The following is a 45,000-nucleotide window of genomic DNA, read 5'->3' on the forward strand; positions in this document are numbered from 1 at the left end:
CAGGGACAAGGTCCCAACTACCATTGGCGCTAGAGAGCTTAACTTCCGTGTTCGGTATGGGAACGGGTGTGACCTCTCTGCCATCATTACCAGACTATATTCGATTGAGACAAACATTATTATACTTGATTCACTTAGAAAGTCAATAAGTTTTTTATATTCTCTCAAAACTAGATAACGTTGCTTCATATTATATGGTTAAGTCCTCGATCTATTAGTATTCGTCAGCTCCACATGTCACCATGCTTCCACCTCGAACCTATCAACCTGATCATCTTTCAGGGATCTTACTAGCTTACGCTATGGGAAATCTCATCTTGAGGGGGGCTTCATGCTTAGATGCTTTCAGCACTTATCCCTTCCGCACATAGCTACCCAGCTATGCCCTTGGCAGAACAACTGGTACACCAGCGGTGCGTCCATCCCGGTCCTCTCGTACTAAGGACAGCTCCTCTCAAATTTCCTGCGCCCACGACGGATAGGGACCGAACTGTCTCACGACGTTCTGAACCCAGCTCGCGTACCGCTTTAATGGGCGAACAGCCCAACCCTTGGGACCGACTACAGCCCCAGGATGCGATGAGCCGACATCGAGGTGCCAAACCTCCCCGTCGATGTGGACTCTTGGGGGAGATAAGCCTGTTATCCCCGGGGTAGCTTTTATCCGTTGAGCGATGGCCCTTCCATGCGGAACCACCGGATCACTAAGCCCGACTTTCGTCCCTGCTCGACTTGTAGGTCTCGCAGTCAAGCTCCCTTATGCCTTTGCACTCTACGAATGATTTCCAACCATTCTGAGGGAACCTTTGGGCGCCTCCGTTACACTTTAGGAGGCGACCGCCCCAGTCAAACTGCCCACCTGACACTGTCTCCCGGGTCGATAAGACCCGTAGGTTAGAATTTCAATACAGTCAGGGCGGTATCCCACCAGCGCCTCCACCGAAGCTAGCGCTCCGGTTTCAATGGCTCCCGCCTATCCTGTACAAACTGTACCAAAATTCAATATCAGGCTACAGTAAAGCTCCACGGGGTCTTTCCGTCCTGTCGCGGGTAACCTGCATCTTCACAGGTACTATAATTTCACCGAGTCTCTGGTTGAGACAGTGCCCAAATCGTTACACCTTTCGTGCGGGTCGGAACTTACCCGACAAGGAATTTCGCTACCTTAGGACCGTTATAGTTACGGCCGCCGTTTACTGGGGCTTCAGTTCAGAGCTTCGCTTACGCTAACCCCTCTCCTTAACCTTCCAGCACCGGGCAGGTGTCAGCCCCTATACTTCGCCTTACGGCTTCGCAGAGACCTGTGTTTTTGCTAAACAGTCGCTTGGGCCTATTCACTGCGGCTTTCCGTTAAGAAAGCACCCCTTCTCCCGAAGTTACGGGGTCATTTTGCCGAGTTCCTTAACCAGAGTTCTCTCGCACACCTTAGGATTCTCTCCTCGCCTACCTGTGTCGGTTTGCGGTACAGGCACCTTTTATCTCGCTAGAAGCTTTTCTTGGCAGCGGGGAATCAAAGACTTCGCTCCATAAGGAGCTTCCCCATCACAGCTCAGCCTTCACGATAAGCGGATTTGCCTACTTATCAGCCTAACTGCTTGGACGTGCACAACCAATCGCACGCTTCTTCTATCCTTCTGCGTCCCTCCATTGCTCAAACGATAAAGAGGTGGTACAGGAATATCAACCTGTTGTCCATCGCCTACGCCTGTCGGCCTCGGCTTAGGTCCTGACTAACCCTGAGCGGACGAGCCTTCCTCAGGAAACCTTAGGCATTCGGTGGACGGGATTCTCACCCGTCTTTCGCTACTCATACCGGCATTCTCACTTCTAAGCGCTCCACCAGTCCTTCCGGTCTGACTTCACTGCACTTAGAACGCTCCCCTACCACTGATACCATTGGTATCAATTCGCAGCTTCGGTGGTGTATTTAGCCCCGGTACATTTTCGGCGCAGAGTCACTCGACTAGTGAGCTATTACGCACTCTTTAAATGGTGGCTGCTTCTGAGCCAACATCCTAGTTGTCTAAGCAACTCCACATCCTTTTCCACTTAATACACACTTTGGGACCTTAGCTGGCGATCTGGGCTGTTTCCCTCTTGACTACGGATCTTATCACTCGCAGTCTGACTCCTAAGGATAAGTCATTGGCATTCGGAGTTTGACTGAATTCGGTAATCCGATGAGGACCCCTAGTTCAATCAGTGCTCTACCTCCAAGACTCTTACACTTAAGGCTAGCCCTAAAGCTATTTCGGGGAGAACCAGCTATCTCCAGGTTCGATTGGAATTTCTCCGCTACCCACACCTCATCCCCGCACTTTTCAACGTGCGTGGGTTCGGGCCTCCATTCAGTGTTACCTGAACTTCACCCTGGACATGGGTAGATCACCTGGTTTCGGGTCTACGACCACGTACTAAACGCCCTATTCAGACTCGCTTTCGCTGCGGCTCCGCCTCTTCAGCTTAACCTCGCACGGGATCGTAACTCGCCGGTTCATTCTACAAAAGGCACGCCATCACCCATTAACGGGCTCTGACTATTTGTAGGCACACGGTTTCAGGATCTCTTTCACTCCCCTTCCGGGGTGCTTTTCACCTTTCCCTCACGGTACTGGTTCACTATCGATCACTAGGGAGTATTTAGCCTTGGGAGATGGTCCTCCCAGATTCCGACGGAATTTCACGTGTTCCGCCGTACTCAGGATACATTCAAGAGAGAACGAAGTTTCGACTACGGGGTTATTACCCTCTGTGACGGACCTTTCCAGGTCGCTTCGTCTACCTCGTTCCTTTGTAACTCCGTATAGAATGTCCTACAACCCCAAGAGGCAAGCCTCTTGGTTTGGGCTAGATTCCGTTTCGCTCGCCGCTACTCAGGAAATCGCATTTGCTTTCTCTTCCTCCAGGTACTTAGATGTTTCAGTTCCCTGGGTCTGTCTTCCATACCCTATGTATTCAGGTAAGGATACCATACCATTACGTATAGTGGGTTTCCCCATTCGGAAATCTTCGGATCAAAGCTTACTTACAGCTCCCCGAAGCATATCGGCGTTAGTCCCGTCCTTCATCGACTCCTAGTGTCAAGGCATCCACCGTGCGCCCTTTCTAACTTAACCAAACTAAAATTAAAAAAATATGAGCTACACTGTTATCTAGTTTTCAAAGAACATACATTTAAACTTGAGAGATAGTTCTCTCAAAACTGAACGAAACAAAACAAGTCAACGTTTATTGATGAACTGCGTTCATCAATTCTCCATAGAAAGGAGGTGATCCAGCCGCACCTTCCGATACGGCTACCTTGTTACGACTTCACCCCAATCATCTGTCCCACCTTAGGCGGCTGGCTCCATAAAGGTTACCCCACCGACTTCGGGTGTTACAAACTCTCGTGGTGTGACGGGCGGTGTGTACAAGGCCCGGGAACGTATTCACCGCGGCATGCTGATCCGCGATTACTAGCGATTCCAGCTTCATGTAGGCGAGTTGCAGCCTACAATCCGAACTGAGAACGGTTTTATGAGATTAGCTCCACCTCGCGGTCTTGCAGCTCTTTGTACCGTCCATTGTAGCACGTGTGTAGCCCAGGTCATAAGGGGCATGATGATTTGACGTCATCCCCACCTTCCTCCGGTTTGTCACCGGCAGTCACCTTAGAGTGCCCAACTTAATGATGGCAACTAAGATCAAGGGTTGCGCTCGTTGCGGGACTTAACCCAACATCTCACGACACGAGCTGACGACAACCATGCACCACCTGTCACTCTGCTCCCGAAGGAGAAGCTCTATCTCTAGAGTTTTCAGAGGATGTCAAGACCTGGTAAGGTTCTTCGCGTTGCTTCGAATTAAACCACATGCTCCACCGCTTGTGCGGGCCCCCGTCAATTCCTTTGAGTTTCAGCCTTGCGGCCGTACTCCCCAGGCGGAGTGCTTAATGCGTTAACTTCAGCACTAAAGGGCGGAAACCCTCTAACACTTAGCACTCATCGTTTACGGCGTGGACTACCAGGGTATCTAATCCTGTTTGCTCCCCACGCTTTCGCGCCTCAGTGTCAGTTACAGACCAGAAAGTCGCCTTCGCCACTGGTGTTCCTCCATATCTCTACGCATTTCACCGCTACACATGGAATTCCACTTTCCTCTTCTGCACTCAAGTCTCCCAGTTTCCAATGACCCTCCACGGTTGAGCCGTGGGCTTTCACATCAGACTTAAGAAACCACCTGCGCGCGCTTTACGCCCAATAATTCCGGATAACGCTTGCCACCTACGTATTACCGCGGCTGCTGGCACGTAGTTAGCCGTGGCTTTCTGGTTAGGTACCGTCAAGGTGCCAGCTTATTCAACTAGCACTTGTTCTTCCCTAACAACAGAGTTTTACGACCCGAAAGCCTTCATCACTCACGCGGCGTTGCTCCGTCAGACTTTCGTCCATTGCGGAAGATTCCCTACTGCTGCCTCCCGTAGGAGTCTGGGCCGTGTCTCAGTCCCAGTGTGGCCGATCACCCTCTCAGGTCGGCTACGCATCGTCGCCTTGGTGAGCCGTTACCTCACCAACTAGCTAATGCGACGCGGGTCCATCCATAAGTGACAGCCGAAGCCGCCTTTCAATTTCGAACTATGCAGTTCAAAATATTATCCGGTATTAGCCCCGGTTTCCCGGAGTTATCCCAGTCTTATGGGTAGGTTACCCACGTGTTACTCACCCGTCCGCCGCTAACTTCATAAGAGCAAGCTCTTAATCCATTCGCTCGACTTGCATGTATTAGGCACGCCGCCAGCGTTCATCCTGAGCCAGGATCAAACTCTCCAATAAAGTTAGTTTGTCTAGCATCTAAAAATAAAAATTGACGTTCACGTTGTTTGTTTCGTTCAGTTTTCAAAGAACTTGTTTGCCGCTCATTTGCGACTCCCTTATGTTAACATTTTCATATTTCAATGTCAACTAAGTTTTTCATTTTCTTTTGTCGCTTTCTGCGTTGTTGCTATCGGCGACTTTTTCTATATTACACCTCTAACCTACAATCGTCAATATGTTTTTATAAAAAACTTCATTTTTTTATAAATCCTATTTACGTTATTAATTTATCTATTTATATACCTCTTCTATAAGAATAGAATAGCAACCCATGAAACACTCTATGGGTTGCTATTCCATCATAAAAACTATTGTTCTTTTGAAGGTACAGAACAACTTTCATCCGTACAAGACATATCGCTTCCACCCTCTGAAGAAAGCTCTTGTAACTTAGGTGCAGGTTTCTCTTCTTCCCAAACTTGCTGAAGTGCACCAACAAAAGTTTCAAGTGGTTGCGCACCTGAAATAGCATACTTTTGATTAATAATAAAATAAGGAACTCCCGAAATTTGATATTGCTGAGCAATCGCTTCATCAATTCTAACATCATTTGCATATGCGCTTTTATCATTAATAACATGTAGAGCTTCTTGCTTATCTAAACCTGAAGCTTCAGCAATAGTAGCAAGCGTATCCACATCACTTAAATTTTTCGATTCAGTGAAATATGCACAAAGTAGATTTTCCGTAATCTCTTTTTCTTTCCCTTGATCCTTTGCAAATTTGGCAAGACGATGCGCATCAAAAGTGTTCGTCGGCTTCATCTCTTCAAAATTAAAACTTAACCCCATACTAGCTGCATGATTGCCTAGTTGTATATTATTACGCTTAGCTTCTTCAATACTAATCCCATACTTTGATGCAAGTACTTCATTAATACTTGTTCCAGAATAGATTGGAGCATTTTGGTCTAATTCAAAACTTTTAAACTCAACTTCAACATCTTTCTTATGCGGAAATTGCTCTAAAGCCATTTCTAATCTACGTTTCCCAATATAACAAAATGGGCATACAAAATCTGACCATACTTCAATTTTCATAGAAACACCTCATTAACATGTAGTTTTCAATTATTGTAGCACTGGCAATAAGGAATTCAAAAATTTATGCTTCAAACCTTATATACTACAAACTAAAATGAGTTTTTAAATAGAAAAAACGATAATCAAAAGTATAAAAACATTTCCTTCTGATTATCGTATATACAAAATACAAATCTAAAACAATCTAATTACGCTGGAATGTATCTCCCCACGAATTCCCATATGGTATTCCAATATTTATTCGAATCTACCTTCTCGGCTTCTCCATGTCCAGCACCTGGAACAATTAATTTCTCTTTTTCTACTTTTGCAGCATTATATACTTCATCTAACATTTCATAAGGAACGAATGTATCAGCGTCCCCATGAATAAATAGCATCGGTGTTTTACTTTTCGCTACTTGTTTTACAGCTGAAGCTTCTTCTAAATCATATCCAGCTCTTAATTTTGTAACTGTATTTGCCGTATTCATAACAGGAAACTTCGGCAAGTGGAATAAATCGTTTAATTGATAAGTAAATTCATCAATAACAGTTGAGTATCCACAATCTTCAATAATAACTTTAACGTTAGAGGGTAACTCTTCACCTGAAGTCATCATTACAGTTGCTCCCCCCATTGAAACTCCAAAGAGTGCTATTTCAGCATTAGGGTCTTTCTTTACAATTTGTTGAATCCAAATCAAAATATCTTTACGATCGTGCCAGCCCATCCCTATATAATCACCTTCACTATTTCCATGCCCACGAAGATCTGGCGCTATGACGTTATATCCTTCTTCATAAAAATTCCGGATATATTTCGTCATTTTCGATGCCCTACTATCATATCCATGAACTACAATTGCCCATTTATGGCTAGATTGTTCATTCATATATTCATAACCTGTTAATTTCAACTTATCGAAAGAATTTATGTTTCGTATATTAGGTTTATGATTTGATACAAAGTTCGCATCCTTTTCTTCATTTGTAGCAAACACACCTCCCGATGCATTCACAGTTTCTACTAAGTGAGGATTATCCTCTAAAAACTCTTTCTCTTGTTTCGCATTCAACGCATAATTATAAAAATAATTGCCGACTAACATATAAGTAATTGCTAGAAGGACTAAAACCACTATAGTAATTACACCTATCTTCTTCATATTATCTCCTTAAAAAATTTAAATCTTCCTATATTAAAGTACCTCGAAAAACAACTGTACTATTTTAACACACCGATAGATTGCTTCTACAAAAAATAGAATAGAAAATCTTAAACTACACATCAAAAATGATGAAAGAAAATGAATATGAGAGTATCAAAATAATAAGGATTACTTACTTGAGGCTGATAAGAAGTTTAAAACACAAAAAAGACGAGTCATTCTGACTCGTCTTAAAGTTGCTTGGCGACGTCCTACTCTCACAGGGACAAGGTCCCAACTACCATCGGCGCTAGAGAGCTTAACTTCCGTGTTCGGTATGGGAACGGGTGTGACCTCTCTGCCATCATCACCAAACTGATGAAGGTATATTCCTTCAAAACTAGATAACATTGCTTCATATTATATGGTTAAGTCCTCGATCTATTAGTATTCGTCAGCTCCACATGTCACCATGCTTCCACCTCGAACCTATCAACCTGATCATCTTTCAGGGATCTTACTAGCTTACGCTATGGGAAATCTCATCTTGAGGGGGGCTTCATGCTTAGATGCTTTCAGCACTTATCCCTTCCGCACATAGCTACCCAGCTATGCCCTTGGCAGAACAACTGGTACACCAGCGGTGCGTCCATCCCGGTCCTCTCGTACTAAGGACAGCTCCTCTCAAATTTCCTGCGCCCACGACGGATAGGGACCGAACTGTCTCACGACGTTCTGAACCCAGCTCGCGTACCGCTTTAATGGGCGAACAGCCCAACCCTTGGGACCGACTACAGCCCCAGGATGCGATGAGCCGACATCGAGGTGCCAAACCTCCCCGTCGATGTGGACTCTTGGGGGAGATAAGCCTGTTATCCCCGGGGTAGCTTTTATCCGTTGAGCGATGGCCCTTCCATGCGGAACCACCGGATCACTAAGCCCGACTTTCGTCCCTGCTCGACTTGTAGGTCTCGCAGTCAAGCTCCCTTATGCCTTTGCACTCTACGAATGATTTCCAACCATTCTGAGGGAACCTTTGGGCGCCTCCGTTACACTTTAGGAGGCGACCGCCCCAGTCAAACTGCCCACCTGACACTGTCTCCCGGGTCGATAAGACCCGTAGGTTAGAATTTCAATACAGTCAGGGCGGTATCCCACCAGCGCCTCCACCGAAGCTAGCGCTCCGGTTTCAATGGCTCCCGCCTATCCTGTACAAACTGTACCAAAATTCAATATCAGGCTACAGTAAAGCTCCACGGGGTCTTTCCGTCCTGTCGCGGGTAACCTGCATCTTCACAGGTACTATAATTTCACCGAGTCTCTGGTTGAGACAGTGCCCAAATCGTTACACCTTTCGTGCGGGTCGGAACTTACCCGACAAGGAATTTCGCTACCTTAGGACCGTTATAGTTACGGCCGCCGTTTACTGGGGCTTCAGTTCAGAGCTTCGCTTACGCTAACCCCTCTCCTTAACCTTCCAGCACCGGGCAGGTGTCAGCCCCTATACTTCGCCTTACGGCTTCGCAGAGACCTGTGTTTTTGCTAAACAGTCGCTTGGGCCTATTCACTGCGGCTTTCCGTTAAGAAAGCACCCCTTCTCCCGAAGTTACGGGGTCATTTTGCCGAGTTCCTTAACCAGAGTTCTCTCGCACACCTTAGGATTCTCTCCTCGCCTACCTGTGTCGGTTTGCGGTACAGGCACCTTTTATCTCGCTAGAAGCTTTTCTTGGCAGCGGGGAATCAAAGACTTCGCTCCATAAGGAGCTTCCCCATCACAGCTCAGCCTTCACGATAAGCGGATTTGCCTACTTATCAGCCTAACTGCTTGGACGTGCACAACCAATCGCACGCTTCTTCTATCCTTCTGCGTCCCTCCATTGCTCAAACGATAAAGAGGTGGTACAGGAATATCAACCTGTTGTCCATCGCCTACGCCTGTCGGCCTCGGCTTAGGTCCTGACTAACCCTGAGCGGACGAGCCTTCCTCAGGAAACCTTAGGCATTCGGTGGACGGGATTCTCACCCGTCTTTCGCTACTCATACCGGCATTCTCACTTCTAAGCGCTCCACCAGTCCTTCCGGTCTGACTTCACTGCACTTAGAACGCTCCCCTACCACTGATACCATTGGTATCAATTCGCAGCTTCGGTGGTGTATTTAGCCCCGGTACATTTTCGGCGCAGAGTCACTCGACTAGTGAGCTATTACGCACTCTTTAAATGGTGGCTGCTTCTGAGCCAACATCCTAGTTGTCTAAGCAACTCCACATCCTTTTCCACTTAATACACACTTTGGGACCTTAGCTGGCGATCTGGGCTGTTTCCCTCTTGACTACGGATCTTATCACTCGCAGTCTGACTCCTAAGGATAAGTCATTGGCATTCGGAGTTTGACTGAATTCGGTAATCCGATGAGGACCCCTAGTTCAATCAGTGCTCTACCTCCAAGACTCTTACACTTAAGGCTAGCCCTAAAGCTATTTCGGGGAGAACCAGCTATCTCCAGGTTCGATTGGAATTTCTCCGCTACCCACACCTCATCCCCGCACTTTTCAACGTGCGTGGGTTCGGGCCTCCATTCAGTGTTACCTGAACTTCACCCTGGACATGGGTAGATCACCTGGTTTCGGGTCTACGACCACGTACTAAACGCCCTATTCAGACTCGCTTTCGCTGCGGCTCCGCCTCTTCAGCTTAACCTCGCACGGGATCGTAACTCGCCGGTTCATTCTACAAAAGGCACGCCATCACCCATTAACGGGCTCTGACTATTTGTAGGCACACGGTTTCAGGATCTCTTTCACTCCCCTTCCGGGGTGCTTTTCACCTTTCCCTCACGGTACTGGTTCACTATCGATCACTAGGGAGTATTTAGCCTTGGGAGATGGTCCTCCCAGATTCCGACGGAATTTCACGTGTTCCGCCGTACTCAGGATACATTCAAGAGAGAACGAAGTTTCGACTACGGGGTTATTACCCTCTGTGACGGACCTTTCCAGGTCGCTTCGTCTACCTCGTTCCTTTGTAACTCCGTATAGAATGTCCTACAACCCCAAGAGGCAAGCCTCTTGGTTTGGGCTAGATTCCGTTTCGCTCGCCGCTACTCAGGAAATCGCATTTGCTTTCTCTTCCTCCAGGTACTTAGATGTTTCAGTTCCCTGGGTCTGTCTTCCATACCCTATGTATTCAGGTAAGGATACCATACCATTACGTATAGTGGGTTTCCCCATTCGGAAATCTTCGGATCAAAGCTTACTTACAGCTCCCCGAAGCATATCGGCGTTAGTCCCGTCCTTCATCGACTCCTAGTGTCAAGGCATCCACCGTGCGCCCTTTCTAACTTAACCAAACTAAAATTAAAAAAATATGAGCTACACTGTTATCTAGTTTTCAAAGAACATACATTTAAACTTGAGAGATAGTTCTCTCAAAACTGAACGAAACAAAACAAGTCAACGTTTATTGATGAACTGCGTTCATCAATTCTCCATAGAAAGGAGGTGATCCAGCCGCACCTTCCGATACGGCTACCTTGTTACGACTTCACCCCAATCATCTGTCCCACCTTAGGCGGCTGGCTCCATAAAGGTTACCCCACCGACTTCGGGTGTTACAAACTCTCGTGGTGTGACGGGCGGTGTGTACAAGGCCCGGGAACGTATTCACCGCGGCATGCTGATCCGCGATTACTAGCGATTCCAGCTTCATGTAGGCGAGTTGCAGCCTACAATCCGAACTGAGAACGGTTTTATGAGATTAGCTCCACCTCGCGGTCTTGCAGCTCTTTGTACCGTCCATTGTAGCACGTGTGTAGCCCAGGTCATAAGGGGCATGATGATTTGACGTCATCCCCACCTTCCTCCGGTTTGTCACCGGCAGTCACCTTAGAGTGCCCAACTTAATGATGGCAACTAAGATCAAGGGTTGCGCTCGTTGCGGGACTTAACCCAACATCTCACGACACGAGCTGACGACAACCATGCACCACCTGTCACTCTGCTCCCGAAGGAGAAGCTCTATCTCTAGAGTTTTCAGAGGATGTCAAGACCTGGTAAGGTTCTTCGCGTTGCTTCGAATTAAACCACATGCTCCACCGCTTGTGCGGGCCCCCGTCAATTCCTTTGAGTTTCAGCCTTGCGGCCGTACTCCCCAGGCGGAGTGCTTAATGCGTTAACTTCAGCACTAAAGGGCGGAAACCCTCTAACACTTAGCACTCATCGTTTACGGCGTGGACTACCAGGGTATCTAATCCTGTTTGCTCCCCACGCTTTCGCGCCTCAGTGTCAGTTACAGACCAGAAAGTCGCCTTCGCCACTGGTGTTCCTCCATATCTCTACGCATTTCACCGCTACACATGGAATTCCACTTTCCTCTTCTGCACTCAAGTCTCCCAGTTTCCAATGACCCTCCACGGTTGAGCCGTGGGCTTTCACATCAGACTTAAGAAACCACCTGCGCGCGCTTTACGCCCAATAATTCCGGATAACGCTTGCCACCTACGTATTACCGCGGCTGCTGGCACGTAGTTAGCCGTGGCTTTCTGGTTAGGTACCGTCAAGGTGCCAGCTTATTCAACTAGCACTTGTTCTTCCCTAACAACAGAGTTTTACGACCCGAAAGCCTTCATCACTCACGCGGCGTTGCTCCGTCAGACTTTCGTCCATTGCGGAAGATTCCCTACTGCTGCCTCCCGTAGGAGTCTGGGCCGTGTCTCAGTCCCAGTGTGGCCGATCACCCTCTCAGGTCGGCTACGCATCGTCGCCTTGGTGAGCCGTTACCTCACCAACTAGCTAATGCGACGCGGGTCCATCCATAAGTGACAGCCGAAGCCGCCTTTCAATTTCGAACTATGCAGTTCAAAATATTATCCGGTATTAGCCCCGGTTTCCCGGAGTTATCCCAGTCTTATGGGTAGGTTACCCACGTGTTACTCACCCGTCCGCCGCTAACTTCATAAGAGCAAGCTCTTAATCCATTCGCTCGACTTGCATGTATTAGGCACGCCGCCAGCGTTCATCCTGAGCCAGGATCAAACTCTCCAATAAAGTTAGTTTGTCTAGCATCTAAAAATAAAAATTGACGTTCACGTTGTTTGTTTCGTTCAGTTTTCAAAGAACTACTCGGTCGCTCATTTGCGACTTCCTTATGTTAACATCTTCGTTAGTTAATGTCAACTAAGTTTTTTATTTCGTTTGTCGCTTTCTGCGTTGTTGCTATCGGCGACTTGTCCTATATTACACCTCTAAACTCTAATCGTCAATATGTTTTTCTAAAAAAATATAAAAAGGCTTATTCCTTTTAAAATAAGCCTTTTTATCCTATAACATTCTATTCATTTATTATTTTTCTATAATTGGTAATGAAACGATGAACTGAACGATCCCGTCCTCATACTCAGCTCGAATACTACCACCTTGCAACTCAACAATACTTTTCGCAATAGCTAATCCGAGCCCCGAACCTTCTGTTACTCTACTTCTAGATTGATCTTTCTTATAAAACCGTTCAAACAAGTTCCCTAACTCTTCTCTCGTAAACTCTTCACTATGATTCGCAATAACAATTTGTATATTCCTGCGCTGCCTTTGAAGAGAAACTTTTATCTCTCCGTCATCTTTACTATACTTAATTGCATTCATTAGTAAGTTGTCGAATACACGAACCATCTTTTCCGAATCAATCATCGCATATGCACGTTCCTCAGGAAACTTCTTAACAAACATAAGGCCATGCTCTTCCGCTTGTGGTACTAACTCTTCTATTAATTGATCAAGTAACTCATTTACACACACTTCCTGTTTTTCTAATACAACTTGTTCATTCGTTAACTTCGTATACTCAAATAAATCTTCTATTAAATTCTTTAACTGCTCCGACTTTGCAAAAGCAATTCTCGTATACTCATCATGTTGTTCTTTATTTTCATATTTAGAATCTCGAAGTAATCGCAAGTAACCCATTATAGAAGTCAGTGGTGTACGTAAATCGTGTGATACATTCGTAATAAGCTCATTCTTTTGCTTCTCTAATTTACGTTCCTTTTCTATATTATTCATAAGCTCTTCCGCCATATTATTAATATTCTCAGTTAAAGACGCAATCTCATCTTCACCTTTTTTCTCAATACGGTACGCTAAGTTTCCTTTTTCTATTTCCTTTACACCTTGTGCCATCGCTTCAATTTGCTTCATCTTTCTCTTTGTTATATAGAAGAAAGAGAAAATAAATACAAGTACACCTATGAAAAACGGAAACGGTCCTTCTTGCGTATCATATATTACTTCACCTTCTGGAATCCCACTAACAAACATGTATAAATTCTTATCTTCTATTGTAATAGGTGCAAAAGCTATAAATTCTTTTCTCGTACTTTCAAATTCTTTTCTACCATTCATATAATTAATCGCAAACGATGATGCATTACGAATTGTATTATGCAAATCAATTTGCTCTTCTTGCGCCTGCTTCGTTTTATATAAAACTTTACCGCTCTCGTCAGTGACCAATACTTTTAAAGCTCTAGAGTTTTGTTCTAAATTTTGATTCTCTATTTCAATCATAGTTGATATAGCTTCTAATTTATTTTCATGAACTGAACTATTTGCCACGCTTTGAGCTTGTTGATTAATTTGTTCCATACCAACCCGATAATCGATCGTCGCCTCTCGATTCGCATTCTCAAAAAACGGCGCTGCTGCCTTCGCTGACAAAATCCCTAACAACGCACAAGCAGTAAACGCAGTAATAAGTTGAATTCGTATACTCCGTTTCACACTCTTCACTATCTTTCCAATTAATTCTCGAATTTTCCTAACATAAGTAAATGGATTAAATATCTTTTTCAATCTTATACCCCACTCCCCATACTGTTTTTATATATATTGGCTTCCTTGGATTCTCCTCAATCTTTTCACGCACTTTCCGAATATGAACCATTACCGTGTTATCCGACTGGAAAGATCTTTCGTTCCAAACCTTTTCATAAATTTGTTCCGCACTAAAGACCATCCCCGGATTACGGACTAGTAATTCTAAAATTGAAAATTCCCTCGGGGTCAGTTTCACTTCTTCTCCATCCACAATGACTGTATGAGTGGAGATGTTTATTTTCATCTCTCCAATTTCTAACTCGTCCTCATTTTGAATAGCAAAGCCATTCATTTTCATATAACGACGTAGCTGCGATTTAATTCTTGCGATTAACTCTAACGGATTAAACGGTTTTGCTACATAATCATCTGCACCTGTTGTTAATCCTAAAATTTTATCCATATCTTGCGTTTTTGCCGAAAGCATAATAATCGGCATTTCCTTCGCTTCCCTTACTTTCATACACATATGAATACCATCTACTTTCGGCATCATAATATCTAATACGACTAAGTGCACTTCGTTTTCTTCTAATATACGTAACCCTTCTTCTCCGTCCCCTGCTTGCAGTACTTTATATCCTTCGTTCTTTAAATAAATTGTAATAAGGTTCCTAATTTCTTTTTCATCATCTACGACAAGTATTGTTTCCCCAGCCATACTATCTCCCCCATCACTTTTTTAATCCCTAACTTCTATTATAAGAAAACTTCTGAAGAAAAACGCTCGGAAATCCTTAAGATTTTCTGAAGACGCAAAAAAGGTCTAGACTCCCCTCAAGTCTAGACCTTTCAAAAAACCCCTTTTATTTACGAACGTAGATGAAATATAGTACGAATAAAACTCCCATAACATACATAATTGGATGAATCTCTTTACGACGACCACTCACAACCATTGTAATTGGATAGAAGATAAACCCGATTGCAATTCCTGTTGCGATACTATACGTAAGTGGCATTGAAATGATAGTAAAGAATGCTGGTACTGCAATCTCGAATTTCTTCCAATCAATTTCGCCTAAAGATGAAACCATCAAGATCCCTACAATAATTAATGCTGGCGCTGTTACAGCTGGTGTCACAACACTTAATAGTGGTGAGAAGAATAGTGCCAGTAAGAAGAACCCTGCTGTTACAACTGCTGTAAATCCAGAACGTCCACCCGCTGCTACCCCTGCAGAAGATTCAATATAAGACGTTGTTGTTGATGTACCTAGAATTGCACCAATTACAGTTGCAATCGCATCTGCAAATAATGCTTTTCCTGCACGTGGTAATTTATTGTTCTTCATTAATCCCGCTTGATTTGCAACGGCTACAAGCGTACCTGCTGTATCAAAGAAATCGATAAAGAAGAACGTTATAATAACAATCGCCATTTGAACAGTAAAAATGTCTCCAAAGTGAGTTAACGCCATACCGAACGTCGGTTCTAGACTCGGTATTGCTCCCACCACAGCTTTCGGAGTATCAATTAATCCTGTTGCTACTCCTAAAATTGCCGTAAGAATCATGCCGTAGAAAACAGCACCATTTATTTTCTTAATCATGAAGATGATTGTAATAACAACTCCGAAAATTGCTAATAACGTTGTGCCCTTCGTTAAATCCCCCAATCCAACAAGGACAGCATCATTCTTTACGATAATTCCGGCATTTTGGAATCCAAGGAAGGCAATGAATAATCCGATACCCGCCGCTACTGCAAACTTTAACTCTACTGGAATTGCATTAATGATTTTTTCCCGAATACCTGAAGCAGTAAGAATAATAAAGATAATACCTGACATTAATGTTCCAGCAATCGCCGTTTGCCACGGAATTCCCATCGTTAACACTGCTGTATAAGCAAAGAACGCATTTATTCCCATACCTGGCGCTAAAGCAATCGGATACTTCGCAAATATCCCCATAATTAACGAACCAATCGCCGCTGCTAATGCTGTAGCAACGAATACCGCACCTGGATCCATTCCTGTACCTGCCGGTAATCCTTTAACATTTCCAAGCGACAGCGTAGCAGGATTGACAAATAGTACGTAAGCCATAGATAGAAATGTCGTTAAACCTGCTATGAACTCTGTTTTATAATTTGTGCCGAGTTCATCAAACTGAAAATAGCGTTTCATCTTACGTTTCCCCCGTTATATGATTACTCGCCGTATTTCACCCTAGCCCTCTTTTATCTATAAAAATAAAAAAGGCTTCCATTGCATATACATGGAAGCGTTCTATGAATAAAGACAAGTTTCCCCTCATCTTTATCAAAACGCCTCGTAGTCAAGCCATTTACGGTAGCTAGGTAGAAACTTTCGGGCCATATCCCCGATATTATACGACGGCATAATATTCACTTTTCGTTTGAATTACATACTCATATTAACTCGAGGAGGTGGTTTTGTCAATTTAAAAACGAACATTTTTATAAACTTTTATATTTTCGTTCGTATTAAGGGTAAAAACAAAAAGATCCATCTATACATGAACGATAGATGGATCTTTTTTATTACAATACTATTCCCACTCAATAGTTGCTGGTGGCTTACTCGTTATATCATACACGATACGGTTAACGTGTTTTACTTCGTTTACGATACGTACAGAGATTTTCTCTAATACGTCCCAAGGGATACGTGCCCAATCAGCTGTCATACCGTCGATAGATGTTACTGCACGGATACCTACTGTGTAGTCGTAAGTACGCTCGTCACCCATAACACCTACACTACGCATACCAGGAAGCGCAGTGAAGTATTGCCAAACTTCGCGGTCTAATCCTGCTATTATAATTTCTTCACGTAAAATTGCATCAGATTCACGAACGATTTCTAATTTCTCTTCTGTAATTTCACCTAATACACGAATACCAAGTCCTGGACCTGGGAACGGTTGACGCCATACGATTTCATCAGGAATTCCTAGTTCTGATCCTAATACACGTACTTCGTCTTTAAATAAAGTATTTAAAGGCTCAATTAATTTGAACTGCATGTCTTCTGGAAGTCCACCAACGTTATGGTGAGATTTAATTGTTTGTGCAGTTGCTGTACCACTTTCAACGATGTCCGTGTAAAGTGTACCTTGTGCTAGGAAGTCCATTCCTTGTAATTTAGAAGCTTCATCATCAAATACGTAAATGAATTCATTACCGATGATTTTACGTTTTTGCTCTGGATCTTCTACACCTTTTAACTTGTTCATGAAGCGCTCTTGTGCATCCACTTTAATAACGTTCATATGGAAGCCTTCGCTAAATGTTTTCATAACACCTTCTGCTTCATCTTTACGAAGTAAACCGTGGTCCACGAAAATACATGTTAATTGGTCACCAATCGCTTTATGAATTAATACTGCTACAACAGAAGAGTCTACACCGCCACTAAGTGCGCATAATACTTTTTTGTCTCCAACAGTTTCACGGATCTTCTCTAATTCTACTTCGATAAAGTTCTCCATGTTCCATCCTTCAGAGCAACCACATACGCCGAATACGAAGTTTTTAATTAAATCGTTTCCGTGCTCAGAGTGACGTACTTCTGGGTGGAATTGTACACCGTATAAGTTTTCCCCTTCATTGCTCATACCAGCAATTGGACAAGACTCACTTGTTGCATCTACTACGAATCCTTCAGGTAAACCAGTTACTAAGTCACCATGGCTCATCCATACAACTTGCTCTTCTGGAAGGTTCGCATATAATTTTGATTCGTTCTCTACTTTAAGAACAGCTTTTCCATACTCACGGTGGTTTGCACGTTCTACTTTACCACCGAAGTGTTGTGTCATAAGCTGCATACCGTAACAAATACCGAAGATCGGTAATCCTAGTTCAAAGATTTTTTCATCACAATGTAATGCGCCTTCACCGTATACACTATTTGGTCCACCAGAGAAGATAATCCCTTTTGGATTCATTGCTTTAATTTCTTCTGCAGTAATTGTATGTGGATGAAGTTCACTGTATACACCGAACTCACGAATTCGACGTGCTATTAACTGATTGTACTGACTCCCAAAATCTAAAACGATAATTGTATCATGCTGCTTCTTCAAAATAATCACCCCAACGTTAGTTCTCGTATATAAATATTTTCACCAATTTGGCGAAAAGCATTACTAATATAATAAAAAAAGCCAGTCCTCCGCCTCTAGTCTCATGACAAAGAAAAGGCAGGGGTCTGGCTTTATAAAGAAAGATAGTCTTCCGCTCTTTATAAATATAAGACGCACTGCCTTCATAGTCAGGTTGTTTACGGTAACCCGGTAGAGACTCTCAAACCATATCATCGAGGATATATGAAGGATTGTTTTATATTATCTTCCTAGATTCTAACAATGAAGTATCGATATGGTCAAGAGAGAAAGCGACAAAATTCTACAGAAATTATTTTCCTGCGCTCAAAAACATAAAAAAACATCCACTTCTATATAGAAGTGGATGTTTTTCGGGAGAACGGAATTACATCATTCCGCCCATCAAGCTTTATATATAATAGAAGAAAACAGACACAAAAAAGGCTATTATATCAATATTTTCGAGCAATTCCATTACTTAAAAATGCACAATCCAAAACCCTTTCGGACACTTTCCGGACACCGAAAACCCTATAAAGAATGGATGTATAGCAGCATTAATAATATGATAAATTCATGATATAATAGTTCAGTTGGAATATTAAATCCAAATTCTCAAAGGAGGATGTACACTATATGTCATTTACCGAAATTGCTGATATGGCTAAAATTGCAGGTGCAGCCATAGGGGTGTGGGGGATCATAAAAGGATTGGGTTCATTCTACATGGAATCTTCCACTACCAATGAATTCGATCAATTATTTAAGGATAAAGTTACACGGAAACAACTAAATATCTTTTCCTTTTGCCAGGATATTTTTATTATTGCACTGTCGCTATTCATTATACCTTCATTCTACCTCAAGTTCTTTATACCCAATTTAATAACCAACTATGCATTTATTTTAGAACCATTGTATAAACTAAGTTATATATTAATTACTTTACTCTTTTTAATTCTTATACCAATAAGTCTTTTACCTAAAAAACTCCTTAAAGTTAATTGGTTCAATCGATCTATAAAATGTCTTTCTATAATTCATATGTTTAGTTTTATGTTTTTTTATTGTTGCTTTTTCCACGTAAATATCTTTCAAAGTAGCAATTACGATTTAATATTAATCACTATCGTCGTCCCTTTATTCATGAGCTCTTTTTATCTATATTTAAGCAAACAATTCAATAAAACTTCTCAACCACAATACCTTATGGAAATCATTAATGAAAAAGACATAGCAGAGTTAAAATTAATACATAATTTTATTATCGATGATAAAAGAAGTGTATTCCACGAAAAATACAAAGAGGAAAATGGAACCTTTTACGTATGTGATTTTTCATCAAAGGTATATTTAAAGTATTCAAAAATTAAAACAAGAAAAGACTCTTCAAAATGAAATCAACATATCGGAAAGAGCATCCTTTATGGATGCTTTTTCATTTAACTTTAAAATAAAAATTATTTCGCTTTAATTCATCCCCCACATAATCCTCATTTAATAAAAAGCACTACGTATGGAATACTTTCATAACCTTTACTTATTTAATTCCTTTACACCAAAATGATACTTTTAAATCAACATAAAGGTTATCTAAATAAAGAAACTCTCTACTACTTTATATACATAACCTTCAATATATATATCGAATCAACTACATTTGGAATATAGGTAAGTTCGCTTTGAGACATATTAATACCTTTAATCAATTTATCGAAATGTAATATTTACAGTTGTTGCATAAAATTGGTATGATTTAGGTATCATTTTAAGGAGGTTTTTTTATGAGTTATGATTCAATTGCATCGATACAACGTATACAACAGTTACAGCAATCTGAAGCTGCTGCCGGAAAGAGAATAATCTTACAACGAATACCTACTCCCTTAGATGTTATATTGTTTATTACAGCAATTATCTTGGCTATCCCAACTCTTGTGATATCTTATATTTTATTTATTATCTATTATTCATACATAGTTAAAACATACGTAGTCAAGAATGTAGCTACTGGCGAGAAATTTAGAGTTGATAAACAGGATTTTAAGCAATATAAAAAGGATTTTAAAGCAAAAGAAAAAGAAATCAGAAGAATATCCGATTTAGAAACTAATACAGTCGAAATAGACCATGTTAACACGAACATCCACACTCATCATGAATCTAAAGTAGAAAATATCAAGGAAGAAGTGGTGAAAGTAATAAATACATATGTGGAAGAGTCTAGAACAGAAACTGAAGAAATCATACCCGAACAACAGACTTTAGAACAAGAATCGGAACCAATTCCAGCCCCTTTACCAATTGAATTAGATACCAGTAACTCCCTTACTTTTAATGTCGCAGGGGTTACTTTTGATAATGACAAAGGTAAAGATATACAGTCACTTCTAAAACGAATTGCTCGTGCAATTGCCAAAGAATATAATATTGAATCATACGGTGGATATACTAATAAAGAATTACTAGAAATGTGGGTAGAAGCATCTGAATTTGAAGATGTTGAATTTGGTGATTATATCTCATTTGTAAAAGATCCTGATAATGAATTCGATAAAAATGCTATTAAGGTAATTGTTAATTTAGACAATAAAGAATTTCACATAGGCCATGTACCTAAGAAGCAAAATGTTGAAATTGGTAAATTACTAGACTCAGAATCAATAACAAGTGTTTCAGCTAATTTTGTAGGCGGAAAAACAAAATCAGTCGATTATGATGATGAAAAAGACAAAGACGTAGTTATAATTACTGAACTCACACTAGGAGTTTTAATCACTTTACGCTTCGAAGCTGAATAAAAACATTTAAGTCACACTCATATGAGTTGTGGCTTTTATTATGTAATAATTTATAGATTTTCGTAGACATTTCACACCCCCCTTTATTTTTTAAAAATGTTGTCTAACGATAGAAATGCCCCCTACGCTACCTATCCTCCCCAGAGAGAAAATTTTAATTTTTGATAGGGGGGATTCTAATTTCCAATCATTAAACTTCAAAAATAAAAAAGCATCTCCTATGAGATACTTTTTACTTTATCCTAAAAATCCACCAATATAAGTAGACCATTTCTCAAACGCCGTAATTAATTGTGGAGATTTCGCCACCGTGTCCATAATAGCTGTTGCACTATTAAGCAATCCCCTAACAATTGGCTTTTTCGGATTGTCGTTCCCTACTTCTTCTGCAGCGACTTCAATAATTTCTTTCATCTCTTGTTTTTGCTGTGCATCCAACTCTGAAACTTCTAGAAGTTTCAATAATTCTTCTGACACATTAGTATTTTGCTCAAGAATTTTATAATCAGCTTTGACTTTTGCTTTTGTACCTACTGCGAAAGGACTATTTTTTGCATTTACATCCCAACCACTAAAATCATTCTTACTCATATCTATTCCCCCATTATTAATAATAATAATTTTCCCTGCTTTTATTAAATCCGGAATCCACATAAGTTGATTCATCTGCGGGATTTGATCAGTCGCTAAATTGCTACCACCGTCAACAAACTTTTTTTTTTTACATTTTCTAAATACTGATCTGTAAAATAAAAAACTAAGTGCGAACGATTAATATCTGGTATATATTCCTCTCCACAAACATAACATTCTATCTCATAATCAGGTAAGGGTTCTCCTAATTGAAATTGTGCATCCGGATGATTTTCAGGACATAAAACTTCAATTTTAGCAATCAATACGGCAAATGGCCCTTGTGCTTTATATAATAAATAATCATTGACTTGGTCTACATCTTCTTGATTGGAAAGGTGAGCAACTTGATAGGCATTAAAGCGTTTCTCATCTTTTATTGCTAAGGTTTCAAGCACTTTATCTACTGCGTAAGTATCAAATCCCATCTTCTCCCCCCACCTTTCCATTTAAATAATTATGTTATTCTCCACTGGCCACCTTTTTATACCTTACTTCTGCAAAGACATCAAATATCCTTCTTATGATTTTCTCGTTTACTTTTGTCTTAAATTCAAAGCCACCGTTCATGCTAATCTTAAATTTAATACTCGTAACATATCCTGTATCTTCATCTCTATATGGAACATTTAAAGTTTGTGCTAAATATCGTTTCCCCACAAAATTTGACTGATACTCTGGCAATTTTCTTAAATCACTTGTATCACGATCAGCCGAAACAGCATATTTTCCAATTCCATTACTCCCCAAATGCTCTCCTTCAAGTAACCCTGCTTTTAACGTCTCGGCAATTAATATCGCTTCTGCTTCTGTTACCTTTGTTAAAGGTATATGCTGAAATTCCACCGGCAACTCACTTTCTGATAAAAAACTTTTAAATAGTTTTAAATAAGATAGAGCAAATGTATATCCCGCTCTAATTTCAATGAACACAGGACTTCCTAACCGAACAATTGTTGTAACATATTTAGTATCTAACCTGTTAATTATTTCGTACCCATTTGTAGATTCTTTATAAGTACCTGAAACCCACTCTATACGATATCCGTTTTCAAACTCTTCAATGTAGTTAACTTTGGGTTGTTCATTAATTGCTGGTCTTAAATGTACATTCAATATATTTGTATTTATACCCAATTTCTTTTTCACATGGTTCAAAAAAGCTTTTTTGTTATTTAAATTACTAGGAAAATCTAAAATTTCAAAGATATTAAGAGAGGTTTTCCCAGCAAATTCATATTCCTTATAAACCGATTTCACTAAAGGTAAATTTACTTCGGATAATTTTTCATACATATCATCCATACTGCGTTTATTACACTCTACTCCAAGTTCTTCAACGTGGTATAACAAACGATCCCTTGCAACCACGTTTTTAAATCTTAAACGATTCACATAGTTCCCTCCTCTTGATAGAGGCAACCTAAATCCCATCCCTTAATATACTAGACTTTCTTCTCTAATTCTAGTATATTATATGTGCATATTATTGTAAGGCATGTAGGTTGTCCTATACCTCTTGTCTTTTTTTATTTTACAAGAAATTCAAGTTAATTTCTACATAACACGACAATAAACCACACACAAAAAGCAACGTCACCAATTTGGTAAACGTTGCTTTTATATTATTAGCGCTTATTTAATCTCCAAACGATAAACAGTTGGTTCTACCTCTGAATAGATTAATTTTCCATCAAGAAGGTTGTATAGCTTAAATCCAACTTCATTTATAAGAGCATATCTTTCTGGCATTACCTCAACTTCTAATCCATTAGCGTTTTCTTGAATAACGAAGGATGAAAAGTCACCAAAGTAAAATACTGCTGCTGTATCTACTGATCCTTTTACAACATCTGTACAATCTAGTGGGAATCCTAATAACATGTAGCTTACTCCACCATCCACACGATCGATTGTTTTCAGAGCCGGTTCTCCATTTGGTAACTTTAAATCTTCAACATATTCAAGAGCAGCTTTATTTACAATCCATCTCGCTTTATTCGCTACACTAGTAGAAGGCTTATTTTTTAATTCTTTAATAATTGCTACTGGTTCGGTTTGCGTTGGTGTAAATACTTTCGTTTTATTTAACAATGAGCCTTCATTAAATGCCGTTGCATTTGTACCATTAAACATATAATCCATTTCTTTTTTTAGATATTCCTTTTTCATTACGTCAATTACCAAATCGCTTACACTCATTGGTGTCATCTTCAATAGTTTTTTCTTTATGGTTGAAATAGAATCAAATTCCACAGGCTCTAACAATTCAGCTGTTAATCCCAAATGATTGACTTCAATTTCATTCTCATCATCACGCTCTTTGCTATTAACCCCAACTTCAACTTTTGTATCACCAGTTAATACCGGATATCCTAAATTCCCATTAACTGTTACAACCTTCCCATATTTACGTAATAAATTTTCTTGTTCCACATAACTAATAATCTCTTCAGCAATACTTTTAGGAATCGTAGCTTTTCCATTATTAACATCCACACCTAATGTACGAACCTCCATTGCAGAAGTATTTCCTAGTAAGTAGTTTGTAAATGCTGTACGAATTTCTTTTTTATTTTTAATTGTTGTAGTCATGTTATAATTCTCCTTATATTTTGTTTTTAATTGTATTTAAATTTTTTCAAAGTCCTATTAATCTCATCAAGTAATGCTCTTCTTTCAATCTCAAACAAGGACTGATCGATTTGTCCTTTCATCAACAAATGTTGTCGTTTATCTCCTTCCACAACTGTTGTATCAGGATATGCCGGACTATATACCGGACTAATTTCACGTAAACGCGCCTTTACAATAGTTCTATATTCATCTTCACCTTTAGTTTCCCAATTTGATTTTTCATCTACAAAAGTAAAAGAAACGTGTGATAATTTGCCGTTAGTTACTTCCTGATATACTTTTCGTCCTAGATTATTATCAGGAAGTATTAACTTGAAACTTAGACCTACGCTATCTTCTTCCAACGTTAAACTACCATCTTGAATCTTTCCTAAAAAATTATTTTTATTGTGATTAAATAATGCAATTTGGTCTCTTTCTCCCAAGGAATTTTTAAATGCTCCCTTTTTTACCTTCTCATAAAATTGTTTTCTACTTCCAAGTATCTTATTAGACCACTTGTCCCACTTGACAGCATAACCACTGATTATTCTTTCCTTATTATCACTACGTGTCGTTAATTTAAGTTCACTAACTGAGCATCTTATTTCCATTTACATCACATCCGCTGTCTTTTTTGTGAGACATTTATTTTTTTCAATGCAGCATCTATCTGTTTCAAAATACTAGTTCTTAGCTGCACTTCTTTTCCAAGTTCTGCTTTGGCTCTTTCTTCCCTTCCAACCATAGATGCAGTTTCATAACGTTTAACCATTTCCGACACCTCCCTTCATGTTTAATTCGACAATTATCGACAAATCGAAGCCAGAACATCCCCACTTTTTTCGATAATGTTTGTAGTACAACAAAACAAGTACAACAAACCTCTAATTATTGATATGAATAGGTTTATCGTGCTTTTTTATTTGTCACGCGACAACAAGTGTGACAAAACGATTTCCCTCAATAAAAACTGCCATATCAACGCTTTCTAGATAGTTTATTAGTTTCGTAGTACAACAAAAAAACGAATTTTTTCAAAAAATCATTTTGAGGTGCGCGTTTGCACCCCCACTCCCTATCCCCCCAGATGGTCGATAAATAAAATTTGGACAGGGGGGTATAAAACTTACTCTTTTTCTACATAAACTTTTTTGACGTATAAACCATTGTTTAGGTACATTTCACCATTTTCAGCTTCTTTCATAAATCCCTTTAAATTCACCTGCAAATGGTATCTTTTATCTCTTTCAATATGGTAATAAAGGATACTTTCATCCTTATAAGCTGCACAAAGCAATTCTCCACGCATATCATCAATAAATGAGAATAAAATCAACTTACTATCTTTAAACCGAATGCTTTCTACATGTCCAAATAGATCTATGCTTACATTTTGCTCAATATCTTCCACAGTTCTCATCCTCCTGCCCTTAATCTCTCTGCAAACTTGATTCTTCTCATAATCTCAGCATGTTTCTTGTTAATATAGCCTGTACTATAATTTAACTCCTCTGCTACCCGTTCTAACGTCATACCATCAATATATTTCAGCTTAAGTATTCTATTTTCTAATCCTTTGAATGTACTTACTAACTTTTTCAGTTTATACATATCATTCAGCTTATGAGCCAGTTCATACTCAATTGCTTCAATATACACTTCTACTTTTGCGCCATCTGACTCAGCAGTTAGACGAACATTCTGTAAGTCGCCACTGATCCAGCGTTTTAGTTCAGCCTTTGTTTTATCTAATTTGTATTCCAAATAAGCAATGTCCTGTTCTAATTTCTGATAGTCTTTCAACCAATTCAATTACATATCACCTACTTAGATTACTATTTGGCCACAATCTCTTTACCCGATAGTTTCATTCTCTTAAGGAAATAGCCTGTGTGAATATAAGGACTATCTTCGTTTGAACAATGTGATTGCCGATGACCTTCACCGGTACCATGATGATGGTAGCAGTCACACGCCGGGCACCATGTACTCAGATTTCCTGCTGCATCACGTTCAATTGCTAATACGATTGGAACTTTTTTAATTGCCATTTACTCATCTCCATTTTTTGTTGCCGATTTTAGAAACTGCGGCAACCTTTCAGCAACCTTGTTCATCCCTTACAGCTCTAAGGTTTGTACATGTTTGGTTGCTGGTTGCTCTTTACCATATCTCCGTTCTTGCATTTATCCCACAATTGATTAAATAAATATATTTGTTATCTACATAAATACATTTTTAATTTAATAAATCTATAAACTAGCAACCAGAACACTTCAAACCCTTATGGCCCTAAGGCTAATGCTGGTTGTTGAAAGGTTGCTGATTACGCAACACGAACGGCTCAATCTCTTATGGCTCTAAGGTTCATACTGGTTGCTAATAAGTTGCTGGTTTTGACTTAAACCCCTTCACTGTTTTCGATGTACCATTTATTTTCACTTTTTTATCTTTCCACTCCATACCATACTTAGTACAAACAGCATCTTTGAATTGTTTTTGCCCTAATGGATGCTGAACATGGTTATCTTTGCACCACTCGTCATATGCCTTTAGAGCATCCGTCCCTCTAACTTCTTCAAAAAACTGCTTATCATATTCAAAAAAGAAGTCGGCAAGTGGATCATTGTATTCCATAAAGTTCTGTTTCGCTTCCTCCGCCTTCTCGTTGTATGTTAAAATATCAACCTTGCGTTTTTTCATTTCTTTTATAGCATCTATCGCCAATTTCAAGACATATTCCCTTGCACTTACTGTTTCAAGTTGTTTCATGCTTTCCATTTCTGATATACGTTCTGAGTCATTCATAAAATTATGATCAAACGGTAAAATATGCAGTCGTTTATTAATCTGATTGCCATGCTCCCTAAAATTAGGATAGTGATTACTAGCTGTAATACATACTGTATTCATTTGTACTGTTTGACTACCCTTTCCTTTATATTCGATATCGACATACCCACCTGTAATGATAGTTTTTAATGTTCCACTATCACGTATTACCTCATCGGGTTGATCATCTACGATATTTGCCAATTTCCCATAAATGCTACTACCCGCGAAGGCATTTTCCGCCAATTTCTGCGGACTTATCGCTGATATGTTCTCCCCAGAATTGAATGTCTTCTGTATCATATATAAAACCGTAGATTTCCCGTTATGGGCGCTACGTCCATACAGATAAAACATTTTCGGAACTAACAAGGTTGGATACAAAACCGCTCCAAACATTTCATGAATATTTTTGATAGTAGGTAAATGTCCATCAGATACTTTCATCAGCGTTCTTTCAACAAATGAATCAAAAGCATTTGAATTATATTTTGTAGGTATCTTTTTGGTTACAAATACCTCTGGTGTAAACTCTTTAAATTCCATACTATCAAGATGCAATAAACCATTTTCTACTGCTATATAATTCTTGGATTCTTCATTTACTACTGGTGACATATCCATAATGTATTCTTGTACTTCACGCACTTGATTTCTTTTTAATATCTCCGCATCACGAACGAGTGAACGTAACTTCCTACACGTTTTATCAAGTTCATATATTCCAGTAGCTTTGTTGTAAACATAGATATCACCATCTTCATTTGGAAAACGCACAATTTTATTTTCCTGTAAAATGTACTCGACCATGATATGATGTAAAAAACTAGTCCTTCCGTTATTTTCGCTCCACCATGAGCCTTTTTTTATACCATTTGTTTCAACTTGTTCATTTACCAAACAATGAACGTCATTTTTTCGGTTGTAATCAGAACTATGGTTATAATCCGAAACAGAACTGTGGGTAGATTCAATTGCCTTTTCAATTGTCATTTGTCCATATGTACGACCATCAGAAGAATGTGGCTTGTCCCATTTATCCCGCATAAGACTTGTTTCACGGAACATAGAATCCATTTTCATTGGATCTTTATCCGTCCAGAATGCTAAGTGATTAGTAAGAGCCATATCTGTGGAAGAATGATCACTATTTATAAGCATTCCACAAAATAGATCTCTAATAGTTCTACCATTCTTACTATTAAACATTCGTTCCCATAGTTCTGAGTTTGAGAGATTACTTATGTTACTTTCCCTTGGAACAGCCAGTGTTTTTGGTGCTGCAGGCACTTCCTTCTTCTCTATATACTTTTGAAAGAGAATTTTTAAGTTTTCGGTTGATTCTTCCACAGTAAGATTATTTATACTATTAGCCGTAAACGTGAAATACCTTCCGTGCCTATATACTTCCAATCCAATAGTAGGATTTTTCTTGCCTGTACCTACTCCCCTCAAAGGTATCTTTCCTTTTGCAATGATGTGGATCCCATTACCACTTGGTGAGTATTCAGTGTAACTTGGAACAATATTCATAATATCCTGGGCTAATTCAGATAAATCTCCGTCTACAACGCATTTATCCAAGTCAATTCCAACGTAATCATCTTGTTTACTAAAAACAAATCCAATTCCGTTATATCCACCTTGCTGATATACTTCTACCACTTCTTCAAAACTTGACCAAGTGTTACGATTATTCGCCTGTGCCATTTTGCTGTTTACTTGGTAGGGAACCTTTGTCGGTTTACCATCTCGTTTCTCTTTGCGCCAAAGCACCCATTGAGGACAGTTTTTTAATTCTGTCGGTATATTATTAAAATGATCAATCATATTTTTCACCTCCATTGCTGTTAAATTAACTTGATGTTAAAATAGATCCAGTTAAACAAATCCTTTGAAAGATATATGAACCTCTAATTCATATATCTTTTTTATTGATTTTCCTTACTTGCTTTAACCACTTCCGTGAATAATCCATCTTTAATCTCATCCACTCTTTCATATTCTTTATTTAATTCATTTATCGTATGATTGAGTAGACGCCAATACACTCTTAGTTTTCTATGAAATCCACGAAAACAATAAATTTCCTCACCTTTGTATACAGCTGTATCCATATCCTCTACTAAGTGCGCTAAAAGAACTTCTACATCTGTTAAGGTCGCAACACTTACTCCCAGCGATCCCAATTCACCATCAAGTTCACTTGTGAAATTTTTCAAATTACTTTCTTCATAAGAAACATCTTTGAAATCTAATGAATTCTTTTTTGGTATTAAATCTGCTAAATTGGGTTTCTCATTGATTGCTACTAATTGATCCATATTTCTTCTCTCCTTATTTATTATTCATTTCATATAAACGTTTTTTAGCTGCTAATTCCATAGCTAGCAGCAAAGTAGGACTGTTCTTCGCTTCTGCACATTTCTTTCTTACTTCATGCCCTTTCATCATCCTTGTTGCTACAAATACTCCGTTCATATATTCCCCCCTTATTATGTATTGACGTCGCAACCGTCTTTTTCAGCTATAAGTTCCAACATTACATTTATTTTCGGTCCGCAATTCGACCATCTGACAAACAAAAAGTGCTATTTAGTTTAAAGCAAACTTTGATAAAGTTTTATATCGTTATTAGTAACATTCATATTGGAAGTCATATCATCCAAAAATTCATCTACTTCATTTTTCTTAAACAGATACTTGGTCCCAACTTTATAGTATGGTAATCCATTTTTGACTAACCGTTCTTCAATGGTCGGTTTACTAATGTTTAGATACTCGGACAACTCTTTATAAGTCATAAAGTATTTTTCTTTAGCCAATTCCTCGACTTTTTCATTAATAGCTTTTTCCAACATTGAATTAACCATCTTTTCATCAATCTGAACATTAAACAATTCAGACCACCTCCTTTCTATGAAACTTTATGACACATTTTATGTAAAAAAAATTTCATCAATAGTTATTTTAGATAGACCTTTTTCCCTAATTAAATCTCTTAAAATTACTTTTTCTCTATCTTTATACGCTGTAGCACCTTTTTCTTTTCTTCTTAAAGCCTGAACAGATATTCCGAAAAGTTCCGCTAATTCCTTCTGTGTTAAACCAATCAATTTTCTATAACCTTCAGGTTTTATTTTCAAGATTCCCCCTCCTCCTATCCGAATGAAACTTTATGACACCTCAATAGTAACAGTCCTTTTTCCATTAGTCAACAATAAAATGACACTTTATGAAACTTGATGTTTCTTTTTTTATTTAGGTATATTATAATTTGTTTCAAGAGGTGAAACTAAATGGACATAGATAAAAAAGCAGTAGGCATGAGGATTGCTGAAATAAGAAGAGATAAAGGATTGACATTAGAAGAATTCGGTAAGCTTGTTGATAATGCCGGAAAAAGCATTGTTTCAAAGTGGGAAAAAGGAAGCACATTACCAAATAATAAAAGAATAAAAATAATTTCTGAAATAGGCGATATAACAATTGATGATCTACTATATGGAAATATGGAAAATTTCATTTTTAATAACTTAGAAAAATTTTTTCCTGATGGAGAAAAATTTCTTCCGTCCATTATACCTGCTCTAGAAATTCGTAAATTAGCTCATGAGTTAGAGCAAAATAACATAAAGATTTCAAATATAGAAGAGGTTAAAAAAACTATTAATAGCAAAATTCCTCAATGGAAAGTTGATTTTCTAAAGGAAGTAAACAACTATTTAAAATTAATTTCAAATCATAAAGACTTAAAAAAACAAGTTTATGAAATTATGCAATCAGAAACATCATCACTTGAAAAATTAAGTTTAGTAGATGAGGTGTTTGAACATGCAAAATATTTTTCCTTTGAAGATAAAATAAAACTATTTCGTAGTATTCAGGATATTGTGAGCGTTTTGGAGACATTAGTTAATAATGAGTTCCGCTATACAGATACTTTTGCTTTTCCAATAGAAGAAGCAGCATTTATTAAGACTGTTGGAAACTTAAATGTCAATTTGGAAAATATGAAACAAAAACAACACCTGTATTACAAAATGAAAAATTCTCCTTTCCCTTCTAAAGAAAATCACTTTGAAATTTTAGTTCGTGTGAATAACAACAAATGTGATTTATTAACAAAAAACTGTGATTTGTTAATACATTATTTCCCTGAATTTAAACAGGATTTTCTAAACAAATATTTCAAAGAAACGCATATCAGTATTGTTTATAAAGATGATTTATATTTTGGTTTTTTAGATTCAACTTTAACTTTTAAAACAACAAGTAATTCCGAGATTTTTGAAATAAACTTAAAGGATAATTTTAAATCTTGCTATATCTTTCCTACTTCGGCAATTTTTTATTAAAATAATAAACCCAATAAAAAAAGGTGATCTCATGGCATACATCTATAAAAAGGGAAAAAAGTGGGCGTTCCGTGCATATATGGGTACTGATCCCGTAACAAGAAAGGAAATAAAAAAGAGTAAGTCTGGTTTTTTAACTCAAAAAGATGCAAAACTTGCAGCTGCTTTATTCGAAAGACAATTTCATAATGGCGAATATATCGAACCATTAAAAATAACCTTTGAAACAATGTGTAAGGATTGGTTAAAGCATTATGAATCTCAAGGAGCAAAAGTAAGTAGCATAAGAGCAAGAAAAATTGCTTTAGATCGTGTTATTGATGATTTTGGACAAATACCTATTCAAAAAATCACTAAAAAAGCATACCAAGATACAATAGATAAGTTAGCAAATACTTTCAGTTCCAATTATATTTCAAGTATTCATTCATCTACCAATATGGTTTTTGTGTATGCTCAAGAAAATAAATTGATTAAAGAGATACCAACTAAAGGAATTAAACTACCTAAAAAAAAGAAAACTGTCTCTGATCTTGAACAAGGTAATGAAATTCATGAAAAGTTTCTTGAAAAAGAAGAATTAGAGGAATTTCTAACGATTACTAAAAATGATGGATTAGAAGGTGACTTATTAGCCTTTACTATGCTAGCGTATACTGGCTTACGAATAGGCGAAATGATCGCTTTAAAGTGGTCTGATATTGATTTTGACGAACATACACTAAGAGTTATAAAAACTTACTACAATCCAACAAACAACAAGTTAAAATATACATTACTGACACCAAAAACAGAGGGTTCCATTCGTACAATAACAATAGACCCTCTTTTAGTAGATATGCTAACGCAACACAAACAACAACAAGAAAAAATAATAAAAGATAACAAACCTTTTTATAAAGACAATGATTTTATTTTTTCAACCAATGAAGGTTATCCTAAGACAATTAAGCATTTATCAATTAGAATGCAGCGATTACTTAAGAAAACATCTATACAAAAACAAGTAACACCTCATTCATTTAGACATACCCATACCTCTTTGTTAATTGAAGCAAATGTACACATAAAAGAGATACAAGAACGACTCGGTCACTCCGATATTAATACAACAATGGACATATACGCACACATGACAAAGAACATAAAAAAAGAGGCTTCCAATAAGTTTAGTAACTTAATGAAAGACCTCTCTAAAAATCTTATTGACTAATATCGGTCACTTTTCCGGACACTATATTAGGTGTAAAGACTTATAAATGTTGATATAACAAGGTTTTTACACCTAAATTACATCATTCCGCCCATACCACCCATGCCCATGCCGCCCATGTCAGGCATTGCTGGTGCATTTGGTTCTGGCTTGTCAGCAACTACAGCTTCAGTTGTTAAGAACATAGCTGCAACAGATGCTGCATTTTGAAGTGCAGAACGAGTTACTTTAGCTGGATCTACGATACCAGACTCAAGCATGTTAACCCATTCGCCAGTAGCTGCGTTGAAACCAACGCCTACTTTTTCGCCTTTTAGACGCTCTACAACTACAGATCCTTCTAGACCAGCGTTGATTGCGATTTGACGAACTGGCTCTTCTAGTGCACGAAGTACGATGTTGATACCTGTTGCTTCGTCGCCTTCAGCTACGATAGAAGCTACTTTTGTGTATACGTTCATAAGTGAAGTACCACCACCTGCAACGATACCTTCTTCTACTGCTGCACGAGTTGAGTTAAGTGCATCTTCAATGCGAAGTTTGCGCTCTTTTAACTCAGTTTCAGTTGCTGCACCTACTTTAATTACTGCTACACCGCCCGCAAGTTTAGCAAGACGCTCTTGTAATTTTTCACGATCGAATTCAGAAGTAGTTTCTTCTAATTGCGCGCGGATTTGACCGATGCGAGCTTCGATTTGTTGTGAATTTCCAATACCTTCAACTACAGTTGTGTTTTCTTTCGTTACAACAATTTTACCAGCACGTCCTAAAGATTCAACTGTAGCAGATTTTAAGTCACGTCCTAATTCTTCAGTGATTACTTCGCCACCAGTTAAGATTGCGATATCTTCTAGCATTGCTTTACGACGGTCACCAAATCCAGGAGCTTTAACAGCAACTACATTGAATGTACCACGAAGTTTGTTCACTACTAATGTAGCTAACGCTTCGCCTTCTACATCTTCAGCAATGATAAGAAGTGGTTTACCTTGTTGTACCACTTGCTCTAATACTGGTAAGATTTCTTGGATGTTAGAAATCTTTTTGTCAGTAATTAAAATGTATGGGTTATCAAGAACTGCTTCCATTTTGTCAGAATCAGTAATCATGTAAGGAGATGCATATCCACGATCAAATTGCATACCTTCTACTACGTCTAATTCTGTTGTGAATCCTTTAGATTCTTCTAAAGTAATAACGCCGTCGTTACCAACGCGCTCCATTGCTTCAGCGATTAATTGACCTACTTCTTCGTCAGCCGAAGAAATAGCAGCTACTTGTGCGATAGAAGATTTACCTTCGATTGGTTTAGAAATCGCTTTTAATTCTTCAATTGCAGCAGTAACAGCTTTTTCGATACCTTTACGAAGACCCATTGGGTTTGCACCAGCTGTTACGTTTTTAAGACCTTCACGAATCATAGCTTGCGCTAATACAGTTGCAGTTGTCGTTCCGTCACCAGCTACATCGTTTGTTTTGCTAGCAACTTCTGCCACTAATTTCGCACCCATGTTTTCGAATGCATCTTCTAATTCGATTTCTTTTGCGATTGTTACACCGTCATTTGTAATAAGTGGTGAACCGAATTTTTTCTCAAGTACAACGTTACGACCTTTTGGTCCAAGCGTTACTTTTACTGCGTTTGCAAGAGTGTCGACACCGCGAAGCATCGAACGACGTGCTTCTTCACTAAATTTAATATCTTTTGCCATAATAATTGACCCCCTTGGATTTTTAAAATGTATATAATTAACCGATAATTGCTAAAATGTCACTTTCACGTAAAATCAAGTAGTCTGTACCTTCGTATTTCACTTCAGTACCTGCATATTTTGAGAAGATGATAAGATCACCTGCTGCTACCTCTAAAGCAACACGCTCACCATTTTCAAGCACTCGGCCTGTACCTACTGCAATAACTTTACCCTCTTGTGGTTTTTCTTTTGCAGTTTCTGGTAATACAATACCACTTGCTGTTTTTTCTTCTGCTTGAACAAGTTCAATTACAACGCGATCACCTAATGGCTTTAGCATGAACAATAACCTCCTCATTTTGTTATGTAAATTTTATTTATTAGCACTCAAGTCACACGAGTGCTAACACACTTCTAATAATAAATAATCTCAATTTCTTTTGCAAGTAAAAAAATCATAATTTTTTCGCAAATTACTTTATGCACTTTCCTATATATCATTACTTCTTCTACTGCCTTTACTATATGAATCGTTGTTCCCACTTCTTGTATGTTACAATATGAAAGACACCCTAAGTTGTTTTCGCTAAACGTACAACTTTTTCCTGTCTCCTATTTTATTTTCAAATACTTATTTACAAAAAAAATATAATTCAAATGAAAGTTTATATCGTAGGTAGCATATTTACATGTTATCCTACCTTATCTCATACACTAGCGTTAGAAAGGATGGTTAAACCATTTGAAGAAACAATATTGGTGGATTATCGTTACATACATTTTAATGCAGTTATCAGGCATTGCCGGGTTACCGCTTCTCCTGAAAACTGGACTATACGATAATAGGGGATTTACTAGAGATGAAAAACTTCAGCTCATAACTGGTCATTGGGCTATCATTAGCTTTTTCATTGCATTATGCGTTGTACTTTGGTTACTCAGAACAGACATTCGTGACAGGCATTTAGATAAAATGCGCTCTACTGTTCCAGCTACAATTGGGTGGATTTTTATTGGTTTCTTCTTAGCGCTGTTCTCACAAAGCATTGCCGGTATGATCGAAATGCGTTTATTAGGGATTACACCGGGATCTGAAAATACAGCAAGACTTATGGACATCGCAAGAACGACACCTTGGTTCCTTATTGTCATATCTATAATAGGACCTATTTTGGAAGAAATCGTATTTAGAAAAATTTTATTCGGTACACTTTATAAGAAGTTTAACTTCTTTATTGCCGCTATTATTAGTTCACTTGTATTCGCGGCGATTCATTTTGATTTTACTCACTTATTGGTATACACTTCTATGGGGCTCGTATTCGCCTTTTTATACGTAAAAACGAAACGAATTATAGTTCCTATTGCAGCTCATGTTGCAATGAATACATTAGTTGCAGTTGCTCAAGTTGTAGTAAGTAATGAGCAAATTCAAGAAATGATTAAAGAAGCTGAAAAAATGCAAGGCTTTATCGGAGGATTTTTAGTATGAGAAACTCACCATTGTTCATGGCTGCATTGTACTTTCTTCTTGGATGTATCTTTACACGCTTCGCCATTACGAACGTAACAGATACAATCTGGAATATGTGGACAATACTATTTGCAGTTATGGCAACAATTGATTTTAATTTGGCACTTCGCCTTATCTTAGTTAAATTCACAAAGAAAAAACAATAATAAAACGCAGAGGTCATCTCCTCTGCGTTTTATTGTGGATAATTCTTCAAAAAGTAAACAAGTGTTTGTAACTCTACAGCTAAATCAATGTGATGAATCCTTATATTCTCTGACACATTTAAGCGTGCTGGTGTGAAATTTAAAATACCATGCACGTTCGTTTCTGCCAATCTATCTGCCACAGATTGCGCTACTGTAGCGGGTACCGTTAATATTGCCACTTGTATATCAGTTGATAAACGTTCTTCTAATTCATCCAAATGATATACAGGAATGCCTCCGATTTCTGTTCCAACTTTCTCTTCACTAACATCAAACGCCATTTCAATTTTTGTATTATTGTTTTTCGTGAAATTATAATGTAAGAAAGCGGTCCCCAAATTACCTACTCCAATAAGTGCCACGCGTGTTATATCATCTTGGTCGAGTGTTTCACGGAAAAATGATAATAAATAATTTACGTTATATCCATATCCTTTTTTCCCTAACGCTCCAAAATACGAAAAATCTCTTCGAATAGTTGCGGAATCAACCTTTACCGCTTCACTCAATTCGGCTGATGAAACACGTTGCTTACCAGAAAGAGATAAGTTTTGGATAAATCGATAGTATAGAGGCAATCGTTTGGCAGTGGCCTGTGGAATTTTTTGCTGCTCCATATAACCTCTCCTCTCTTCCTATCTTTATTCTTATACTTGAATCAAATACAGAAGTTTAGTACTCATGAATTTCCTTGTATAATAAAGAGAAGAAGTATTCTCTCTTTATTTTAAACTATACACTATTTTTAGTATGATTGAGAAATATAAACATGGCAAAGTTAAGAAATTATTTGAGGTGAAAACATTGATATTATTACAAGTGAATGGGCTTTCGAAATTATACGGTGCAGAAACGATTCTTGCAAACATAAAATTGGAAGTACAAACAAAAGATCGTATCGCATTAGTCGGACGAAATGGAGCTGGAAAATCTACATTATTAAAAATAATAGCTGGCGAGTTATCTCATGATGGTGGTGAAATTATAAAACCGAAAGATGTCTCAATGGGGTATTTAGCTCAAAATACCGGATTAGAAACGTCTTTAACAATTTGGGATGAAATGTTAACCGTCTTTACACACTTGCAGCAGATGGAGACAAAACTTCGAAGGCTAGAGCAAGAGATGGGAAAAGAAGAAAACTTTTCAAATGCGGCTATATATGAGAAATTATTAGCTGATTATGACCAATTACAATTAGATTATAAAGATCAAGGCGGCTATCAGTACGAAGCGGATATACGCTCAATTTTAAGCGGTCTTGGCTTCCCAGTTGAAACGCATCAGACGAAAATTTCCACATTAAGTGGTGGACAAAAGACTCGATTAGCTCTCGGGAAATTATTATTAACTAGACCAGACTTACTTATTTTAGACGAACCTACAAACCATTTGGATATTGAGACACTAACATGGCTTGAACAATATTTACAAGGCTATCCTGGCGCTATTTTAATCGTTTCCCATGACCGTTATTTCTTAGATAAACTTGTTACACAAGTATACGAAATTTCTAATAAGGAAAGCCGACGATTTGTTGGTAACTACAGTAAATATTTAGACTCAAAATCAGCTCTATACGAGCAAGAAATGAAGCGTTATGAAAAACAACAAGATGAAATTTCTAAACTGGAAGACTTTGTACAAAAAAATATAGCTCGTGCATCTACGACAAAACGCGCTCAAAGTCGCCGTAAACAATTAGACAGAATGGAAGTATTAACTAGACCATTAGGCGATTCTAAATCAGCTTCCTTCCACTTCGATATTGAAAAACAAAGTGGAAATGATGTTTTACAAGTGAAAGATGCAACTATTGGCTATTATCAGGAACCGATTATTGAACATGTAAATATGCGCTTAACTCGCGGTGACAGTGTTGCCTTAGTTGGGCCAAACGGAATTGGAAAATCTACATTATTAAAATCCATTGTGAATAAGTTACAGCTATTACATGGAAACGTTGCTTTCGGCTCAAGTGTATCTGTTGGTTATTATGATCAAGAACAAGCCAACTTAACATCTTCGAAGCGAGTTTTAAATGAATTATGGGATGAATATCCCCTGCAGCCTGAAAAAGAAATTCGCACTATACTAGGCAACTTTTTATTCACAGGGGATGATGTACTCAAACCAGTATCTTCTCTTAGTGGTGGACAAAAGGCTCGACTAGCTCTTGCAAAACTTATGATGCAAAAATCCAATTTATTAATTCTCGATGAGCCAACAAACCATCTTGATTTAAATAGTAAAGAGATTTTGGAGAATGCTTTAATTGATTACCCAGGTACTCTTCTATTCGTCTCTCATGACCGCTACTTTATTAATCGCGTAACGACAACCGTTGTTGAGTTATCAACAGAAGGTGCACAAGAATATTTAGGTGATTACGATTATTACGTTGAAAAGAAAAATGAAATGATTGAACGTGCGGAACTAGAGCAAGAAGATGAAGTACCTGTTCAAAAAGTGGTGGCACAAGAAAAATTAAATTATCTCGAAGAAAAAGAACGTAAACAGCTAGAGCGTCAACGTACTCGAAAAATTGAAGAACTGGAACAAAATATCGTAGGCTTAGAAGAAGAAATTGCTACGTTAGAAGATCAGCTTTGCTTACCAGAAATATATGCAGATTATGAAAAGGCCAGTGAAATTACAACTAAAAAGCAAACACTGCAAGAACAGCTTGAAGCTTGTATGGCAGAATGGGAAGAACTGCATATATAAGAGAATTTAAAAGAGGAGGCTGTCTCATAAGTCGGGCTTTTTGACGAGATGACCTCCTTTTTATTTTCTGTTTTAGAATCAATACCATAGTAAATGAAATTATACAAACAATTCGACAAGGATTGACAATAGTAGCACCTTATATAATAAGTGGAGGATGTTTCAATTTTTTTTTTGGCATCTCCTTGTTTTTTATTTCCCAAAAAAGAATTTCTTCAAAGGTCAGACTTCCTCTATGTTATCCACAAGGTTATGCACATATCCACCTTTATAATATAAACTTCCAAATAACTTTTCCACATTATCCACAACTGAATAAAAAGTTATACACATTTTATGTACACAAAAAAACCCATATTATCAACAGATAATATGGGTTTTATCCACAGGCTGTGGTTAATTTTGTGTATAACTATGCTTCAATATCTAATCCTGGATTTGCATTTAAAGCTAATGTAGCGCGTTTTCCTTGTTCGTATGCAATTGTACCTGCAGCCGCAATCATCGCTGCATTATCTGTGCATAAAGATAGAGGAGGAATAATTAGCTCTATATTTTCTTTTTGTGCAAATTCTGCTGCTAAACGTGCACGAAGCCCTTTATTAGCAGCTACTCCACCAGCAAGAAGCACTTGTTTTACATTGTAAGCATCTGCTGCACGAGACGCTTTCGTTACAAGTACATCTATTACACTTTCTTGGAAACTTGCTGCTAAATCTTCTGGTGCAATTTCTATACCGCGCTGTTTTGCGTTATGCACAGTGTTGATAACTGCTGATTTCAATCCACTAAAGCTGAAATCATACGAATCAGGTTCTAGCCACGCACGAGGCAAATCAATTGTTGGTTTTCCTTCATGCGCAAGGCGATCAATATGAGGACCACCTGGATAAGGCATTGATAATGTACGAGCTACTTTATCGTAAGCTTCTCCTGCCGCATCATCTCGCGTTTCACCAATCACTTCAAATGAACCATGTTCTTTCATATAAACAAGCTCCGTATGTCCACCGGATACAACAAGCGATAGTAACGGGAATTGTACTTCTTTTATTAAACGATTCGCATAAATATGACCAGCAATATGATGAACACCAACTAGAGGGATATCATGAGCAAAAGCCACAGCTTTCGCTGCATTTACACCTATTAAAAGTGCTCCGACTAAACCTGGGCCTTCTGTTACAGCAATTGCATCAATATCCTCAAAAGTGATATTCGCTTCTTTTAAAGCTTCTTCTAACACAACTGTAATTTCTTCTACATGATGACGGGATGCAATCTCTGGTACAACTCCGCCAAAACGCTTATGACTTTCAATTTGTGATGCAACGACATTCGCAATGATTTCCGTTCCATTTTTAACAACTGCTACAGCTGTTTCATCACAGCTTGTTTCAATACCAAGTATAATTATATTTTTTTCCATTATATATTCACCCACATTACAAGACCATCTTCCTGATTGTCTGCATAGTATCGTTTACGAATCCCACCATTTTGAAATCCGTATTTTCTGTATAACTGCTTTGCTACTTCATTTGACATGCGTACTTCAAGTGTCATTGTTTTTACTCCTAACCCTTTCGCTTCGGAAATGACTTCTTTCAGTAAGGCATCCCCTAGCTTTTGACCTCTGTATTCCGGTAGGATAGCTATATTTGTTACATGTGATTCATCAATAATTATCCACAATCCACAGTATCCAATTACGAGACCATCTTTTTCTAGCACGACATAATGTGCATGCTCATTCACCTCTAATTCACGGTGAAAGGCATCTGCAGTCCAAGGGGTTGAAAAAGATGCTTCTTCAATAGCTACAATTTGAGCAATATCATCAAGTGCCATCTTTCTAAATATCATATCCATCTTCTGTAGGCCCCTATTGTTTTTGACTTTCTAACCATTTTGTTTCAGCTTCAGCTAAACGAAGATAGCTAGGAACAAACGTATGCACGTCTTGTTCTTCTTTTTGTAATCCTAAAAATGCTAATTCACTTGGTCTTGGGTTATTCTTAGTGAACGGAGCAAATACAGCTTGATCACCTAAATATTCTACAATTGTTTCTTTATGCAATTTAACATCGTTACCAATAAATAAAACAGGCTGTTCTTTATCTTTTAACATTTGCAACCAGTCAACAATAAGAATAATTCGGTCTTCTTCTATTGAAGTTATACGCTCTCCTTCATATGTATATAACCCCGTGTAAATTTGACCACGTCGGCCATCAAATAAAGGACAAATTAGTCCATTAAAATTAGTACCATTTGCAGCCACCACTTCCAAACTTGATACACCTACAATTGGTATTTGAAGTGACCAAGCTAATGTTTTTGCCGCTGTCACACCTATACGAACACCTGTATATGATCCCGGTCCAGCTGCTACAACAATTTTAGTCAATTCTTTCGGTTTTACACCGCATTCTTTTAACAGTTTCTCTACAGCTGGCATAAGACGTACAGAATGGTTTTTTGTTAAATTTGTAATGATTTCCCCAATCACGTTCCCTTCCTCAATAAGGGATACACCCATTACGTAATTTGAAGTATCAATTGCTAGTACTTTCATCTTGTAATAGCTCCTCACATAATCTAATATAGCGATCTCCAATTGGCTCGAGTACAATTTTTCTTGTATCATCTCCAGCATGGAATAAACTAATTTGCAACTTCTCATTTGGTAAATATGCTTCTATTAAATGAGCCCATTCTACTACTGTAATCCCTTCACCATAGAAATACTCATCAAACCCTAAATCTTCTTCACTTTCCGCTAAACGATACACATCCATATGATATAGCGGTAATCTTCCTTTATATTCTTTAATAATATTGAAGGTAGGACTATTTACGACTCTTTTCACTCCAAGACCTTTTGCTAGTCCTTTCGTAAAAGTCGTCTTACCAGCTCCAAGATCACCTTCTAAAATAATTACATCTTTTTCCCTTACAAGTCTCCCTAATTTTTCTGATAATCGCTGGGTTTCTTCGGAAGATTTTGTTGTCATTTCATATTTACTCACAGACTTCACCTACTTTACTCACAATGTTCTCTGCTCTTTATTATACAGGTTTTAAATATATAAAAAAGTCCTTAGGAGTTTTCCTAAGGATAGTTTGACTGTCTTTATTAGTTTTTTGTTAAAACAAATAAAAAAATACGAAACAACTTGTTTCGTTCTTTTCTTTATATAAAATGGCGGTCCCGACCGGGGTCGAACCGGCGATCTCCTGCGTGACAGGCAGGCATGTTAACCACTACACCACGGGACCATTTGGTTGCGGGGACAGGATTTGAACCTGCGACCTTCGGGTTATGAGCCCGACGAGCTACCGTACTGCTCCACCCCGCGATGATATAAATAGCCTGGCAACGTCCTACTCTCACAGGGACAAGGTCCCAACTACCATCGGCGCTAGAGAGCTTAACTTCCGTGTTCGGTATGGGAACGGGTGTGACCTCTCTGCCATCATTACCAGACTATATTCATTTAAGACAAGAATCATCATAACTCATTCGACATTTAAAGTCAATAAGTTTTTTATATTCTCTCAAAACTAGATAACATTAGCTTCATATTATATGGTTAAGTCCTCGATCTATTAGTATTCGTCAGCTCCACATGTCACCATGCTTCCACCTCGAACCTATCAACCTGATCATCTTTCAGGGATCTTACTAGCTTACGCTATGGGAAATCTCATCTTGAGGGGGGCTTCATGCTTAGATGCTTTCAGCACTTATCCCTTCCGCACATAGCTACCCAGCTATGCCCTTGGCAGAACAACTGGTACACCAGCGGTGCGTCCATCCCGGTCCTCTCGTACTAAGGACAGCTCCTCTCAAATTTCCTGCGCCCACGACGGATAGGGACCGAACTGTCTCACGACGTTCTGAACCCAGCTCGCGTACCGCTTTAATGGGCGAACAGCCCAACCCTTGGGACCGACTACAGCCCCAGGATGCGATGAGCCGACATCGAGGTGCCAAACCTCCCCGTCGATGTGGACTCTTGGGGGAGATAAGCCTGTTATCCCCGGGGTAGCTTTTATCCGTTGAGCGATGGCCCTTCCATGCGGAACCACCGGATCACTAAGCCCGACTTTCGTCCCTGCTCGACTTGTAGGTCTCGCAGTCAAGCTCCCTTATGCCTTTGCACTCTACGAATGATTTCCAACCATTCTGAGGGAACCTTTGGGCGCCTCCGTTACACTTTAGGAGGCGACCGCCCCAGTCAAACTGCCCACCTGACACTGTCTCCCGGGTCGATAAGACCCGTAGGTTAGAATTTCAATACAGTCAGGGCGGTATCCCACCAGCGCCTCCACCGAAGCTAGCGCTCCGGTTTCAATGGCTCCCGCCTATCCTGTACAAACTGTACCAAAATTCAATATCAGGCTACAGTAAAGCTCCACGGGGTCTTTCCGTCCTGTCGCGGGTAACCTGCATCTTCACAGGTACTATAATTTCACCGAGTCTCTGGTTGAGACAGTGCCCAAATCGTTACACCTTTCGTGCGGGTCGGAACTTACCCGACAAGGAATTTCGCTACCTTAGGACCGTTATAGTTACGGCCGCCGTTTACTGGGGCTTCAGTTCAGAGCTTCGCTTACGCTAACCCCTCTCCTTAACCTTCCAGCACCGGGCAGGTGTCAGCCCCTATACTTCGCCTTACGGCTTCGCAGAGACCTGTGTTTTTGCTAAACAGTCGCTTGGGCCTATTCACTGCGGCTTTCCGTTAAGAAAGCACCCCTTCTCCCGAAGTTACGGGGTCATTTTGCCGAGTTCCTTAACCAGAGTTCTCTCGCACACCTTAGGATTCTCTCCTCGCCTACCTGTGTCGGTTTGCGGTACAGGCACCTTTTATCTCGCTAGAAGCTTTTCTTGGCAGCGGGGAATCAAAGACTTCGCTCCATAAGGAGCTTCCCCATCACAGCTCAGCCTTCACGATAAGCGGATTTGCCTACTTATCAGCCTAACTGCTTGGACGTGCACAACCAATCGCACGCTTCTTCTATCCTTCTGCGTCCCTCCATTGCTCAAACGATAAAGAGGTGGTACAGGAATATCAACCTGTTGTCCATCGCCTACGCCTGTCGGCCTCGGCTTAGGTCCTGACTAACCCTGAGCGGACGAGCCTTCCTCAGGAAACCTTAGGCATTCGGTGGACGGGATTCTCACCCGTCTTTCGCTACTCATACCGGCATTCTCACTTCTAAGCGCTCCACCAGTCCTTCCGGTCTGACTTCACTGCACTTAGAACGCTCCCCTACCACTGATACCATTGGTATCAATTCGCAGCTTCGGTGGTGTATTTAGCCCCGGTACATTTTCGGCGCAGAGTCACTCGACTAGTGAGCTATTACGCACTCTTTAAATGGTGGCTGCTTCTGAGCCAACATCCTAGTTGTCTAAGCAACTCCACATCCTTTTCCACTTAATACACACTTTGGGACCTTAGCTGGCGATCTGGGCTGTTTCCCTCTTGACTACGGATCTTATCACTCGCAGTCTGACTCCTAAGGATAAGTCATTGGCATTCGGAGTTTGACTGAATTCGGTAATCCGATGAGGACCCCTAGTTCAATCAGTGCTCTACCTCCAAGACTCTTACACTTAAGGCTAGCCCTAAAGCTATTTCGGGGAGAACCAGCTATCTCCAGGTTCGATTGGAATTTCTCCGCTACCCACACCTCATCCCCGCACTTTTCAACGTGCGTGGGTTCGGGCCTCCATTCAGTGTTACCTGAACTTCACCCTGGACATGGGTAGATCACCTGGTTTCGGGTCTACGACCACGTACTAAACGCCCTATTCAGACTCGCTTTCGCTGCGGCTCCGCCTCTTCAGCTTAACCTCGCACGGGATCGTAACTCGCCGGTTCATTCTACAAAAGGCACGCCATCACCCATTAACGGGCTCTGACTATTTGTAGGCACACGGTTTCAGGATCTCTTTCACTCCCCTTCCGGGGTGCTTTTCACCTTTCCCTCACGGTACTGGTTCACTATCGATCACTAGGGAGTATTTAGCCTTGGGAGATGGTCCTCCCAGATTCCGACGGAATTTCACGTGTTCCGCCGTACTCAGGATACATTCAAGAGAGAACGAAGTTTCGACTACGGGGTTATTACCCTCTGTGACGGACCTTTCCAGGTCGCTTCGTCTACCTCGTTCCTTTGTAACTCCGTATAGAATGTCCTACAACCCCAAGAGGCAAGCCTCTTGGTTTGGGCTAGATTCCGTTTCGCTCGCCGCTACTCAGGAAATCGCATTTGCTTTCTCTTCCTCCAGGTACTTAGATGTTTCAGTTCCCTGGGTCTGTCTTCCATACCCTATGTATTCAGGTAAGGATACCATACCATTACGTATAGTGGGTTTCCCCATTCGGAAATCTTCGGATCAAAGCTTACTTAC

35 protein-coding genes, 2 tRNA genes, 8 rRNA genes and 2 riboswitches (1 of these 47 only partly in view) are annotated in these 45,000 nt (G+C 39.3%); of the genes, 7 read left to right on the top strand and 38 right to left on the bottom strand.

What is annotated here, in order from left to right:
• From rrf (JFU54_RS02560) to guaA, 12 genes are all read right to left on the bottom strand, one after another.
• Positions 1-94 (bottom strand): 5S ribosomal RNA (gene rrf, locus JFU54_RS02560); the annotation flags it as partial.
• A 100-nt stretch (positions 95-194) separates the two neighbouring features.
• Positions 195-3,116: ribosomal RNA gene (locus JFU54_RS02565) — 23S ribosomal RNA — on the bottom strand.
• Between the two features lie 146 nt (positions 3,117-3,262).
• Positions 3,263-4,814: ribosomal RNA gene (locus tag JFU54_RS02570) — 16S ribosomal RNA — on the bottom strand.
• A gap of 350 nt (positions 4,815-5,164) precedes the next feature.
• Complete coding sequence (locus JFU54_RS02575) at positions 5,165-5,896, bottom strand: DsbA family oxidoreductase (RefSeq protein ID WP_088038211.1); 732 nt, start codon at positions 5,894-5,896, stop codon at positions 5,165-5,167.
• Between the two features lie 191 nt (positions 5,897-6,087).
• The gene (locus tag JFU54_RS02580; protein WP_201063679.1) at positions 6,088-7,047 is read right to left on the bottom strand and encodes an alpha/beta hydrolase; all 960 of its coding nucleotides are present in this window, start codon (positions 7,045-7,047) and stop codon (positions 6,088-6,090) included.
• Positions 7,048-7,288: 241 nt separating this feature from the next.
• A 5S ribosomal RNA gene (rrf, locus tag JFU54_RS02585) occupies positions 7,289-7,404 on the bottom strand.
• A gap of 49 nt (positions 7,405-7,453) precedes the next feature.
• Positions 7,454-10,375: ribosomal RNA gene (locus JFU54_RS02590) — 23S ribosomal RNA — on the bottom strand.
• Between the two features lie 146 nt (positions 10,376-10,521).
• Positions 10,522-12,073 (bottom strand): 16S ribosomal RNA (locus JFU54_RS02595).
• Positions 12,074-12,367: 294 nt separating this feature from the next.
• Positions 12,368-13,873, bottom strand: coding sequence for a sensor histidine kinase (locus tag JFU54_RS02600; RefSeq protein ID WP_002124847.1), 1,506 nt, complete (start codon positions 13,871-13,873; stop codon positions 12,368-12,370).
• Positions 13,857-14,558 (bottom strand): response regulator transcription factor, encoded by a 702-nt coding sequence (locus JFU54_RS02605; RefSeq protein WP_002029454.1) that lies wholly within the window; start codon positions 14,556-14,558, stop codon positions 13,857-13,859. Before JFU54_RS02605 ends, JFU54_RS02600 begins: the two co-directional genes overlap by 17 nt.
• A gap of 145 nt (positions 14,559-14,703) precedes the next feature.
• Positions 14,704-16,029, bottom strand: coding sequence for an NCS2 family permease (locus JFU54_RS02610; protein WP_002029453.1), 1,326 nt, complete (start codon positions 16,027-16,029; stop codon positions 14,704-14,706).
• A 128-nt stretch (positions 16,030-16,157) separates the two neighbouring features.
• A riboswitch (purine riboswitch) is annotated at positions 16,158-16,259 on the bottom strand.
• Between the two features lie 155 nt (positions 16,260-16,414).
• Positions 16,415-17,953: a glutamine-hydrolyzing GMP synthase gene (guaA, locus tag JFU54_RS02615; RefSeq protein ID WP_207192586.1), complete on the bottom strand. Its 1,539-nt coding sequence runs from the start codon at positions 17,951-17,953 to the stop codon at positions 16,415-16,417.
• 165 nt (positions 17,954-18,118) lie between these two features.
• A riboswitch (purine riboswitch) is annotated at positions 18,119-18,220 on the bottom strand.
• A gap of 390 nt (positions 18,221-18,610) precedes the next feature.
• Between guaA and JFU54_RS02620 the strand changes: the two genes are divergently transcribed.
• A complete protein-coding gene (locus JFU54_RS02620) occupies positions 18,611-19,372 on the top strand; it encodes a hypothetical protein (protein ID WP_201063681.1) in 762 nt (253 codons plus the stop codon).
• Positions 19,373-19,758: 386 nt separating this feature from the next.
• Complete coding sequence (locus JFU54_RS02625; protein WP_201063683.1) at positions 19,759-20,775, top strand: HIRAN domain-containing protein; 1,017 nt, start codon at positions 19,759-19,761, stop codon at positions 20,773-20,775.
• Positions 20,776-21,012: 237 nt separating this feature from the next.
• Here the strand turns inward: JFU54_RS02625 and JFU54_RS02630 are convergent, their stop codons facing one another.
• The 14 genes from JFU54_RS02630 to JFU54_RS02695 all read right to left on the bottom strand — a co-directional run bounded on the left by JFU54_RS02630 (position 21,013) and on the right by JFU54_RS02695 (position 30,005).
• Positions 21,013-21,441 (bottom strand): hypothetical protein, encoded by a 429-nt coding sequence (locus JFU54_RS02630; protein ID WP_240792592.1) that lies wholly within the window; start codon positions 21,439-21,441, stop codon positions 21,013-21,015.
• A 20-nt stretch (positions 21,442-21,461) separates the two neighbouring features.
• Positions 21,462-21,836, bottom strand: coding sequence for a hypothetical protein (locus JFU54_RS02635; protein ID WP_201063685.1), 375 nt, complete (start codon positions 21,834-21,836; stop codon positions 21,462-21,464).
• A 34-nt stretch (positions 21,837-21,870) separates the two neighbouring features.
• A complete protein-coding gene (locus JFU54_RS02640) occupies positions 21,871-22,803 on the bottom strand; it encodes a hypothetical protein (protein ID WP_136804766.1) in 933 nt (310 codons plus the stop codon).
• Positions 22,804-23,043: 240 nt separating this feature from the next.
• On the bottom strand, positions 23,044-24,003 hold the full coding sequence (locus tag JFU54_RS02645; protein WP_201063686.1) for a phage major capsid protein: 960 nt from the start codon (positions 24,001-24,003) through the stop codon (positions 23,044-23,046).
• A 26-nt stretch (positions 24,004-24,029) separates the two neighbouring features.
• Positions 24,030-24,638 carry an HK97 family phage prohead protease gene (locus JFU54_RS02650; protein WP_201063688.1) on the bottom strand — a complete coding sequence of 203 codons (609 nt, stop codon included), beginning with the start codon at positions 24,636-24,638 and terminating at the stop codon, positions 24,030-24,032.
• Positions 24,639-24,643: 5 nt separating this feature from the next.
• Complete coding sequence (locus JFU54_RS02655; protein WP_170957393.1) at positions 24,644-24,799, bottom strand: hypothetical protein; 156 nt, start codon at positions 24,797-24,799, stop codon at positions 24,644-24,646.
• A gap of 354 nt (positions 24,800-25,153) precedes the next feature.
• Positions 25,154-25,438 (bottom strand): hypothetical protein, encoded by a 285-nt coding sequence (locus JFU54_RS02660; protein ID WP_201063690.1) that lies wholly within the window; start codon positions 25,436-25,438, stop codon positions 25,154-25,156.
• Positions 25,439-25,443: 5 nt separating this feature from the next.
• Complete coding sequence (locus JFU54_RS02665; RefSeq protein WP_201063692.1) at positions 25,444-25,839, bottom strand: sigma factor-like helix-turn-helix DNA-binding protein; 396 nt, start codon at positions 25,837-25,839, stop codon at positions 25,444-25,446.
• Between the two features lie 23 nt (positions 25,840-25,862).
• Positions 25,863-26,078: a hypothetical protein gene (locus JFU54_RS02670; RefSeq protein WP_201063694.1), complete on the bottom strand. Its 216-nt coding sequence runs from the start codon at positions 26,076-26,078 to the stop codon at positions 25,863-25,865.
• A gap of 328 nt (positions 26,079-26,406) precedes the next feature.
• On the bottom strand, positions 26,407-28,689 hold the full coding sequence (locus JFU54_RS02675) for a phage/plasmid primase, P4 family (protein WP_201063695.1): 2,283 nt from the start codon (positions 28,687-28,689) through the stop codon (positions 26,407-26,409).
• 101 nt (positions 28,690-28,790) lie between these two features.
• On the bottom strand, positions 28,791-29,183 hold the full coding sequence (locus JFU54_RS02680; RefSeq protein ID WP_201063698.1) for a hypothetical protein: 393 nt from the start codon (positions 29,181-29,183) through the stop codon (positions 28,791-28,793).
• Positions 29,184-29,196: 13 nt separating this feature from the next.
• Entirely contained in the window at positions 29,197-29,340 is a 144-nt protein-coding gene (locus tag JFU54_RS02685; RefSeq protein ID WP_172795160.1) for a hypothetical protein, read from the bottom strand.
• A 119-nt stretch (positions 29,341-29,459) separates the two neighbouring features.
• Positions 29,460-29,759 (bottom strand): helix-turn-helix domain-containing protein, encoded by a 300-nt coding sequence (locus JFU54_RS02690; protein WP_201063700.1) that lies wholly within the window; start codon positions 29,757-29,759, stop codon positions 29,460-29,462.
• A gap of 39 nt (positions 29,760-29,798) precedes the next feature.
• A complete protein-coding gene (locus JFU54_RS02695) occupies positions 29,799-30,005 on the bottom strand; it encodes a helix-turn-helix domain-containing protein (protein WP_201063701.1) in 207 nt (68 codons plus the stop codon).
• Positions 30,006-30,158: 153 nt separating this feature from the next.
• On the opposite strand from JFU54_RS02695, the gene JFU54_RS02700 reads away from it, so the two are divergent.
• Together JFU54_RS02700 and JFU54_RS02705 are read left to right on the top strand one after the other, a co-directional pair.
• The gene (locus JFU54_RS02700; RefSeq protein WP_201063702.1) at positions 30,159-31,217 is read left to right on the top strand and encodes a helix-turn-helix domain-containing protein; all 1,059 of its coding nucleotides are present in this window, start codon (positions 30,159-30,161) and stop codon (positions 31,215-31,217) included.
• A 31-nt stretch (positions 31,218-31,248) separates the two neighbouring features.
• Positions 31,249-32,430 carry a site-specific integrase gene (locus JFU54_RS02705; RefSeq protein WP_201063703.1) on the top strand — a complete coding sequence of 394 codons (1,182 nt, stop codon included), beginning with the start codon at positions 31,249-31,251 and terminating at the stop codon, positions 32,428-32,430.
• A gap of 77 nt (positions 32,431-32,507) precedes the next feature.
• On the opposite strand, the gene groL is transcribed toward JFU54_RS02705, so the two are convergent.
• The 3 genes from groL to JFU54_RS30055 all read right to left on the bottom strand — a co-directional run bounded on the left by groL (position 32,508) and on the right by JFU54_RS30055 (position 34,667).
• A complete protein-coding gene (groL, locus tag JFU54_RS02710; RefSeq protein WP_002029451.1) occupies positions 32,508-34,142 on the bottom strand; it encodes a chaperonin GroEL in 1,635 nt (544 codons plus the stop codon).
• A 37-nt stretch (positions 34,143-34,179) separates the two neighbouring features.
• A complete protein-coding gene (gene groES, locus JFU54_RS02715) occupies positions 34,180-34,464 on the bottom strand; it encodes a co-chaperone GroES (RefSeq protein WP_002009985.1) in 285 nt (94 codons plus the stop codon).
• Between the two features lie 74 nt (positions 34,465-34,538).
• Positions 34,539-34,667, bottom strand: coding sequence for a hypothetical protein (locus tag JFU54_RS30055; protein WP_002029450.1), 129 nt, complete (start codon positions 34,665-34,667; stop codon positions 34,539-34,541).
• 199 nt (positions 34,668-34,866) lie between these two features.
• On the opposite strand from JFU54_RS30055, the gene JFU54_RS02720 reads away from it, so the two are divergent.
• Together JFU54_RS02720 and JFU54_RS02725 are read left to right on the top strand one after the other, a co-directional pair.
• Positions 34,867-35,616, top strand: coding sequence for a CPBP family intramembrane glutamic endopeptidase (locus JFU54_RS02720; RefSeq protein ID WP_044440795.1), 750 nt, complete (start codon positions 34,867-34,869; stop codon positions 35,614-35,616).
• On the top strand, positions 35,613-35,804 hold the full coding sequence (locus tag JFU54_RS02725) for a YdiK family protein (protein ID WP_001246201.1): 192 nt from the start codon (positions 35,613-35,615) through the stop codon (positions 35,802-35,804). Before JFU54_RS02720 ends, JFU54_RS02725 begins: the two co-directional genes overlap by 4 nt.
• Positions 35,805-35,833: 29 nt before the next feature.
• Here the strand turns inward: JFU54_RS02725 and JFU54_RS02730 are convergent, their stop codons facing one another.
• On the bottom strand, positions 35,834-36,463 hold the full coding sequence (locus JFU54_RS02730; protein WP_000437705.1) for a redox-sensing transcriptional repressor Rex: 630 nt from the start codon (positions 36,461-36,463) through the stop codon (positions 35,834-35,836).
• A 187-nt stretch (positions 36,464-36,650) separates the two neighbouring features.
• Here JFU54_RS02730 and JFU54_RS02735 point away from each other — a divergent pair, with 187 nt between their 5' ends.
• Positions 36,651-38,573 (top strand): ABC-F family ATP-binding cassette domain-containing protein, encoded by a 1,923-nt coding sequence (locus tag JFU54_RS02735; protein ID WP_098169066.1) that lies wholly within the window; start codon positions 36,651-36,653, stop codon positions 38,571-38,573.
• 412 nt (positions 38,574-38,985) lie between these two features.
• On the opposite strand, the gene tsaD is transcribed toward JFU54_RS02735, so the two are convergent.
• The 8 genes from tsaD to JFU54_RS02775 form a co-directional block, all read right to left on the bottom strand.
• Complete coding sequence (gene tsaD, locus JFU54_RS02740; RefSeq protein WP_061675825.1) at positions 38,986-40,002, bottom strand: tRNA (adenosine(37)-N6)-threonylcarbamoyltransferase complex transferase subunit TsaD; 1,017 nt, start codon at positions 40,000-40,002, stop codon at positions 38,986-38,988.
• Complete coding sequence (gene rimI, locus JFU54_RS02745; RefSeq protein WP_002063534.1) at positions 40,002-40,445, bottom strand: ribosomal protein S18-alanine N-acetyltransferase; 444 nt, start codon at positions 40,443-40,445, stop codon at positions 40,002-40,004. Before rimI ends, tsaD begins: the two co-directional genes overlap by 1 nt.
• Positions 40,446-40,458: 13 nt before the next feature.
• A complete protein-coding gene (gene tsaB / locus JFU54_RS02750) occupies positions 40,459-41,151 on the bottom strand; it encodes a tRNA (adenosine(37)-N6)-threonylcarbamoyltransferase complex dimerization subunit type 1 TsaB (protein WP_002124827.1) in 693 nt (230 codons plus the stop codon).
• Positions 41,132-41,605 (bottom strand): tRNA (adenosine(37)-N6)-threonylcarbamoyltransferase complex ATPase subunit type 1 TsaE, encoded by a 474-nt coding sequence (gene tsaE / locus JFU54_RS02755; RefSeq protein WP_088038204.1) that lies wholly within the window; start codon positions 41,603-41,605, stop codon positions 41,132-41,134. Before tsaE ends, tsaB begins: the two co-directional genes overlap by 20 nt.
• A gap of 174 nt (positions 41,606-41,779) precedes the next feature.
• A tRNA-Asp gene (locus JFU54_RS02760) sits at positions 41,780-41,855 on the bottom strand.
• A 3-nt stretch (positions 41,856-41,858) separates the two neighbouring features.
• Positions 41,859-41,935: transfer RNA gene (locus JFU54_RS02765), tRNA-Met, on the bottom strand.
• 12 nt (positions 41,936-41,947) lie between these two features.
• Positions 41,948-42,063: ribosomal RNA gene (gene rrf / locus JFU54_RS02770) — 5S ribosomal RNA — on the bottom strand.
• 102 nt (positions 42,064-42,165) lie between these two features.
• Positions 42,166-45,000, bottom strand: a 23S ribosomal RNA gene (locus JFU54_RS02775) (it continues 87 nt past the right edge of the window).

Source organism: Bacillus sp. TH19 (genome assembly GCF_016651075.1).
GTDB lineage: Bacteria > Bacillota > Bacilli > Bacillales > Bacillaceae_G > Bacillus_A > Bacillus_A mycoides.

Coding starts and splice junctions, on each gene's coding strand:
- JFU54_RS02575 (WP_088038211.1), bottom strand. CDS start 5,896: ATGAAAATTGAAGTATGGTCAGATTTTGTATGCCCATTTTGTTATATT.
- JFU54_RS02580 (WP_201063679.1), bottom strand. CDS start 7,047: ATGAAGAAGATAGGTGTAATTACTATAGTGGTTTTAGTCCTTCTAGCA.
- JFU54_RS02605 (WP_002029454.1), bottom strand. CDS start 14,558: ATGGCTGGGGAAACAATACTTGTCGTAGATGATGAAAAAGAAATTAGG.
- JFU54_RS02610 (WP_002029453.1), bottom strand. CDS start 16,029: ATGAAACGCTATTTTCAGTTTGATGAACTCGGCACAAATTATAAAACA.
- JFU54_RS02620 (WP_201063681.1), top strand. CDS start 18,611: ATGTCATTTACCGAAATTGCTGATATGGCTAAAATTGCAGGTGCAGCC.
- JFU54_RS02625 (WP_201063683.1), top strand. CDS start 19,759: ATGAGTTATGATTCAATTGCATCGATACAACGTATACAACAGTTACAG.
- JFU54_RS02630 (WP_240792592.1), bottom strand. CDS start 21,441: ATGAATCAACTTATGTGGATTCCGGATTTAATAAAAGCAGGGAAAATT.
- JFU54_RS02635 (WP_201063685.1), bottom strand. CDS start 21,836: ATGGGATTTGATACTTACGCAGTAGATAAAGTGCTTGAAACCTTAGCA.
- JFU54_RS02645 (WP_201063686.1), bottom strand. CDS start 24,003: ATGACTACAACAATTAAAAATAAAAAAGAAATTCGTACAGCATTTACA.
- JFU54_RS02650 (WP_201063688.1), bottom strand. CDS start 24,638: ATGGAAATAAGATGCTCAGTTAGTGAACTTAAATTAACGACACGTAGT.
- JFU54_RS02655 (WP_170957393.1), bottom strand. CDS start 24,799: ATGGTTAAACGTTATGAAACTGCATCTATGGTTGGAAGGGAAGAAAGA.
- JFU54_RS02670 (WP_201063694.1), bottom strand. CDS start 26,078: ATGGCAATTAAAAAAGTTCCAATCGTATTAGCAATTGAACGTGATGCA.
- JFU54_RS02675 (WP_201063695.1), bottom strand. CDS start 28,689: ATGATTGATCATTTTAATAATATACCGACAGAATTAAAAAACTGTCCT.
- JFU54_RS02680 (WP_201063698.1), bottom strand. CDS start 29,183: ATGGATCAATTAGTAGCAATCAATGAGAAACCCAATTTAGCAGATTTA.
- JFU54_RS02685 (WP_172795160.1), bottom strand. CDS start 29,340: ATGAACGGAGTATTTGTAGCAACAAGGATGATGAAAGGGCATGAAGTA.
- JFU54_RS02700 (WP_201063702.1), top strand. CDS start 30,159: ATGGACATAGATAAAAAAGCAGTAGGCATGAGGATTGCTGAAATAAGA.
- JFU54_RS02705 (WP_201063703.1), top strand. CDS start 31,249: ATGGCATACATCTATAAAAAGGGAAAAAAGTGGGCGTTCCGTGCATAT.
- groL (WP_002029451.1), bottom strand. CDS start 34,142: ATGGCAAAAGATATTAAATTTAGTGAAGAAGCACGTCGTTCGATGCTT.
- groES (WP_002009985.1), bottom strand. CDS start 34,464: ATGCTAAAGCCATTAGGTGATCGCGTTGTAATTGAACTTGTTCAAGCA.
- JFU54_RS02725 (WP_001246201.1), top strand. CDS start 35,613: ATGAGAAACTCACCATTGTTCATGGCTGCATTGTACTTTCTTCTTGGA.
- JFU54_RS02730 (WP_000437705.1), bottom strand. CDS start 36,463: ATGGAGCAGCAAAAAATTCCACAGGCCACTGCCAAACGATTGCCTCTA.
- tsaD (WP_061675825.1), bottom strand. CDS start 40,002: ATGGAAAAAAATATAATTATACTTGGTATTGAAACAAGCTGTGATGAA.
- rimI (WP_002063534.1), bottom strand. CDS start 40,445: ATGGATATGATATTTAGAAAGATGGCACTTGATGATATTGCTCAAATT.
- tsaB (WP_002124827.1), bottom strand. CDS start 41,151: ATGAAAGTACTAGCAATTGATACTTCAAATTACGTAATGGGTGTATCC.